The following is a 41519-nucleotide window of genomic DNA, read 5'->3' as shown; positions in this document are numbered from 1 at the left end:
CCAAAAAACAAAGCAGCGAAGTAATCGCCTCTTCGACGTCGTCGAGTTGACCGACGCGACCAAGAGCCATAATTCCTGCGACGTGCTTGTTTATCTCAKGATTATCGCGAAGTGCTCCATCGCTGAAATCAGTAGCGATGGCTCCTCGGGCAATGGCGTTGACAGGATCATAAACGTCAAAGGATGGCCAAATGACTCTCCTGTACGACGGCTAACCACTGCCGTGCGATCAGTTCGTGGCCTGCCGCCGTCGGGTGCACCCCATCCCAGATCCAGTATGACGCATCGGCTCTCTTGCAGGCATCGTCAAACACAGCGGTTGTGGTGCAAAGCTCTAATTCATGATAATTTTTGAACAGCGGGGATGCGGAACTCTGGGCGATTTGCGATTCTAATGAAAGAGCCCTTCACGCCAAAGGGGACGAGTTTGACGTTCCGAAGTCGTGTCGGTTCACCCAATATGAAGACCTGTTAAGAGATCCTGAAAGGTATCGATCTGCACTCCAAATATGAGACGGAACTTACATGAACAACTGGGAGCTTCTGATTCCCGCAATCCTGCTCACCATCTTGCCCATTCTGATTGCTTATTTGTTCGGACAACGGTATATCATCAAGGGAGTTATGCAAGGAGCGATCAAATAATATGACACATCAATCAAAGGTGGAAAGAGCTACACGGACGAACAAGGAAGGGAAAGAGCGGGCAGCTAAGGATTATTGGAGGCCTCAGTACCATGTTTCTCCACCGGTCAATTGGATGAACGACCCGAACGGATTCTGTTTTTATAAAGGGGAATATCATCTTTTTTACCAGCATCATCCATACTCGCCGTATTGGGACGATATGCACTGGGGGCATGTCAAAAGTGTCGATTTGGTGCACTGGACTGAATTGCCGATCGCATTGGCTCCTTCGGAAGAATATGACCGCGATGGTTGTTTCTCGGGTAGTGCCATCGAAAAGGACGGAATGTTGTATTTGATGTATACCGGAAACCGTTGGACAGGAACCAACCGGGATACCGACTTTAAGCAGGTCCAATGTCTGGCTATCAGCCTGGATGGCATTACATTTGATATATGGCCATGCAATCCGGTGATCGACAGGGCGCCGGAAGGGGACATCCATCCCCATCATTTCCGTGATCCGAAAGTATGGAAACACGGTGGTTACTATTACTGTGTTCTCGGGTCCCGAACGAAGGAGCACTTGGGCCAGGTTCTGCTTTATCGATTTAATGATATGTTTAACTGGGAATTTATCGGTGTGCCGGCCAAGGTAAATCAAGGCGATAATCGCGGATATATGTGGGAATGTCCAGATCTATTTTCGCTGGATGGACATGACGTGCTTGTGTTGTCGCCGCAGGGAATGAAGCCCGAAGAGGATAAATATCATAATTTGCATCAAGCCGGATACATGCTGCTGCCGTCCGATCCAGGAGCTCTCGAGACTTCGAGGCGGTGTCACAGCCTATGAAAATGTCAAGGTATCCGGAGAAACATCTTTAGACGGGATAGCTGGCGATTGTTATGAGATGGAAGTATGGATGGATATGACGGAGGCTGTCAGCGCGGGAATCAAATTGAGAGTCAATGAAGCTAAGGATGAGCAGACGGTTCTGAACTTCAAACGAGACGAAAATGCAGTAACGCTGGATCGCAACAAGTCCGGGAAAGGGCCAGGCGGAGTTCGGAAAGCGCCAGTTGAGTTGGTTAACGGTATTTTGCAGCTTCGCATTTTTGTGGACCGGTCTTCTGTTGAAGTGTTCTTGCAAGACGGAGCTAAAGTGATGACGGCGCGGATATACCCGGGTGAAACATCGACGGGGATTTGCTTTTTTGCTGAGGGCAACGTTAAGATCATCCGGTTGTATAAATGGGATTTGAAAAAAGTGTGGGAATAGTGGAAGGAGCCGCATCCAGTGAATAAAGTTTGGTGGAAAGAGGCAGTAGCTTATCAAATCTGCCCGCTAGCAATGGGGATGGAATCGGCGATTTGCAAGGTATCATTTCCAAACTCGACTATTTAAAGGAGTACAGTAGGCAATGGTTTGTAAGAAGTACTTCAAAACTTATTTGTAATTCAGCCTTTTTGATCATAACAACCACTTCAAAACTTTATTTGTATTTTATTTATACGGAAAAAACCAGCAAACCCTTAAATTTGCTGGTTTCTTGCACTTCAAAACATATTTGTCACCCAACAGTTCCAACACTTGCAATCTACGAACCTCTGGCAAATCAAGCAAAAGATTGGTATATTGGTTTTACCCGAGGTCAATGGAAGAGAAACATTCAGAAGTTGTACGGTATCAAGGACTGTGCGGGAGGATACTCATGAAATTCTTGTCTTTTTATAGAGATACCTTTTTTAACCGCCTCATCTTATCGCATACGGCATTAGCTGTCGTGCTGCTCGGACTTGCGGGGGGCTACCTGTACACGCAGGCCAATCAGATGATGGTGAACGAAATCGCCAGGGATAGCCAAAGCCGTCTCGTTACGGCTAAGGATTATGTGGAACGGAGCTTGCTGCAAAAATACGAAGACAATCTACGAAATAAGGTCATACCCACCATTTTCACTCGGAACAACTCTAATTTAAATTATTTGCTGGATAATGAATGGGTAGGAAACCTTGATCTTATTCTATCCTTGCAACAAGATCTTGACAGTTTTAGGAAAACATCTGAAGGCGCTTCCAATATAACCGTGTATTTTCATAAAGGAAATTATGTCGTAAACAGCGATCTTTTCTTTGAAAATCCTGAAAACTCCAAGGACTTCGGTTTTATAGGGCAGCTTTCGCAAATTGCTCCGAACCGGTGGATGATCCGCACATTGCCGGACGGAAAACAAGTGATGACGTATGTCGTTAAGCTCCCATATGGGATTGGCAGCTCTTCGCCGAAAGGATACCTTTATGTTGACGTCGATCTGGAGTACCTGAAGCAGGCTGTAGCTAAAATCATTACCTCCTCATTCGAGAGGTTCTATATATTCGATGCGAACGGGAATGTACTCCTGCAAACAGCCGGGGAGAATCCGGAAGAAGTCGGGCTGCTTCAGCAAGCCATCGGATCCGGCAAGACCGTCTCAAAGATCAGCGACAGTGTGCGCGGTACCATCGTATTATCGCATCTCGCCGGCTCGAAGTCGGAACTTGGTTGGACCTATGCGATAGTTCGGCCGATGAATTCATTTGTGCTGGATTCAAAACGAATGAAAACCAAAATTTTCGTAGCCTGCTGTCTTGTACTCGTGTTCGGGCTTGCGGTTTCCTACCTCATTTCCAAACGTTTCTATCTCCCGATGAAAAAGCTGATCCAACATGTTCGCAACCTGTATCAACCGGGTCTGAACCCAGGCCATGCGAATGAATATATGATTATCGGCAGTGCGCTCCACTTCATGGGACAAAAAATCGTGAGTTTGGAATCTCAGGCCAAAAAGAATGAGATGAAAAACCTGGTGTTGGGCGCCAGTCTCGGTCTAGTGCATGTGGATGGCCTGCAACAGGAATGCCGCTATCAGGTGGTACATGCCCAACTCATCGAAGGCGATAGCGAGAAGCTAAAGATGCGATACGAGCAATTCGATCGCACCGTGCCATACGAGGTTGTTTGCTTGAATTCGCAGGAAGTGGCCATTATTTACTTCCTGGATTCACGCACCGAGATGGATGATGATATAGTAGCAGCGGAATTGGACAAAATCAAGGACGAAGTACGGGGAGAGCTTCGATTCGGAGCGGGTATCGGCACTTCGGTCGTATCGCCCGAAAAAATTCCTCTTTCCTATCGAGTCGCTCATCAAGCGTATCGATATCGCTTTATGTACGGTCCTGAAGCAATCATTCTTCATTCGAAAATTTCCGCTTTTGATCCGAAGCCGCCACTGATTCCTCTGGCTACATTTCAGAATACGCTTAAGGCCGGGGATGTAGAGGGCGCTAATCTATTTATCGATGAATTCGCTGCGATTCTGATGGAACGGAATATGCAGCTTGAATCGGTGGAACTCGCGCTTCTTCAGCTCGTTTCCGCACTGTACGAAACGATCATTGAGTTGGGGCTGCAGCAAATCGTTCCTCCTTCTAATCTGTTTGACGAACTGAAGAAAGATACGCTGGCAGACACGATGGCATCGATTCGCAGACTTTCCGAACGGATTGGGGTTCATGTGCGGGATTCAGTCAAGCATAAGCAAGCGGAAGTCATTTTCAAGCTGAAAGCCTATATCGATGAGCATTTGCACGAAGAGCTTTCTCTCAACGTTCTTTCCGAAGTTGCTTCGCTCGCTCCTGCCTACATTTCCACCTTGTTCGGCGAAGTGATGAACGAATCGTTTACCGAATACGTGACCCGAATCAGACTCGAAAAAGCTGCCTGCTTGCTGCGGGAGGACGATAAGTTGTCCGTTACGGAAATCGCTGCACTTGTCGGATATCGTAACCTGCAATATTTCCATGTTAAATTCAAAGCGCGTTTTGGCATTACTCCGGTTCAGTACAGACAAACGAAACCAACGGCGAGTGCGACCAACTAGCGGGTTTTTTCCTTAAACAGCCTTTTAACGGCTGTTTCTTCCATTTCTAAATAAAGAAATTAAAAGGGAGGACAAAACAATGAACCAAAGAAAACAGACTTTGCTTGGTCTGATGAGCATCGTCTTGTCGATGTCTCTCGTCGCGGTCGGTTGCGGCAAAGAAAGCAATAGCGGGACTACACCGAAGGCATCCGTAGAAACGGCGAAGCCCGAGGCCGGCGACAATCCGATTGAGATTACGTGGGCGAACAACTTCAGTCCTCCTGAAGCTGAAGGCAATTATGTGCAGAAGCAGCTGGAGCAAAAATTCAAGGTCAAAATCAAAAACGTCAAACTCGACCGCCAGGGATGGAAGGATAAATTTAACGTGCTGCTTGCTTCCGGACAAATTCCCGACATTTTCCCGATCGATGCAGACGAAACCGATATGGCCGCATGGGCGGACCAGGGCATCATTGCCAGCATTTCCCCGGATGAAATCCGAAACAATATGCCGAAGTATACGAAAGCGCTGGAATCGATTGACGCCGGCGCATGGAATGTTGGGTTCTATAATGGAAATAACTGGGGAATTCCGAAAGTATGGCCTATCGGCAATTCAGGCATGATCCCAGGTTACAATGAAGCATGGCTGAAGAAGATCGGCTACAATGAGCCTCCGAAGACGCTCGCGGAGCTGGAGGATGTGCTCACCAAATTCGTCAACAACGATCCGGACGGAAACGGCAAGAAGGATACGTACGGCATGTCGGGCCGAGGTAAGCTCCCGATCCAAATGTTCTCTTCCGTATTCTCGGCTTACGGCGTATCGCCGTATCAGTTCAAGATAGGTGCCGACGGCAAAGTCGTATATGGCGGCATCACGGAAGAAACTCGCTCGGCTCTCAAGCTTTTGAACAAGTGGTTCAATGCCGGACTTATCGATCCGGAGTTCATTACGGCGGATAACGGTCAGCTTAATGATAAATTCGCCAACCAAAAGATCGGCATGGTCGATAACATGGGTTGGAGCAGCTTTGACGCTGAATCCGGATATATTACGAAATCCGCATTGGAAAAGGGCCAACACGTTATTGCGGGAAAGCCGGTTATCGGGCCGGCCGGCAAAGCGTATGCCTTCTCCGCCGGCGCGCGCCAAGCCCCTGTACTGTTAGGCGTGCAGCTTGAGAAGGATGCAGCGAAACGGGCCAGGATTGAGCAAATTCTCGAATATGTGGCAACAAATTCGGAAGGCTGGCTGCTTACGGTTTACGGTGAGAAGGGCGTCAGCTACGATATGAACGGTGACTTTGTCGTTGCAAGGCTGACACCGGAGGCCTCAAAAGCCGGCGCCGGCAGCTTCTACAACCCGCTTGTGTATGTTGATACTTCTATGGTGAAATATAACACGACCAAGGAATTGCTGGATCTGAAGGCGAAGCTGGACAACGGTTATGAGCCGCTCAGAGACGTTATTGGCCCGGCCGTATTGACCGCCAAGGCGAAATATTGGGCGAGTTTGCAGACGCTGATGGATAATTATTTGATTAAAGCCGTCATCGGCAAAGCGGATACGGATAAAGGGTTCGACGATTTTAAGGTGAATTGGCTGAAATCCGGAGGCCAAGAATTGACGGACGAAGCCAACAAGGTATATGCACAGCGGCAAAAGAAATAATTGAATAGGAAGCTCAGCGAGGCAGAATAGCGCATTTCCGCCCCCAATATTTCCCAAACAGCCGATTTCAGGCTGTTTTTTTTCATTTCTAAAGAAATTAACATCCGATTTTGAAAGAATTCAAAAAAATTCGAATGAAATTGACATGGAAAAAGCGCTTTCAATCGTTTACATTTGGGGCATAGCACCAGGGACACAACAACTCAAACTTTGAAAGGAGATACAAAACATGAATCCGGCAAACGCCTCTGAACTAAGTGTTGTCAAAGAGGCCGGCAAAAAAACGGAATCCAGGTTGGCCTACAACTGGAGACTATATAAAAAGAACAAGTATTTGTTTCTATTATTAGCTCCTGTGCTAATCTGGTATGCCGTTTTTCATTACGGCCCGATGTACGGCATTCAACTGGCTTTTAAAGATTTTTACATTATGAAAGGAATATGGGACAGTCCTTGGGTGGGGTTCAAGCACTTTCATTATTTGTTTTTCATGTCCCCCGACTTTTGGAAAATCATGAAGAATACGCTTGTGATCAGCTTTTATCACATCGTCATCGGTTTTCCCGCACCGATCATCTTGGCCCTGTTGTTTAACGAACTCCGGTTTTCGTTATTCAAGAAGGTGGCTCAAACGATTTCGTATTTGCCTCACTTTCTATCGTGGATCGTTCTGGGGGGCATTATGATTACGCTGTTATCTCCGAATAGCGGGGTTGTCAATTATTTTATCCAGATGTTGGGGTTTGAGCCGATCTATTTTCTGGGGAACGAATCCTGGTTTCGCTTTACGCTGGTCACATCCGCTATCTGGAAAGAAGTCGGCTGGGGCATGATCATCTATTTGGCCGCTTTGGCCGGAGTAGATCAGCAGCTTTACGAAGCGGCTGTCATCGACGGCGCGAACCGCTGGAAGCAAACGCTGCACATTACGCTTCCGTCGATTCTTCCGGTCATCACCATCTTGTTAATCCTGCGGGTCGGCCACATTCTGGACGGAGGCTTCGACCAGATCCTCACTTTGTATTCGCCCGCCACCTACGGCGTAGCCGATATTTTGGACACATACGTGTACCGCCTGCAGCGGGCATGCGTTTTGTTGAAGCACACCCATCACCCCATTACGAAAATTTCCTATGATTGCGGGTTTAACGACAGCAACTATTTCACACGTCAATTCTCCAAAACCTTGGGGATATCCCCAAAAGCCTACAGATTGAATCGGTAAACGGAGGCTCTGCAGCATATCAAGCAACATCAATTATTTCTTTACGATATTCAAAAAACATACAGACACGAACCCTGGAGATTACCGGCAAGTATAATCATTAAAGTCCTTTCTATAATAGTTGAAGTTGGGATCGCTTCCAGACTGATATAAACTTGAATCAGAGCGCCTCGGTGTGTCATAGAAAAAAAGATGGAGGTCAAAATCTTGGATATCGTCTACTTGGATTGGTTTACCACCGATGAGCAGTTTCCGTTCTTTATTCAATACGGTGGACACGATGAGGATACTAGACTCCACAAGCATTTTGAATTCTCCGAGCTCGTGGTTGTGTTGAATGGAAACGCTACGCATATTGTCAATACCGAAACCTTCCACATTAAGAAAGGCAACGTATTTATCATTGACGGGGACACCCTCCATGCTTACAAAGATCCTCTTGATTTCAAAATATGCAATATTATGTATCGGCCTGAGATGCTTAAGTCGATCGGTCCGGATTTGAGAACCTCCAACGGCTTCCAGGCGATGTTCGTGTTGGAACCGTTTTACCGCAATATTCATACTCATCAAAGCAGATTCCAATTGTCTATGCCCGGCCTGAATTACGTCTCAACGCTCATTTCCATCATGATCGACGAATACAACGGCAAGCAGCAAGGATACCAGACCATGCTTATTTCCAGGTTTATGGAGCTCGTTGTTTATCTTTCCAGACAATATGACAAACAGGAGACAGGCACGGACAGCAACTTGATGCATTTGGCGAATGCGATCTCCTATATAGAAAACCACTACCTCGAGCCCCTTACTCTGGATGCAATTGCGGCCAACTCCAATATTTCGGTCCGGCATTTAAACCGGCTATTTCAATCGTATAATCAGACAACACCCATGGCCTACCTTCAACGGCTCCGTCTGCAGCGGGCATGCGTTTTGTTGAAGCACACCCATCACCCCATTACGAAAATTTCCTATGATTGCGGGTTTAACGACAGCAACTATTTCACACGCCAGTTCACCAAAAACTTGGGAGTTTCACCCAGAGAATACAGATTTAACCAGTAAACGGCAAACGTACAGACAAATATAGGTCACTGCGGAAAAAGAGCCCTGCTCCGGCGCGGACGCCGGCAGGATCTACCGTTACGGTTTCGGCTCTATAATGCTGAACCCGTGATACTCGTGCCGTTCTTCGTAATCGTGTACTCGATAATGGCGCCGCTCCAGAAGTGGAACTTCAGAATCACCGTTCCGTCGTTCACTTCATTGAAGAAGCCCTGTGTAAGAGAGATTTCGTTGTTAGCATAAGATGGTTTGTATGTCCGGGCGTACTCCTTGAACGAAGTCCAGTTATGCGGACCGGCGTTGCCCCCTGCAGCGTATACCGCCTCCATCGTGGCAAGACGGTCGCCGTTGAAGGCAGTCGGAATCGCAAAGCTGTCGGTTGTGCCTACAACGTTTTGCAGCACCGGCGTGTCATTGTACATGACATGGAAGGTCCAATCGGCGCCCTTGTTGAATCGGGCTTTAATTAAGGCGACCTCGCCCAGCTCGGCCGATTCGGTCAGCTTGGCGAGATAACTGGCTTTCACGGTCAGGTCTTCGCCATTCAACACATAATCCGTGCCTTCAACCAATTCGTAGTCTCCGACTTTGATGCTGGTCAGAACATTGTCGTTCAAGCTCAAGGGCATTACGGCGTCTTGGTCCTGTGCACCTTTCCTGATGAAGATCAGATCGGATTCGGCCGTAGAGGAGCGGCTCTTCAAGCTGGCCATGATCAGATTGTAAAGCTCCGGATCGTCCCACTGAAGCGTTCTGCGGTCAAAACGCCCGCCGTTGTCCCACAGCATAGTGGTAAGATGCTTCTCTTGAACTTTATGTGTGAAATACTCTATGTACTTCAACATCTCGCCATGCTCGGGCACAACTTCACCGAACGGCGTTTTGAAAGGTGTAGCATCCCAGCCGAGCAGTTCGTATTCGCCTACGATGACGGGAATTCCTTTCGATACGAATGTATTATACACAGTGTCAGCCGTTGTATCGAGTTCCTTCTTCAAAAAGTCATCAAACTTCGTAAAGCCCGCGATGTTTACGCTGAACGGCCAGAATCCGTAATTATGAACAGTTGCGATGATGGGTCACGAAATGGCCCGGACACCGCTTCCGCAGAAGATCCACCTGCAGCTGTCACGACGGAATCCGTCTCGAACCTTTTCCAGTCCAACAGATAGGAAGGGTTTCTGTGGGTGGCTCCGCCAAGGGGGGGCTTGATCTGAGACCAGCTGCTGTATTCTCCGCTCCAGACGACGGTGCCCCATTCACGGTTAAGAGCCTCCAAAGATCCATACTTGATCTTCAGCCATTGGCGGAACCGCTCGCTGCAATGGTCGCAATGGCACTCGTTCAGGCCAAATTCGTTATCGATCTGCCATCCGATAACAGCCGGGTGCTTCGAATAATGCGATGCCAGCTTATCTACGATTCTCTCCGAATAAAGCCGCATGGAAGGACTGTTATAGCAACGGTTTCCGCGGATCCCGGGATATCGTGGATGCAGCAAGGCATCAACGGGAAGCACGTCGGGATGCCGCTCCACAAGCCAATTCGGCGGCGTGTTGGTCGGAGTTCCGATCACGGCCTCGATGCCCCGTTGATGGAAGACGTCTATCGCATCGTCCAACCATGCGAAATCGTACCTTCCTTCCTCCGGCTCCAGACGCGACCAGGCAAATTCAGCTAACCGGATCAACCGGACGCCCGTCTGCCGCATTAGCTCCGCATCCTGATCCCACATCCCACGCTCCCAATGCTCCGGATAATAATCCACACCCATCTTCATACTCTAACCTCCCCACCCTTCCACAACATTCTGATTTTTATAAAAAGAGCCCTGCCAAAGCCTACAGGCTCTGGCAGGGCTACAGTTCCTTAGTTTATTGCTTTGCTAATCATGACAGCGGCTTGTGCACGTGTCAGCAACTCCTTCGGATGAAGATAGCCGTCATAACCCTGAATGATGCCCGATGCGGACAATGCTGCCACGCTGTCCGCTGCATAGGAAGAAATGTCATCGTTATCGTGGAACTGCAGCAATGCTGCATCCCTCGGAGGCAAATCTTTATCGGCAGCCGCCATCGCCCGCTGCGCCAATACGATCGCGTCCTGGCGCGTTATGGAGTCCCCCGGGCGGAACCGATTATCCAGATCGCCTTCAACGATCCTCAAATTTTTGGCTTGAGCAAGCGCCTTGCTGTAATACGCCTTAGTATCCGTGTCTTCGAAGGCCGCTGCGGTCTCCTCATCCGCAGCCGCACTATCCAGCTCCAAGGCGCGCATCAGCATCAGCAAATAATCCGAACGCTTGATTTCCAGACCCGGCTCAAAATGCTCTTCGTCCATTCCAAGGATGATCTCCCTGGCAGCCATGGCTTCAATACCTGATTGCGCCCAGTCCAACCCTTCGATGTCTGCGAAGGTTTTGTTAACATAGGCGAATGCGAATACGCTGAAATGCGTAGTCGAAAATGTGACTTGACCGGTTGTCGGATCATACTTTCCATTCTTGATCACCTGAGCCTCGCCTTGTGCGTCGATGTACCACACGACGATCTTCTCCGGATGCTTAAGCTCATTGGCGGAAGGTGTATAAGCAGTGGTAATGGTTACCGGTGCTTTCGGATTGTTCCATGCTATGATTTCCCCACCGGACTGCACATGAAGCTCAAGAACAGGGCGGTCGCCAATTTTCTCCTGCATTTTGTCATTCAGCGCGCTTACGTCCGCTCTGCCGATGCTAACCGAAACCTGATTGGTGTTTACGTTGGTATTGGAGAGCATGCCGCTCGGAATGGTGATTTTCCCTACCGATGTTGTAATTTCATAGACAATATTCGATTCCGAATCCCGCAGCGCATCTGATGGAATTTCCAGCTCATACTTTTGTGCGCCTTTCACTTCAGATATCTCGATTCCGACAGTCTTGGCGCCGTTCTTGCCCGATGAAGGGACTTGCTCCTTCGCTTTCTTCAAGCTTTCGCTACCAACCGTCGAGACGGCCGCCTTTTTGTTCTCGTCCATTCGGGCGCCAAGTCGAATTGAATTCTTGGAAACGACAGGCTTGCCATTCTTTGGCGTTGGAGTTGGCGTTGCTGTTGGCGTTGCTGTTGGCGTTGCCGTTGGAGTACCATTTCCTGTATTGTTCACATAGCTGACATCGATCTTGTCTCCTGCAGTCCATACGGTCCTGTTCGAATCCTTGTCCAGCGCAGTTACCTCAAGCAGCTGGACGTCGGCTTGTCCAACCGAGAGGCCTTCGAATGTAATCGTAAACAATGCAGCGTTGTCCGAAATGCCTGCAGTGTTGCCCAGATGAGTGGCGAAGACGGTAATGCGGCCAGTCTCGGAATTATTCTTCATATCGGAGAAAGCGATCAGGCTGCTGAGCGAGCCGACGACCTTCAGCCGATCCTTCGTATAGGATAGCTTGGCTTCAACACCATACAGATTGCTCAAGTTCGATCCCTGCACTGTGATCTGCACGGTATCTCCGATGTTGGGCGTTGTCCGATTGGCAGACAAGGAATAAGAAGCCGTTTCAGAACCGCTTGCAAGTACGGCGGAAGCCGGAGCGGCGGCTGATACGCCCCATAACACAACTAATCCGGTCAACAGCAGCTTCTTCAATTTGATTAACATACCGATTCACCCTTTCGTTCTGGATGCCGTTCCATGTAGAAAAGCGGGGGGGGCTGGTTGCGTTGCAACCGCCCCCCCCCGCCCTGCTATTTCTGAACAGATAAGATTTTTCTTGCAATCACTACGATATCTGTAAGTCCGATGCTGTTATCCATGTCAACATCGACGAGGCGAGCTTCACTCCAATCGGAGCTGAGGGAGGTCTTTCCATAGTGCTTCGCCGCTTTGACCAAATCTCCGATATCTACCTGCTGGTTGCCGGTAACATCACCCGTTGTAACATGGAAGATCTGTACCGCATCAGAAAGCGCGACAATTGCATCGGTGATCTGCTGCGTTGTCGCCGCCGGATCGCTTTCTACGGCTTTCGCCGCATTCAACGACACAAGCAAGCGAGCCTTGGCACCGGAATAATATTGCCCAACCCCATTCCCTTCTACCGCCTGATCGTACAGCTGCTGCACTTCAGCAATTTTGGCGCGAAGAGCGGTTTTGTCAGACACCTTATTGATGTTCAAGGTTTTAGCCAATCCTGTCGCGTCAAACAGATTGCTGTCCATATCGGACAGTTGCACCCGTATGACGTTAATGGATGTGAGGGTGTCATTCAACAACTCTTTCGCCTTCCAGTTCAGCTTCAATACTGCACCGTCTTCCGAAATGCCGGTGCTAAGTCCGGGGCTGAACAGCAAGATCCGAACCTTTCCTTCGGTTACATCCATAGCTGCGATCTGGATGCCATCGATTAACGATTCCGCATCTACGAACTCGAGGCTGTTTTTATCGAATTCGATCGTGATATCCTGTCCATATACAGCACCGTATACAGAAGAGCTCACATTTTTTAAGCTGTAATTCAACGAGAAGGATTGGCCTCCGTCTACGGAACTTAGAGAAGACAATTCTGTTTGTACCGATTTCTGAGCCGGAGCGCCAGTAACGCTCGTGCCGTTTTTCGTAACCTTATATTGAGTTGTTGCTCCGCTGCGGAAATAGAACGTCAGAGCAACTTCGTCACCGCTTGTTACTTCTTTGAAGAAGTTCTCTGTGAGAAGGATTTCATTCGTTGCATAAGAAAGCTTGTATGACTCGGCAATCGCTTTGTACGAAGTCCAGTTAGGCGGCCCGGCGATGCCCCCTTTAGTGTACACGGCCTCCATCGTGGCAAGACGGTCGCCGTTGAAGGCAGTTGGAATTGCAAAATTCGTGTTGGAGCCTTCTGCGTTTTGTTGAACCGGTGTGTCGTTATACATGACATTGAAGGTCCAATCTACACCTTTGTTGAAATGGGCCTTCAATACGGCGACCTCGCCCAATTGAGCCGATTGGATCAACTTTGCAATGAATCCTGCTTTCAAGACCAGGTCATTGCCATTCACCACATAATCGCTTCCTGCGGTCAAGCTTTCATTTCCAGCGGTGATGCCGGTCAGATTGTTGCCGTTCAAGTTCAAATGGATGACGGTGTCCTGGGCCGGAGCACCCTTCTTGATGAAGATCAGATCGGATTCGGCGGTGGAGGAACGGCCTTCCAAGCCCGCCATGATGTAATTGTAAGTATCCTGGTCATTCCACTTATACGTGGAACGGTCAAAACGGGAGGTGTTGTCCCACAGCATATGGGTCATTTTATTCTGTTTGAAAACATAGGTAGAATACTCGAAGAACTTGTTCGCCTCGCCTTTCTCGGGCACATCGTCACCGGCACCCCAGCTATCCCAGCCGAACACTCCGAATTCGCCTATAACAACGGGAACTCCTTTCGCTATGAACGTATTATACGCTCTCGCGGCCAATCCATCGATATCCTTAGCTGTGTCTCCATTATGCTCAAACGTCGAGTAGCCGGCAATGTTTATACCGAACGGCCAGAAGCCGTAAAAATGTATGGTGGCGATTAAATTCTTGTCGTTCAGCTTCGCCATCGTGCTTGCAAGATAATCCATATCCAGTTGAACGCCATTCGTAACTAACGTCGGCAATACAAGCGGACGAACGTCATTGGCACCCCCCGATGCTCTTACAATATGGAAGAAGGAGGTATTGAGCTCATCAAGCAACTCGTTCTGCTTCGCATTATCAACGTTGACAAATTGCGGTTCGTTGACGCTTTCAAACATCAGTTTGTTGGAATGATTCTTGAACCGGTCGGCAATTTGCGTCCAGAGCGCATTATATTGGGCCAAGACGGCGTCATGATTCGTCGGCATCTGGTTGATCCACCTAATGTTGTCGTGGTGAAGGTTGATCATGACATACAGACCCGCATCAAGCGACCAGTCCACAACTTGCTGAATCCGGTTCATCCAGGCCGGATCAACCGTGTAATCCGGTGCGGCGCCCGTATGACCGCCCCATTCCCATGTAGTCGGAATGCGGATACTTTTGAAGCCCTGTCTGGCAATTTCATTAATGAAATCCTGGGTTACGGTATCCTGGACTTCTTGCACCCAGTCCCCCCCAAATGCATCAAATGTATTGCCCAGGTTATATCCGGGCTGCATAGCGTCTACATAGTCCTGGATGGTGCCGGTTGGAACAGGGGCCGGGGCCGGAGCCGGAGCCGGCGATTCGGATATTACTGCTCCTACAGGTGCGCTGTCATTAGCTGCGACGGGAATCGCGCACATCAGCAGAAGTAAAACTGACATGCATAAGGTACTGATTTGTTTGGTGAAGCGAAGTAACTTTTTTCGTGTCTTCATCTGGATTCTCCCTTTTTGTTTTTTTGAAAGCGCATTCAGTTATATGATGCTGTCTTTCTATTTTGATAATATTACACAGTTTGATTAAAAACCTTGATTATTTGGACGGGGGAATAGAACGATCTAGACATTGCCCAATGATGGCTTAAGGTTCATTGATTCAATAGCATGATAAGCTTATAATAATCTTCATATTGCTCAAAGGATCGGAGAGCAGCCATGAAACATTCCCAACACCAATTGATCCGGCTTTATCTCGACAACCTTCAAGTCAATGTCACAGCCATGGGCTACAATCAGGTATGGACTGATTGGAGGGACCTGGATTACACACCGGACTATAATAAATTTTATATGATCTGCGACGGGGAAGGCTGGTTGAAAATCAGAGAATCGGAATATCTCCCCCAACCGGGCCAATGGTTCCTGATGCCGCAAGGAGTGAAGCAATCCTATTCCCTCACGGATGGTCCGCGGTTTACAAAGTATTGGTGCCACTTTACGGCAAGGATCGGGGAGAGCAATCTGTTCGATCTGCTTATGGTACCCTGCTACATCGATACATATGGCGATGCTGAGCCAGTACGGCTCTTCCGCGAGCTGCTCTCTTGCGAGACATCCGATGCCTTGACTTCTCCCTTGCTGCTTAAAGCTGCCATGTACAATCTGATCGCTTATTTCTTGGAGCATGCGTACGGAACGGAAGCCGGCATTCATCCCGCCGCAGTATCCGAACCACTCCAAACCGTCGTAGCATACATTCATGACCATTACAGCGACAACCTGACCATCCGGGAGCTGGCCGACAGGGCGCACCTTCATCCGAATTACTTCATCCGCTTATTCAAACGGCATTTCGGCACCTCCCCCGATTCAATTCGTCAACCAAAAAAGGATAGAAAAAGCGAAATGGCTATTATCTACTACGAACCTCCCTTTGTCCGAGATCGGAGACTCCGTCGGGATCCCCGACATCTCTACCTGTCCAAACTATTCCGGTCCATGACCGGCTTCTCGCCATCCACATACCGAAAAACCGCAGCAACCACCGGCTCCCGCCTCCCGAGCCATAATATGTCATTGAAAAGGGCCGGTTTCAAAGACGATTGGGATTCCCTAATTGCAGGGAGTCCTTTTGTTTTTCGCTTGAATGAAAGCCCTCTCATTACTTCTTGTATGATTTTTGCAATAAATTATTGTGTATTTAACGTGGATTCGGAAAGTGTAGAATCATGGTATACCGCTCTGCAGCCGCAAGCATAGTGGTATCCAAATGTTTTCGAAAATGAAGTCATTCTGGATCTATTGCTTATCCTTAGCCTTAGTGTTAGGAATCGTCATTTCCGGTTGGATTACGCCGGCATCAGCGCCTTTATGGTTATACCTCCCCTACCTTGTTCGCGTTTGCGTCAAGGAAACTACGAGACTTCCCTCGGTCATCTACACATTCTCTTCCATCCATCCTGACCCTAATCACGTCGATGAGTCTTGCAGGTCATATCCCTTTTCGTGTTTTCCTGCAAGCTATACTAATTCAGCACAGGTTTCCCCGTTTTGACGGCGAGTCACCCTACATCTCCGCCACCTCTGGTTCACCGCATTCCGGGCTAGACTTTGCCTGCAGGCCCTTCAGATTCACCCTCGTGAGTGACACCCTGCCAGTCCTTCTCATAATGAGCTAGGACTTCTGCTTCGGCTACTGCACTTTAAAGGGTAAAGTTACCGAGTGGATTTGAACCACTTAGATTGTGAGACTGTGAGGCGCACGTCATAACCACCGGCTTAGCCGGTGGCTTCCTTCAGCCCTATAAGGGCATGGTACTAGCACGCGCCTCAAAGGCGCATTGAAGATCTGCCAACCGCGTGGGTTCCTCGGGCCAGCCCCTGAAAAGGGGCCCCTTTACTTGCCCTTTTTCACCGACTCACCGGTAAACGGGTCGATCAGCTCTTTCATCGTTAGCCATCCATGATCTGTAGGATGAAGTCGAAAAATCATACAGAAATATCCCTCATGCGTTAAATTCCATAATTCTGTATGAAAATTCATACACAATGGCACAAATTGAAGTAACGAGCGCAATTCTATATGATATTTCATACAGAATTGTTCTTTTCTCCGATAACTGGACCCTGCCGGCTCTGCTCTCTTCTATTCTCCTGATAACTTATCGAGGCTATTTTGGGTGAGGGAAGGATGTACCGTAAAACATAAAGCACCGACTTTATCCATGATTGATGGTAGCGGTTGGCAGACCGGCTTCCACCTTATCATTAAGTTCAAGGGATGAACACTCATAGCTATAAACTTTCTGGAACCCCCAGTCGAACTGGGGGTTTTCTTATATAACAAAAAAACCGCCCCTTTCCATACCTGAGGAGGGGCGGTTTTTTCGCAAGGACAATCATTTATATGGGATTACTTTTTCAAAGCCGCACCGACCGTTTTTTCATAATTCCCGACTTGCCACTTAATAACTTCGTCATAGCCAAGGCCTTTGGCCTTCGAGATCATTTGCTGCTTCAGAGAGTCATACTCACTATCGCTCTTCGCAAACATTATCTTCCAGGAGTATTCCTTAATGACCTTGCCTACCTCAGCTTTCTTCTGCTTGACATCGGATGATTCCGGCACCGCAGCTTGTTCGCTCAAGTACGCAGGTTGTACGGCCACTTTGTTGTTCTTGACAACGTAGTCGTGCATCGTCAGCGCACCCATCGTTTCCCGCCAGCTCTTCGTGACCGGATCCGGATTGTGGTTCAGATAGGAGGTCCACATGGTGTAATCATACGGTTCCCCGCTATTCGGATTGATCATGGACTTTGAGATCGTTGCGTTATTGATTTGGTTTGTTCCGTCCTTGAACAACCCGCCGCCGTATTCTTCAGGCATATTGACCTCGTTGACGACCGCTTTGTAACCGAAATCGGTGAGGGTCGGCTTGCCATCCTTGATATCCCAAATTAAGCCCTTCGGACCCAACATGGCTTCCTGAATGCCCTCCGGCGAGCACAGCCAGTTTATTAATTGCATTGCGCGCTCCGGATATTTGGTCTTCGCGCCAATGGTCCAATTCCATTGGCCGCCATAAGGATTAAATCCGACAGAAGCCATTTGCTCTTCGGCGAATGGCACGAACGCGAAGCCTTTGCCATCATTGGTGTGCTCCGGGCTGTTGTAGTTACCGACAAGCCAAGGGAATTGCGCGAAGAGAACTTGTCCGTCTTTGTACTTATTGAGCACATCTGGAAACTTCTGGGTCAAAGAATCCGGATCAAGCAGCCCCATCTTATTCGCCTCATAGAAGAACTTCAAGCCTCTCAGGTAGTAGCTGTTGTCGTCGAGAACACCCTGCCATTTCGCTTCATTGGCTTTCGTCATCATCAAATCAGCCGTATTGAAGCCATCCCCTTCATTATAGCCATAAAATTGGCCCATAACCTTCGAGTTCAAAGCCATATTACTGTCCCAATCAGACCACAGCGAAAACCCATACACAGGCTTTCCGGAGTCGCTCTTCGGACTGAGCTCCTGCATTTTTTTAAGGAGGGGCAGATAGTCTTCCAGCGTCTTGATTTCCGGATTCCCCAGTTTCTGGTACAAGTCCCAACGAAGCATCGGACCGAACGTCATATCGGAGCCTTCACTCGGGCCGTTGCCGCTGCCTATATTATTTCCAACTCCGTAAATCGCCGTACCGCCGCCGTATTGCTTGTTGTTGGCTTCGAGGGACTTGCCTGCATATTTCAGAATATCTTTGCCGTATTTGTCAAGCAGACCGTTTTTCTTCCAATCCAGCAGCAAACCGGCTTTGAGGGGATCATCGTAGTTGACCGCAACAGCGATGTCCCCTAAATCTCCTGCGGCCATCAACGTATTCAACTTTGACTGCCCGCCGGAGATAATGTTTAATTTGATATTAAATTTATCTTTGACCAGCTTTGCAAACCAACCCGGCTGATTCCCCTCAAAGTTGGCCAGGTTCGAGAATACATCCAGCGTGATTTCCGGTTGCTTCGCAAAATCGGTAATTGCTTCAACTGCCGCGCTGCTTGACGGGCTGCTTGACGGGCTGCCTCCCTTGGAACTGCTGCAAGCGGACGTAAGTACAAGCATGGCGCTCATCAAGACAGCTGCCGCTGTCCATGTTTTTCTTTTTGTCATGTGTCTAATACCCCTCCTTGTTATGTACCTGCCAAAACCTTCACTTTCATTGCTGCCAAGAAAATAATGCTGACGCACATTTGACATATCTACCTACAGGCTTGCATCACCTCCTTAACAGACCTTCCATTTACCCCTTCACGGCACCGACCATCATGCCCTTGACAAAGAATCGTTGGAAGAACGGATAGACAAGCAATATCGGGAGGACAACAATCATCGAAACCGTCGTCCGAATGGAAGTAGCCGTCTGCACATTGGCCATATCATTAGTGAGAGCTCCTCCGGTGGATTTCATCACATTTGCCAGCGATGTCGCAGCGTTTAAATAGCGGTACAGGAGAAATTGCAGCGTAAACAGCTTCGATTTCGTGACCAGGAACAACGTGTCCTGGAACGAGTTCCACTGGCCGATGGCCGTGAAGATGGCAATCGTTGCGAGAACAGGTACGACCAAAGGCATGACGATCTTACTGAAGATCGTGAAGATGCCGGCTCCGTCGATTTGCGCCGATTCCTGCAGAGCGATCGGCGTCGATTCGATGAACGTTTTAACAAGGATGATAAAAAACGGAGCGACAATGCCGGGTACCACATAGGCTAAGAAATTGTTGGTCATGCCGAGATTACGCATGACCAGAAACCAGGGAATCAAACCCGCATTAAAATACATCGTGACAACGAGGAATCGGTACCAGAATTTCCGCCCCCACATTTGGGGTTTCGAAAACAAGTAGCCGAGAAAACCCGATGCTGCTACGGTAAGCACCGTGCCGATCACAGTGCGGGCAACGGATATGAACGTTGCGGTGGCCAGTCCGGGAATATTGAACACTTGTGTATAGTTGGACAAATGAAATCCTTTGGGGTAGAACAAGATAAGTCCTTTACTGCTTAAGTCGTTACTGCTGATTGTATTGATAAATAAATAATAGAACGGAAAGAAGCAAGCAAAAGTAAATAAGGCAAAAAACGTATAGTTAAGCACGTCAAACATTGTAATCTTATTCTTCCACATGTCGGCTCTCCTTCCTCAGATGACGCTTTCGCCGCGAACCAGCTTGGACAGGCTGTTGGCTGCAAACAGTAAGATCAGGCTGACAATCGATTTCAGAATACTAATCGCTGTCGCGAACCCGAAGTTGGAGTTCGCCACCCCTACATTGTATACGTAGACATCAAGCACCTCGATATGACTCATGTTAATCGCGTTCATGAACATAAAATATTGCTCAAATCCACTATTGATGAAATTTCCGATCCCCAAGATGAGCAGCACGAAGTATGTCGGTATAATCCCGGGAACCGTCACATGCCACATCAACTGGTACCGGTTTGCCCCGTCCACTTTCGCCGCCTCGTACAATTCCTGATCGATTCCAGTAATCGCAGCAATGTACAAGATTGCACCCCAGCCAAGTCCTTTCCATATTCCCCACGATGTCATGGTTAGCCAAATATGGTTGCTCGATGCCAGCACATTCAGCGGCTTATCTATCAGATCCATGCTCCTGAGTAAATTGTTCAGGAAGCCGTTGTCAACAGAAAACAACATGAAGGCGAAGGAGTATACTAATACCCAACTGATAAAGTTCGGAAGCGTTGTAAGCGTCTGCACGATTCTCTTAAAAGGTGCGTTCTTTATTTCCGTCAGGAAAATCGCGAAGATGACCGGCAGAACCGATGTAAGCATGCCAAGTCCGCTCATTGCGAACGTGTTTCGTAAGACCCTGAGGATTTCTTGAATCTGTATCGGATTCGACACCATCGCCGTAAACCAGCGCAGGCCTATAAACTCGGTCTTGGAAAGCGGTATGCCGGGCCTGTAGTCGTAAAAGGCATAGATCCATCCGTACAGCGGCAAATAAGAGAACAAAAAGACAAGCGCAAGAAAAGGAAACGCCATGAGGAATAACTTATACCTGTCGTTAAACCGAAACGGCTTCTTCGCTACCGAGGTATATGTCTGATCGTACAGTTCCGCCTTCATTTTACTCCCCCGTTTGACTGATTTAGCATCTTAACAACCCCCACATTGATTTTGTTTTAATTGTAACGAAATCCTCCATAGTTGGTGCCCCTCAACTTGCAACCGCTTACTTTATGGGAGGCGAAGTTCATGGTCAATGAGTCGACCTGCATGCTAAGCCCCCTTCCCTTCTTCACTTTGCAAATAAATCCACTCACACTCCCGTTTTCTTGGTGCTATTCATCTAATGCAATAATATACCATACTAAACCACAGAACCTTGATTTTTAAGTCATAAAAGTAGCACGATTTAGACATCTTTTTTCATAATTTCTTCAATTTACGGTAAAGCGGAAGCTGCTCAAGCCGATATCCCCATTCAGGCACAGGTAGACCGAGCAGGTTGCCTGAACCACGTCCGTCTTACAGGCGAATGTCTCCCACACTTGCAACCCGCCGGTCTCAGGAATGTGACACGTTCCGAGAAGCGGGCCGTCCGCTGCATCCAGTCTGAGTTCTATTCTGCCGCCGCTCTTGGGAGACGAACAGCGGGCCTCGAAGCCGCCGATTCCGGCGCGGAAATCTACGTCATCGAAGCGCAGCCAGCCGGACCCGCCCGACAACCTGACACCATATCCTTCTTCCTTGCATTCGTCCAGATAGACGCCCTCGTAATCATCATAGTTTATCGCTTGGGTCATCTTCGTCAAATCGCGAAGAGGCACGGTATCGCCTTCAATCACCAGCTTCGTCTCCAGACGGACATCCTGGGACGAACCGCCGATTATAAACGTATAGGTGCCGGACTCAAGGCAATAAGCGTCCCTGGTCACATCCCAGAATGCCATGATCGGATGTCGGCAGCGTAAAGTTGATCATCCGCTTTTCGCAGGGAGCCAGATAGATGCGCCGGAACCCCTTCAGTTCTTTGAGCGGCCTTTGGACACGGGAGGAATCTGCCCGCACGTACAGCTGAACGACCTCGTCTCCGCCCCTGCCCCCTGTATTCTCAATCTGCACACAGACCGAGAGTTCCATTCCCGAACCGACACGTTCCAGGGTTGCTTTCAATCCATCATATCGGAAGGTTGTATAAGACAATCCATAACCGAACGGGTACAGCGGTTGGCCGTCATAATATTGATAGGTGCGCTTCCCCTTCCGAATATCATAATCCATGATATCCGGAAGCTGATCTGTGGATCGATACCAGGTCATATTCAAACGACCCGCCGGGTTATAATCGCCGAACAATACATCCGCCAAGGCGTTCCCCAGCTCTTGCCCCGCATGTGACAAATATAGGACAGCCGGAATCTTCTCTTCGACCCCATTGATGGCAAACGGATAACTTCCGATGACAACAACGATCGTGTTGGGATTCACCCGGCTTACTTCTTGTATGAGCTTCTCCTGAGAGTCGGCCAATGTTAGGTCCGGTCTGTCACTCGTCTCCCTCCCGTTGATCAGCGGGTTGTTCCCGACAACTACAACCGCAACCTCCGATGCTTCAGCTGCTGCAATCGCTTCCTGCAGCCCGTCGGTTATGACCTCCATACGGAAACAACCTGCTTCTTCGCCTGGAAGTGAAACGGGACTTCCGTTCCATGCTGTGAGCAACATCGTGCCATCCGGCCCCCCGACCGGACGAAATTCTTCTTTGACGTACCATCCGTAAACTTCATCTGCCGACGCAGTTACAGTTACGTCATCGGTCGTAACGAATTTGCCGTTGGAGAGAGCCTGGAGTGTCACACTTCCGAAGCCCCAGTCTGCCAGCTGGAACGTCTCAGCCGAGCCTGCATCCAACCGGTCCGCTTTCAATGCGCTGTTCTCCGCCGGATCCGATGAAACCCCCACATATTTTCCCGTAACGGCACGGAGGCGCACACGGTCGCTTCCGTTCACATGAACAACGGAACCCTCTTTCATTTTGGCCCGAATGCCTTGCAGCGGAGTGACTTTATATGGACAGGTGCCGGAATACCCATCGCGGAATACCACATCGCCGAGCGGTCCGATTACGGCGACCCGTTGCACGGCGTTACTGTCAAGGGGAAGCATCTGACGCTCATTCTTGAGCAGAACGATGGACTCCCGGGCCGCTTCCAGGGAAAGGGCTGCATGCTCCGGCTTGCAGACCGTGTCATCAGGCAAGCCTGCATACGGATTGCATTCGTCTGGATCGAACTCGCCAAGCAGGAACCGCACCCGGAATGTGTTGGTCAAAGCCCTGTTCAAGTCGCCCTCCTCCAACAGACCTTCGGAGAGCGCCTCCCGTATGGCCGCGCAAGTCATGTCGGTTTCGTCCGTAATACTGTCAATCCCGCTCTTGACCGACGCCGCAACGGCTTCTTTATAGGTCTCGAAATAATGGTGATCCTTCACGAGTCCGATCATGTCACCGGCATCGCTGACGATAAAGCCATCCATCTCCCACTCCCCTTTGACCACCTGATTCACATCGGGATGGAGAATGGCAGGCGTACCGTTGATGGAATTATACGCCGTCATCATGGAAAGCGCCCCTCCCTTGCGGAAGGCAGGCTCGAACGCTTTCAAATAATACTCCCTCATATTGCGCGGATCGATGCTGGCGGAGCAACGGCAACGATCCTTCTCGTTGTTGTTGCCAAGGAAATGTTTCAATGTCGCGATGGCTTTACGGTAAACGGGATGCGGCCCCTGAATTCCCTTGACGAGACCGTGGTGAGCTCGCCCGTCAAGTGCGGATCCTCACCGTACGCCTCCTCTGTCCTGCCCCACAGCGGATCCCGCTCCATATCGACGGTCGGCGCCCATAACGTCAACCCGTTGCGCGCAGGATCACGCTGATAAAATACTCTGGCCTCGTCGCCGATTGCGGATCCGATACGCTCCAACAACTCCGGGTTCCACGTACAGCCAAGACCGATCGGTTGCGGGAAGGATGTCGCCTCCCCGAGCCATGCGATCCCGTGAGCAGCTTCCGTACCATGCTTGTAAGGTTTTACCCCCAGTCGTTCAACTGCGGTTTGATATTGGGGCATGAGCCCGATTTTCTCCTCCAAGGTAAACCGGGACACGAGATCGGCGACGCGGTCTCGGATCGGTAGTTCGGGATTTTGAAACGGCAATACTTCTATATTCGTCTTCAATTTCCTCAAGCCTCCAAAAGAAATTTTTCAGCCAATGGCTCATAATCGAACCAATCAAAGTGCGCAGGCGAACCCTGCCCCGTCTCGCAGACTGCATACATTGCAATGATTACTCCCGTAAAGCCGCCTGCTACCTCTGTCGAGAGCAGATGCGTTTCGCCGGAGCCAATTTCTATGACATTCGATAGATCCTGCTGAATGGCGAAAGTAAACCATTCCGGTTGAGCCTTAATCTTCAACACGATCGGACCTGCTGCGCATTCCAGCGTGCTCTCCGTCCTCAATGATCCTACGGTTCGACGGAAGACGACCACCCTGCGTCCTTCTTTGAGCTTTATTGCCAGATCATAATGATAATTATCGTTCATAAATATGGTAATTCCGGCTTCCTCGCCTTCGATGACCGGCTCGAAATCCAATGCCGCGGCAATATTGCATGACATATGGCACAGACGACGGCCCACAAATGCGGGGGCGCCGGAGTCATTGAGCGACGTCTTGGTTCCGCGCAACACAAGATGCCCCGATTTTTCGTGCAGCGACCGGCTTGCCGGATCCGGATTCCGCAGGAACACCCATTCGAAGCCTAGCGTTGCATCCAGAAAATCATCTCTGACCCCCTTCGTCGGCCACCGGAATGAAGGCAACTGGGGCGCCTCCATGATGGCTTCCACACGTCCCCCATTGCCAATAACCGGCCAACCGTCAGCCGTCCATGACACGGGCGCCAGAAACGTCTCTCTTCCCAAATGATGCCGGTAGGGATAGGAGACTGGTCTGATGCCCAAGAAAACCGCCCACCAGCTCCCGTCATGCGCCTGTACCAGATCTGCGTGTCCGGTTGCATGGATGCTGCTGCTCAAGCTTCGGTGGGACAAGATCGGATTATGGGGACATAATTCATAAGGTCCATAGGGAGAGCTGCTTCTCGATATTGTCACCATATGGCCGTATTCTGTCCCGCCTTCGGCAATTAACAAATAGTAAAGTCCGTTGATCTTGTATAGATGGGGCGCTTCCGGATGCGCCGCCCCTGTGCCCTTCGAGATCAGACGACTCCCGGTCAGCAGGCTTCCGCTAGAAATGTCGATCTCGCATTGATAAATGCCATAGCCTTCATCGCCGGAACAAGTGGATTGAAAGTATACCCTGCCGTCCTCATCGAACAACAGGGAAGGATCGATGCCTTCCTGCGCGACAGGTATGGGCTCTGACCAAGGACCGTCCGGCTGCTTGCTGCGAACAAAGAAGTTGCCTCCCCCGCTCACATTCGTCGTCACCATATAGAACCAGCCGTCGTGATGCCGGATCGTCGGAGCGTAAATCCCTCCCGAGAGCCAACCGTTCCCTAGCGGCAACTGCTGCTCGGTGGTAAGACAATGTCCGATCTGGCGCCAATGGACAAGATCCTTGCTGTGAAAAATGGGGACGCCAGGAGAATATGCAAAAGAGCTTGTCACCAAATAATAATCATCCTTCACACGGCAGATGCTTGGGTCGGGATAAAATCCCGGAATTACCGGATTCGTATATTTTATCATACTGCACTCCCAGTCTTTTCAAAGTTCGAAGCTCTATTAATTACAGATTATATCGTATAGTTAAGTGTTCCACCTTGATTATCAGGTCATCGAATAGCACAATTTAGACATCCTAAATCCGGTGCAGTAAAACAAAAACCGCTTCATCATCGGACTGGCCGATAAGAAGCGGTTCCCCTATTATTCAAACCATTTAATGAGGTTGAGAAGTCAACAAGACAGCTGCCGCAATAAAATTCCCTTTTACGCGGATGGATAGAATATCACGCGTAATCCGGAAAGCAGTCTTATCATCGGAATACACATCCCCTATTTGAAAGCCGGATGCAGTGGGAATCCGTATTTCCACGAGGTGTGGAATCTCTCTGCGGATGCGCCTGAAGAAGTTCTGCACGGCTTCCATCTGCAGCCGCAACCCCTCACCTAGAGATTCCGCACCGTCGCAGCCGATTCCGATCGTTTCATTGTAATCCACTTTCAAATACCCGAAATCGTATTTTTTAATGAAATCGATCACTTTCTCCGACAAATATTCGATGACGAACGGATCCCGAAAGTTCCAAAACCTTCTTTGGCCCGACGTTATTGGAATTCCGTCCCTTTGCAATAAATGACGCTCCCAAGTATAAGCCTCAGCCAAAGGACCGCAGTTTTCCAGTTCAAACCATATCCCCGGAATCATTCCACAGCTTCGAATTTGTTGCACGATGGACTCGAGCCCCGAAGGAAAAAGCTCCGGTGACACGTTCCAGTCCCCCATGTTACTTTCCCAGCCCTTTCCTTTCTCGGCGTACCAACCTGCATCAATAATAAAATATGTAATTGGCTTGCCCTTCAGTTGCCGGGCAATCCTGCTAAGATTGTCGTGAGATGGCGTCCCCCATGTCGTACAAAATTCATTAATAAAAATCTTACATTAGACTGATAGCCTCTAGTAATTTCCGACAGAGATATGTATTTCCCCATAAATGATTCAAGATCATCTCTCGAAATAACTGATCTTTTACCTTTTCCTTTACAAGCTCCAGGGAGTAATCCAGCCCTTATTAATTTGTTTATTTCTTCTCTCTTTAATTTTAGAATATGAGAAACCTCATTTATCGATAGGATGCTCTTCGATTTATTCATCTCAACTGAAAAATAATTCGATATGTCTTTTTCACGAAATAAATAAGTTGTAAATCCTATCCCATCGGTCTTATCACAAGGTCTGATTTTCCCTTCTAAAATTAGTTTAACAAATTCTCCCGTTTTACATGGATACTTGGAGTTTTGTACAATCGTTCTAAACTTTAGCACTCGTTCATCTATTTCCTGATCTAATGGCACTATTTTTTGATCAATCCCAATGAGCATTCCATCAATGATCTCTTTTTCATAATGCCAGTGAGAATAACCATCTACGAGAGGTCCACGAAATGCAGTGATACATTTGTGTTCCAATAGATCAAGTAGGGTATATTCAGATATGCCTAAGTACTCCGCGGCTTGATAACTTGGTAAGGTCCCACTTAGCTTATTGACATATGAAATTAGACTCGTTTCTTCAATAAGAATTATTTTGCTACTGTTTTTTTCAATAAACTTACCCCTAATCAATCCTTGATCTATTAACCTGCAAATATTAATACCATTAATTCCATAATTTCGAAACGCTTTTGCTGCTGAAATATATTTTGAAGACTGTTTTGAAATTCTAGTAAACCTACTTACATGACCACCAGTCCAATGTTGAGTTATATAATTTTCGAATTCATTTCTCAAAAAATCGAACTGGTTCTCTTCGAAGGAACTATAAAGAACTGAATAGAAACTTCCGAAATCTTTATCAACACCTTCTTGCCTACTGGATTTCCTTTTAGATTTATAATGCTTTAAGAAATCATGAAATCTGAACGGCCATTCAGAGAACAAATTCATTATTCTAATCATTATTGGATGGATGACTTCAATTGTGAATTCATTTATAACTGCATATTTACTTTGCAGAGTGAGATTATTATCACTCTCAAGTAAAAGCATAAAAAAGAGTTTATGTAACTCAACAAAATTAAGGTGACCTAATAGTAAATGATCAGATTCAATTAAATATGCTTTTTCTATTAATAATTTACTGAGATGAACTTCATCTAAATGTGCACCCAATTCTATACCTGAATTATCAATGAAATTTGTCTTGCAATGGCGGCACTGCTCTAAATTCTCCTGAGATATCTCACTCTTACAATTTGGACAATTGTCAATTAGTAAGCATTGATGAGTAGGGCAAGTTGTTACCAATAGCAGTTCCCAGTGTTTACGGACATATTGATCTTCTTTAGTGCAAAATGGGCATATTTTTAACTTAGTATTGAAGATTCTTTTGGGAGAGATTTTGGATATTACATAGTCTTTTAGTAAGTCAGGATGGGTAGCCGTAAAAGTTAAATCAAGAAGCATTTCAACTTCTTCCCCAGTATCTTTACTTAATTGGACAAGTGAGTAACGGTTTATATTTAACATAGTAATCGATCTATCTCTCTCATCTAGTTTCCTCAAACCTAACCTGCTCATCAGCCATCCATGCCGATAACCCGTATGCTGTTTTAATCTGAAAAGAAAACTTCTCAGTCCTTCGTTGAACTTAGGTTTAGGTACATTTACAAGTTGCATATTTAACCACCTTGTTATCAGGAGAATAGTATTTACAAGAATTCCAACTAGTAGATCATTATTAATATTTTTCGAAAATCTCATACCTATTAAATCGAACCTTATATCGCTTCTCACTAAATGTGGCTTGGCCTTATTCGTTAAATTCTAGGTTCTCGGAATACCTAATGAAAAAATGTCCCGATGAAATACAATCATCGGGACATTCATAATTCATAACAATACTTAATCTACTGATTCAGTCACCTTTCCAAATAATTGTCCTTGTTCTTTTGTTACATACTGTGGTTTCACACCGCACAATCGGGAGTCAAATGTAACGTGATGGACCAATATGGCTTTTTCAGTTAGAAGAGTATTGATTATATTATTTACTATTTGTGCAGCCATTTTGTTAGTCGTTAAACGCTGTGGAGCACTCTCGATTAGCTTGCCACATCCATTGTTATTTGTCATTTTTATATCTATTTCTCCTCTAAATTTTTTGTATGCATATTGATGCATATTTATGCATCTGTTCCTCTAATCCCGATTTTTCAGTTTCCGAATTATGACACAATTTCGCTGGAATTATGACACCACACACCTTGCAAAATAAAGATGGACTAGCCCTACACCACGTGGTATCTTATTGGTATTAAATAGTTTTGAATTTGGTATTGAATGGTGGTCCTGCTTGCATGGAAAAATCTCCGCTTGTCAAAGAAAAACTGATCGAACAGCTGCGCCATCAGATTCAATCCTTACAAACCGATCAACTTGTTAAGATTCCTTCTGAGCGTGATTTGGCCGAAAGCTTTAATGCTAGCCGAGTCAGCGTACGTGCTGCGATTAAAATTCTCGTTAACGAGGGCCTATTAGTCCAACTGCGCGGCAAAGGAACTTATATTGTCCCTTCTGTCCTCTTAGATACGTTGTATGTATTGCGCTCTCGGGATATTAAAGGAAATGACCCCTTCTATACGAATTTCCTTGTTGAGATCACCAACTTGGCTGCTAAACAATCAATTAAGCTCTCGATGGTTAACCCTGAGCATCCTATGGAGTCTTCTATTCCTAGTCCGCTTGTCATTATTGGTCAGATCGATGACGAGACATTAGATAAGCTCAAGACAGCATCCGGTCAGCTATTTTCCATTCAACGTTATGCGCATCGCGATGATATCATCCAAATTTACTTTGATGACTATCGCATCGGGAGCAAAGCCGCCAAAACGCTTTACGACAATGGACATCGTACCTTCACTCTTCTTGGAGGACCTGATAAATACGACTCTTCGCGCTTAAGAAAGCAAGGATTTCTAGAGTACTGCCAGCAGCAAGGTGTCCACGTACAGGTCATTACCGAGAAAATGAATTGGGAAGGCGGGCGGCGAGCAGCCGATACTTTGCTTTCAGTCGGTCTTACAGATGCCATTTTTGCCGTCAACGATTGGATGGCTGCTGGATTTATTCAAGGCTTGCGCGAAAATGGTTATCAAGTCCCAGCGGATGTTTCCGTTATCGGATGCGATGATATCCCACTCGCTGCTCAAATTTCTCCACGACTTACGACTTTTAGTTTGGATGCTAAGCATTTAGTTGAGGAGCTGCTTTCAGCGATTCATCGGAACCTTTCCAATCAGACTGATTCTAGGGAACAAATCGTACTTTCGGCTGCTTACGTTAGTCGCGAGTCGGTTTCCAATATCAAACTTTTAAGGGAGTAGATACCTACTATGGCCAAGCTCATAATAAACGCGGATTCACCGAAAGGCACGATCGATCGTAATATTTATGGTCATTTCTCTGAACACCTGGGACGCTGTATTTATGAGGGGATCTGGGTTGGTCTGGATTCACCGATTCCGAACACGGAAGGTATGCGTAACGATGTGATCGAAGCTTTGAAAAAACTTCAAATTCCTGTTTTGCGTTGGCCGGGCGGGTGTTTTGCCGATGAATATCACTGGAAAGATGGCGTAGGTCCAGCTGAGAAACGTAAGCGGATGATTAATACGCACTGGGGCGGTGTCTTGGAAAACAACCATTTCGGGACGCATGAATTCTTGCGCTTGTGCGAGCTAATTGAAGCTGAGCCTTACATTAGCGGAAACGTTGGAAGCGGTACCGTAGCTGAAATGTCCGAATGGGTTGAGTACATGACCTTCGATGGCGAGTCACCCATGGCGAACTGGCGTCAGGAAAATGGGCGTGAAAAACCGTGGAAGCTTACCTATTTTGGCGTAGGAAATGAAAACTGGGGCTGCGGCGGTGATATGCGTCCGGAATACTACGCTGATCTTTACCGCAGATATGCGTGTTACGTGCGCAATTATGGAGACAACCGCATTTTCAAAATCGCTTGTGGGGCAAACAGTGAAGACTACAACTGGACAGAAGTATTAATGAGAGAAGCCGCCAAGCATATGGATGGTTTAAGTCTTCATTACTATACCATTCCTACTGGGAATTGGAAGGATAAAGGATCAGCTACAGACTTTGGAGAGCTAGAATGGTTCCAAACCCTTGAGAAAACCTTATTTATGGACGAACTCATCACACGCCATGATACCATCATGACCAAATATGATCCTGAGAAACGAGTTGCCCTCATTGTTGACGAATGGGGAACATGGTTCAATGTAGAACCTGGAACGAATCCTGGCTTCTTATATCAACAAAATACGATGCGTGATGCGCTTATCGCCGGAATTAATTTGAACATTTTCCATAAGCATAGTGATCGTGTTCGTATGGCAAACATTGCACAGGTCGTCAATGTCTTGCAATCTGTCATTTTAACCGAAGGCGCCGACATGCTTCTTACACCTACTTATCATGTCTTTGATATGTACAAGGTTCATCAAGGTGCTAGCCTTATTAGCACTCATGCAGAAAGCCCATCATATGAGATGGATGGTAAAAAAATCGATCAACTCAGCGTATCCGCATCCTTAGATGCAGCTAATCAACTGCATATTTCACTCTGTAATCTGCACCATTCGGACCAGCTTGAAGTAAATTGTGACGTTCGCGGACGTACGGTGGAATCAGTCGCGGGTCGTATTCTAACCTCTGACACCATTCAATCACATAACACTTTCGATGAACCTGAAACGGTAAAACTAACGGATTTTACGGGCTACAGGCTTGAAAATGATCAACTCATCGTTACGCTTCCTGCCAAATCAGTTGTCACGCTTCGTCTTTCTTAAGGACGTAACCGATATGGAAAGTAAGCAAATAGAAGCTATGCCTGCATGCAAAGGTTGTTCCGCAACGGTACATGTGACGCCTGAGGAAATCGCCAAGCTTTTCGGCGAAACGCTCAAAGTACGTAATCTTAAGCTGACTACGGAAGAAGAGTATGATCGGCGGATCGCGATATGCGATGGCTGCAAAGACTATCAATTCGGTACAACTTGCCGCTTTTGCGGTTGTCTCATGGCCATCAAGGCCAAACTAACGGCTGCCCGTTGCCCGGCTCCGCAAGGGAGCAGATGGTAACTCTTTTCATAACAAAGCTCGCTCCCCTTCTCAAAATATGAGGGGAGCGAGCTTTGTTAATTTGCGCCACGGCTGTAAAGCAATGGATTATTCTACGGCCTAAAATAACTGCGAAAGTGCAGGTATTTTGTTAAATCTCGTTTCAGAGGAAAAGCCTGCTAATATGCAGGAATTTTTAGCATTTCCATCCTGAAATAAAAAAAAACCGAAAAAGCCTGCACAATTGCAGGAATTTACGAACATGTGCTATTTAAAGAATAAAAGAATGTACAATTGCAGCTATACTAAAACCACAGTCACTCCTTCTCGTTAAAGTTCGCTCCAGCCCAATGCATTTATTCTTACTTATATGATAAATAAGGTAAAGCTCCGTTTAACCCCAAGCCCAAAATATAAATTCTGGCGTGTATAAGAAAACCTCAATTGAGTCCATTCATAGATAAGCGACCACATAGGAAAGCCCTTTTCTGGAACAGAAAACTTATGCTTTCCTATGTGGCAGCACAAAAAATCCCCATCCTCCGATAAACATATCGAAGAAGGGGATTTTTCATTTCCCAGGAAATAGTCGAAACTAGTCGAAATAAACGGCTTTCCCTGTTTTTGCTGATTCATAAATAGCTTCCAAGATTTCGGATACAACACATGCTTGCTCAGGGGTTACAACCGGATCTGTATCATTCTCGATCGCTTGAATCCATAGGCGCATTTCTAAATCCGGCGCACTTTCTGTTTCACCATCGTAGAAGGCTACGCCGCCAGCATTCAATTCAACTTCGGTCGTGTATAAACGGCTGTGCTTCTCACCATTAATGCGAAGCCCGCCTTTCATATCAGCGCCGCCTTCAGTTCCGCTAAGTGTACATTTCGCTTCATCCACTTCGAGTGTATTTAGCGCCCAGCTCGATTCAAGAATAATCGTTGCTCCATTTTTCATGGTAATCATTCCAAATGCGGAATCCTCAACGGTGAACTTGGAAGGATCCCAAGGTCCCCAAGCATTAGCTGCATTTTCTCGTTGGGATAATTTATGATAAGAAGTTCCCAGTACGACCTTAGGCTCATAGTTGTTCATCATCCACATCGTTAAATCCAGTGCATGCGTACCGATATCGATCAGCGGGCCTCCGCCTTGCTTCTCTTCATCAAGGAAAACGCCCCAAGTAGGTACCGCGCGGCGACGAATCGCATGAGCTTTAGCGAAATAAATCTCACCAAGCTCGCCTTCTGAGCATAGCTGGTGCAAATGTTGGCTATCGCCACGGAAGCGATTGTTGTAACCAACTGTCAGCTTCTTACCCGTACGCTTAGCTGCTTCCACCATACGGCGTGCATCTGCGGCTGTTTTGGCCATCGGCTTCTCTGACATAACGTGCTTGCCTGCTTCTAATGCAGCAATCGTGATTTCCGCATGCGAATCATTTGGCGTACAGACATGAACGATGTCAATGGAGCTGTCCCTCAGAACCTCGCGGTAATCTTCATATATACGAGCCTCTTCTTTGCCATACTTTGCAGCAGCTTCCTGCGCTTTTTCGGAAACGATGTCACAGAAAGCCACCATTTCTACATTCTTTAATTTGTTTAAACTTGGCATGTGCTTGCCATTGGCAATACCGCCACAACCAATAATTGCTATACGATACGTTTTTGACATGATAATCCTCCTTAAATATGTATAACCGATAGGCTTCTCACAATTGCTCATAGCTAGTACTATATAAGAGTATAACAAAAACCTACAAAAATAAAATTTCTGATCTGGCGAAAATTGTATGCAATTGTGCCATGATGGAGGACCCTACATGCTTATTAACGAAATTTCCCGCAAGCTTGGCATCACGCCCAGAGCCATTCGCTTCTACGAGCAGAAAGGGCTGTTAATGCCTGCAAAACAGAAAGAGAATGGCTATCGAACCTATACAGAACAAGATGCGTGGAGATTACAAACCATCATCTCTCTTCGGGAAGTCGGAATGAAACTTGAAGATATTCGTCTGACCTTAGCCCAAACCGATTTAAATCAACAAGAGGAAGTGCTCAGCGCCCTGCAGATGCAGCGTTCGATGCTGTTTCAACAGTGGACCGAAATAAAACAAATCATCGGAACAATGGATCAGATGATCCAAGCCGCTCAAGGAAGCAGCAAACTGCCGACTGAACTGCTTTACGAGCTAGCCCAGCAAAGCAAGGAGCTGCGTGACCTAAGGGGAAGCTGGCGCGACCATTGGGATTTCGATCGAAAGGCCCTACAGTTTGATGAGCTGCTGCAGCCTGCTTCTTCTTTTGTAGATATCACAGAAAACGGCTCGCTGAACGACATCGAAATGAACAGCCCTCCCATATATACAAGCTATGAGGCAGCTTTAGACAAAATCGCCCAGCTAATCTCCCCTGCTCATGGCCTTAAGGGGCTTGATGTAGGAACAGGCACCGGTAACTTGGCCGGCAAGCTGCAGCAAATCGGTCTCACCATGTCCGCAATCGACCAATCCAAGCAAATGCTCAAGCTTTGTGCAGCCAAATATGCGGACATCGAGCTCAAGCTTGGTAATGTACTGGCCATTCCGTTCATGGATGGCACATTTAATTATGTGGTCAGTTCGTTTGCCCTTCATCATCTGACCGAAGCACAAAGGGAGCTCGCCTGGGGTGAAATGCTGCGGGTATTGAAGCCTGGCGGAGTCATATGCTTAGCCGATTATATGATGCAAGATCGAGATGAGGCAGATGCATTTCTAGCCAACCTCATTTCGTCTAAGGCGACTAAGCTGCCTATGATGCATGAGCAGGTCGATCTCTACATGACGCTTACCCATATAACAGAATGGTTACTCTCTCATACAAACCAAGTTAAATCAGAGCCACTCAGGAACAGCATTTACGTTGTTTACGCACAAAAATGAGCCTGGGCCGCTGTTAACCAGCACCCAAGGCTCATTATTTTTTGACCATACTCGCTACTAGCTTATATCCAACGCCACGGATTGAATCGATTTGTACCGACTGTTGATTCATTTCCAGCTTCTTACGAAGCGAGCTCACATGAACATCTACCGTTCTCTGGCCGCCAATATAATCGAATCCCCAAACGATATTCATAAGATCGTCTCTGGTTACGACAACGCCTGGGCGCTGCACGAGATAAAGCAGGACCTCAAACTCCTTCGGTCTTAACGGAATGGAATCCCCATTCAGAACGACTTCATACTTCTCCGGATAAATGAACAATTCACCCGCCTGAATCACTTTCTCATTGCTCTTAAGTTTGTCCGCTGCCATGTCCTCCGATTGCGTTCTTCGCAGAACGGCAGAGACACGGGCAAGCAATTCCGCCACCCCAAAGGGCTTCGTTATATAATCATCGGCACCGTGCTTAAGACCTTGCACCACTTCATCCTCGGCATTACGTGCCGTTAAAATAATAACAGGTGTGCTGTTTCCTTTCTGCCTTAGCTTCGCAAGTACCTCGAATCCATTCAGCCCAGGCAGCATAATATCAAGAATAATTAAGTCGTAAGTCTGCTGCAACGCCTCTTGAAGCCCATCGCCGCCATGATCGATAACCTTCGTATCGTACCCGTCCTGAGATAGGTTGTACGATAGCAATCGAGCTAAAGTTGGCTCGTCTTCAATAACTAGTATTTTTTGTGCCATGGGATCCCCCGCGTTTACAGTATATTTACATTGCACAACCTCATTTTACCACATGATTGTAAAAACAATGTAAATGTTTCATCATCGCTGTGTAAATTAGTGTATAACAGGCAATTCAATCGTGAACCTCGTACCGACGCCAACCTCACTATCGACCCGAATCGTTCCTTTATGCAGCTCAACTAAATGCTTCACAATCGATAATCCTAATCCCGTTCCGCCCGAGCTTCTGGAGCGCGCTTTATCAACACGATAGAATCTCTCGAAAATGCGAGGTAAATCCTTCTTAGGTATGCCCATCCCCGTATCCGAAACTATTAACCGCAGCCGTTCATAATCTCCATCAGCATTCATATCAAGCGGTTCTACACGCACTTTTACCTTGCCGCCATCATGTGTGTAAGCAATACCATTGGAAAGCAGATTGATGATAATTTGCCGTAATCGATCTTCATCCGCCTCGATATAAATATCGTCATCGACCAGTATACTTAGTTCGATATGCTTCTTCTCCGCTTCTTTTCGTAACACACTTAACGATCTCTCTAGAAATTCAGGCAAGTAGATTGGCGAAAAATTCATCGGAATCCGCTTCGATTCAATTTTGGATAACTCCAGAATATCCCCAATCAATCGATTCAACCGCTCACTCTCATCAAAAATGATTTGTAAGAACGACACTGCCGTTTCTTTATCATTAAGCGCACCAGCCAGCAGAGTTTCGGCGAAGCCTTTAACAGCGGCAATTGGCGTCTTTAATTCATGCGATACATTCGCGACGAATTCACTGCGCATCCGCTCAAGTCTACGCACCGCTGTGATGTCGTGAATAACGATCAAAACACCTGACCATTCCTCATCTTCATGGGCAATCGGACTCAAATGAATATCGAGAATTCGCTCTTCCGGATAATAGAAAACCATCTCATCGCGAATCGGATCTTGTGACTCTATGCATTCTTGTATCAACTTTGTAAACTCATATTGCTGTTTGGCTTCATTATATTTCTTCCCTAGCAGTTCCTGTGAGGAGAAACCTAAAATGTATTCAGCAGAAGGATTTAAAAGCATAATCCGCTCATCACGGTCAATCATCATGATTCCGCTCATCATATTTTCCATAACGCCTTGAAGCCTGCGTTCATTTTCCTGAATTCGTGCCATTTGCTGCTGCAAACTTTCGGACATGCGATTAATCGCCTGCCCCAGTTGTCCAACCTCATCATTATTGTAAGCCGGAACACGAGATTGGTAGTTCATATTCGTAATTTGCTGGGCTACTTTCGTCATCTTTTCAATGGGGTGAGTAATCCCCTTCGCAATTCGGTAACTAACAATACCTGCGATCAGGAACAAAATAATCAACCCAGAAATCAAGAAATACCATAAGCTGCGGATCGAGTCCCCTACCTGTTCCAAGCTCATGGAAATACGTAAAAACCCTGTTGTCTCCCGCGCTTCATTCTTCACTGGAATAGCGGCATACAGCATATTTTCCTTCAACGTATCACTGTAACGCGTAATGTACCCAATTCCATTCGCTGCAGCCGAAGCAATCTCCGGTCGTTTCAAGTGATTGTCCATTTGTTCGGGTCTTTGATCGGAGTCACCTAGTACTTTTCCGTCCGCTCGAACATACGTCAATCTTTCATTCGTTGCTTCTTTAAGTCGTTTGGCTTGTTCAGAATAGTAAGCAATCAACTCCGTATCGGTACCTTTTCGGTTCCAATCACCCGTTGCCGTAATGACATGGAGCTCGCGTTCCATATTGTCCTGTAAAGACTTTATGTGCGAATTCTCAAGCACCTTTGCCATGAAAATGCCCGCAATCAGCATTGAACAACCAATCAATAAAATCATAATAAAAGTTAGTTTGGCACGGAATTTGGTCATCTGATACTAGCCTCCGATGTTTCAGTCTGTCCATTTCATGGGTAAAAAAAAAAGAAAAGAGCTACTCTACATAGTAACCCTTTCTTCCGTGCCTAATCCAGTATTTTTTTTGTAAAGATGAAGGTTAAGTGTACCGCTTAGAGCATTATTTGAAAACAGGCTCTTTCAAAGCTGCCAGCTTCTCAAGTGAATTCTTCTCTACATCAGCATGCAGGCTGTTGCCGTGTGAATCCATCGTAACGATAGCCGCGAATCCTTCTGTTTCTAGGTGCCACATCGCTTCCGGAATTCCGAATTCCATGTAGTCAACGCCTTCAACCTTTTTAAAGCACTGTGCGTAGTATTGCGCAGCACCACCAATAGCGTTCAAATAGACACCGCCGTGTTCTTTCAAAGCTGCTAGCGTTTTCGGTCCCATTCCGCCTTTACCGATGACTGCGCGAATGCCGAATTTCTTAATAATATCGCCTTGGTAAGGCTCCTCGCGAATGCTCGTCGTCGGTCCCGCCGCTTTAACGTGCCATTCGCCAGCTTCATCCTTACTCATCACCGGTCCGCAATGGTAAATCGCAGCCCCATTCAAATCAACCGGCGCATCATGATCCATCAAATATTTATGCAGCGCATCGCGTCCAGTGTGCATTGTACCATTAATGACAACGACATCACCGACTTTGAGACTGCGGATTTGCTCTTCCGATATTGGCGTTGTTAATACGATCTCACGACGCTCTTCTTTTGGCGTATTCTTAGCTTCTTCGCTACTAGCTTCGAAAGCCTCTTGGAAAGAAACCTCTGTCCCTCTTGGATATGACCAGCCATTGATTTCGCCAGTTTCCGCATTCAAGACCACGCCTTGACGACGGAATGCCCAACAGTTGTAGGCAACGGAAACGAAGAAGCTTGCTGGCAATCGGTTCATTACGCCAACTTTACAGCCAAGCAGTGTCACTTGACCGCCGAAGCCCATTGTTCCAATACCAAGCGTATTGGCATGCTCCATGACGTACTCTTCCACCTTGCGCAGCTCCGGGTGTGGATTGACATCGTCAACATGACGGAATAATTGGTGCTTAGCCAGCTCATACCCGCTTGTACGGTCGCCTCCAATACCTACACCGATGAAACCGGCACTGCATCCTTGACCTTGCGCTTGGTAAACCGCATGCATCACACATTTGCGAATGCCGTCAAGATCACGTCCCGCTTTGCCTACACCTTCAAGATCAGCAGGCAAGCTGTATTGAATATTTTTGTTTTCGCAGCCGCCGCCTTTTAGAATCAACTTTACTTCGATATCGTCACGTTCCCATTGCTCGAAATGAACAACCGGCGTACCAGGCCCAAGATTATCTCCGCTGTTTGCACCTGTAAGGGAGTCTACGGAGTTCGTGCGCAGCTTACTAGCTTTGGTTGCATTAGCAACCGCTTCTAAGATTTGCTTCTTCATGATAATTTGGTTTGCCCCAACCGGACAGTGTATAATAAACGTTGGCATACCCGTATCCTGACAAATTGGGGATACATTGCATTCCGCCATATGGATGTTATCCGCAATGCGAGATAGAGATAACGCAGAACGCGTGCCTTTGTCCTCATTTTCCTGAGCGGCTTGTACCGCACGGCGCACATCACCGGGAAGGTTTGTGGAAGTTTCGACAATCAAATCGTAGACGCTTTGATAAAAATGCTGCATGACTAGGTCTGGCTCCTCTCTCAAATACACACATAATAATAATTACAAACTATTATAACATACCTCCCATGAAGAGTTCGACGGTTCTTGTGAGGAAAACAAGGAGATTCGCTGACATGTACAAAAGAATCGCTATTTCGATTCTAGTTAGCCTGATTGGGCTCACCCTTTTGCTTACACCGCTGCAGGCTAAGCGCTCCGGGGATATTTACTACCAGGACCAGGTTGCTGTTCTTATGTATCATCATGTGCATGAAAAGGACACCAGTTCTAGCACGATTACAAGCTCGCTTTTTCAAAATCAGCTTCAATTGCTTCTTAGCAAAGGCTATCATTTCATTTCCTTAGAAGAATTCAAACAGTTCATGGAGGGCGCTACCGTTCCCTCCAATGCCGTGCTTGTTACGTTCGATGATGGCTATCAAAGCTTTTACACAGCGGCCTATCCGATTTTGAAAAGCTTGCGAATTCCCGCTGTGAACTTCGTGATTACCAATGACTTAACGAATCCGCTTGGATCTTACATTCCTTCCATGTCGAAGGAGCAAATCAGTGAAATGACGCATGCCACGAACTTCATCGATATTGGCTGCCATACCAACAATCTTCACCACAAGCTTCCAAGTAATGAAGCAGCGCTGGTAGGAAGATTGGATGCGGAGAGCGATGATGCCTATAAGCAGCGCATTTACAAAGATACGCAAGCTTGCATCGGCAAGCTCGCAGGCTTAACGGATGCGCCGCTCGACGCGATGGCGTACCCATTCGGCATCACGTCGCCGGCGGCGACAGAGCAGGTTGCGAAGGCGGGCATCCGCTACGCCTTCACGATTTCGCCGGAGATGGCGACGCGAAGCGCCGATCGCCTGTTGATCCCGCGGATCAACGCGGGCAGCCCCGGCATTACGCCGGAGTTGCTGCACCGATCGATCCAGCGCCGGGTCTTGGCGCAGCCGGGCAGCGCCCCGCTGCGCGTGGACGCGGCTGCTGCCGCAGCGCAGCTCGGCGGCAGCGCTGTAGCGGAAGGCGGAGCGCTTCAACTCCGCCTAGGGCAAGAGGCATTCACCTTGCAGGTGAATGCTGCTAAAGCGACGCGCGGGAATGCGCGCGTCACGCTGCGGCAGCCCGTGCTGCGCGAGCACGGGCTGGTTACGATCGCGCTTGATGATCTTGGCGCGCTGATCGGTCAACCGCTCGTCTACACCCCGGCCACCGGGAAGGTGGCTGTAAGGGTAGCGCCGAGCGTCAAATAAGCCCTTTTTTTTACATGATACAGATTAGAACAAAGAGGAGTTAACCCGATGAATCATCACTTTTTCGCTTACTTATATCGACTTAAATATATTGATCGCTGGAGTCTCATGTGGAACACACGCAGAGAAAACGTAGCTGAGCATTCTTTCTATGTCTCGACGATTGCCCATATGTTATGCACGATTGCCAACGAAGTATACGGACGCAACGTGCCAACGGATCGCGTAGTATCCATTGCATTGTTCCATGACGCTTCTGAAGTACTAACGGGGGATATCCCCCAGCCTGTGAAGCATAACAATGAGCAAATACTGCGGAACTTCCGTGAAATCGAAGATGTCGCCGTCGAACGGCTTATTCAAACCATTCCACCAGAAATCAGCGGCATCTACCGCAATTTAATTCAAGATCCTGACCCTGAGCTCTACCGCTGGGTGAAAGCCGCTGACTTGCTCGAAGCGTACATCAAATGCTTAACCGAACTCTCCACTGGCAACCGTGAATTCGTCGTTGCGAAGCAGCAAATTCTGGAAAGCTTACAGAAAATGAACATGCCTGAAGTTGACTATTTCCTCGAGCATATGAGTGCATCGTTTGAGAAAACATTAGATGAAATCATATTGGATTAAGAAAAACCGTCAGATCATCCTGACGGTCTTTTTTCGTTTTAACCCATACTTTTTGAGCAAGGGGAGAGAGGGATGTGGGGTTCCAACCGTTTTTTGAAATCGTGCTACTTTACATTTATTTAGCGGTTATAACACGATTTCAAAGGCGGCCCACCGCAAAGTGCCTTTCTACCCTCCCCTCTTTTGTTCTACAAGATGGTTTTCGCCAGGGGTCATCTTTTGAGCTATCGTGATTACCAATGTTGTACATTATGCAACATCGAAGGGATATGAGGTGGATTCTTGGCAGAATTGTTGCATTTTATACAACATCATGCGACCAAGAATGTTGATTCTACAAAAAATGCAGCAATTCTAACCAAAAGTAGCTCTACCTCCTCTAAAAAGGCATAATTACTCCAAAATAAGGTATCTTTGTTCGCGAATATAGTGGATATAAGCTGCTGATCTAGGTTGACGGGGAACGAGGAGCCTCTATTTCTGTGATTATGCCGTTACAGGGCCGGTAAGCGGAACGTGAGTGCGCTGATATGAACGAAACCTGCAACTCCTAGCACGGAGTTCCTTATTTCGGCATCACCAAAGTGAGCCTGTC

28 protein-coding genes and 1 pseudogene are annotated in these 41519 nt (G+C 47.4%); 13 read left to right on the top strand and 16 right to left on the bottom strand.

The window, feature by feature from the left end:
- The first annotated feature begins 646 nt into the window (after positions 1-646).
- The 6 genes from ASG93_RS23120 (at position 647) to ASG93_RS23095 (ending at position 8504) form a co-directional block, all read left to right on the top strand.
- Entirely contained in the window at positions 647-1483 is an 837-nt protein-coding gene (locus tag ASG93_RS23120; protein ID WP_200984516.1) for a glycoside hydrolase family 32 protein, read from the top strand.
- Positions 1392-1910 (top strand): GH32 C-terminal domain-containing protein, encoded by a 519-nt coding sequence (locus ASG93_RS35970; protein WP_200984518.1) that lies wholly within the window; start codon positions 1392-1394, stop codon positions 1908-1910. The genes ASG93_RS23120 and ASG93_RS35970 overlap by 92 nt, the downstream gene beginning before the upstream one ends.
- Positions 1911-2343: 433 nt before the next feature.
- On the top strand, positions 2344-4554 hold the full coding sequence (locus ASG93_RS23110) for an AraC family transcriptional regulator (protein ID WP_056835720.1): 2211 nt from the start codon (positions 2344-2346) through the stop codon (positions 4552-4554).
- A gap of 79 nt (positions 4555-4633) precedes the next feature.
- Positions 4634-6211, top strand: coding sequence for an extracellular solute-binding protein (locus ASG93_RS23105; RefSeq protein ID WP_056835718.1), 1578 nt, complete (start codon positions 4634-4636; stop codon positions 6209-6211).
- A 229-nt stretch (positions 6212-6440) separates the two neighbouring features.
- A complete protein-coding gene (locus tag ASG93_RS23100; protein ID WP_056835716.1) occupies positions 6441-7436 on the top strand; it encodes an ABC transporter permease subunit in 996 nt (331 codons plus the stop codon).
- 207 nt (positions 7437-7643) lie between these two features.
- Positions 7644-8504 carry a helix-turn-helix domain-containing protein gene (locus ASG93_RS23095; protein WP_056835714.1) on the top strand — a complete coding sequence of 287 codons (861 nt, stop codon included), beginning with the start codon at positions 7644-7646 and terminating at the stop codon, positions 8502-8504.
- A gap of 92 nt (positions 8505-8596) precedes the next feature.
- Here ASG93_RS23095 and ASG93_RS23090 read toward each other — a convergent pair whose 3' ends face one another.
- The 4 genes from ASG93_RS23090 to ASG93_RS23075 form a co-directional block, all read right to left on the bottom strand.
- Entirely contained in the window at positions 8597-9532 is a 936-nt protein-coding gene (locus ASG93_RS23090; RefSeq protein WP_235550950.1) for a X2-like carbohydrate binding domain-containing protein, read from the bottom strand.
- Between the two features lie 2 nt (positions 9533-9534).
- Positions 9535-10215, bottom strand: coding sequence for a beta-galactosidase (locus tag ASG93_RS23085; protein WP_235550949.1), 681 nt, complete (start codon positions 10213-10215; stop codon positions 9535-9537).
- A 158-nt stretch (positions 10216-10373) separates the two neighbouring features.
- Positions 10374-12140 (bottom strand): S-layer homology domain-containing protein, encoded by a 1767-nt coding sequence (locus ASG93_RS23080; RefSeq protein WP_056835708.1) that lies wholly within the window; start codon positions 12138-12140, stop codon positions 10374-10376.
- Positions 12141-12226: 86 nt separating this feature from the next.
- Positions 12227-14845, bottom strand: coding sequence for a cellulase family glycosylhydrolase (locus ASG93_RS23075; protein WP_063891948.1), 2619 nt, complete (start codon positions 14843-14845; stop codon positions 12227-12229).
- Between the two features lie 219 nt (positions 14846-15064).
- Between ASG93_RS23075 and ASG93_RS23070 the strand changes: the two genes are divergently transcribed.
- Complete coding sequence (locus ASG93_RS23070) at positions 15065-16108, top strand: AraC family transcriptional regulator (RefSeq protein ID WP_056835706.1); 1044 nt, start codon at positions 15065-15067, stop codon at positions 16106-16108.
- 1153 nt (positions 16109-17261) lie between these two features.
- Here ASG93_RS23070 and ASG93_RS23065 read toward each other — a convergent pair.
- The 8 genes and pseudogenes from ASG93_RS23065 to ASG93_RS23030 all read right to left on the bottom strand — a co-directional run bounded on the left by ASG93_RS23065 (position 17262) and on the right by ASG93_RS23030 (position 28810).
- Positions 17262-19007: a hypothetical protein gene (locus ASG93_RS23065; RefSeq protein WP_056835704.1), complete on the bottom strand. Its 1746-nt coding sequence runs from the start codon at positions 19005-19007 to the stop codon at positions 17262-17264.
- A gap of 130 nt (positions 19008-19137) precedes the next feature.
- The gene (locus tag ASG93_RS23060) at positions 19138-20025 is read right to left on the bottom strand and encodes a carbohydrate ABC transporter permease (RefSeq protein WP_056835702.1); all 888 of its coding nucleotides are present in this window, start codon (positions 20023-20025) and stop codon (positions 19138-19140) included.
- 15 nt (positions 20026-20040) lie between these two features.
- Complete coding sequence (locus ASG93_RS23055) at positions 20041-20997, bottom strand: ABC transporter permease (protein ID WP_056835700.1); 957 nt, start codon at positions 20995-20997, stop codon at positions 20041-20043.
- Between the two features lie 314 nt (positions 20998-21311).
- Positions 21312-24113, bottom strand: a pseudogene (locus ASG93_RS23050) (glycoside hydrolase family 3 C-terminal domain-containing protein).
- Between the two features lie 5 nt (positions 24114-24118).
- Complete coding sequence (locus tag ASG93_RS23045) at positions 24119-25654, bottom strand: glycoside hydrolase family 43 protein (protein WP_056835698.1); 1536 nt, start codon at positions 25652-25654, stop codon at positions 24119-24121.
- A 193-nt stretch (positions 25655-25847) separates the two neighbouring features.
- Complete coding sequence (locus tag ASG93_RS23040; RefSeq protein ID WP_235550948.1) at positions 25848-26504, bottom strand: glycoside hydrolase family 36 protein; 657 nt, start codon at positions 26502-26504, stop codon at positions 25848-25850.
- Positions 26489-28306, bottom strand: coding sequence for a TniQ family protein (locus ASG93_RS23035; RefSeq protein WP_056835693.1), 1818 nt, complete (start codon positions 28304-28306; stop codon positions 26489-26491). Before ASG93_RS23035 ends, ASG93_RS23040 begins: the two co-directional genes overlap by 16 nt.
- A 225-nt stretch (positions 28307-28531) precedes the next feature.
- Positions 28532-28810, bottom strand: a complete 279-nt coding sequence (locus tag ASG93_RS23030; protein ID WP_056835691.1) for a hypothetical protein — start codon at positions 28808-28810, stop codon at positions 28532-28534.
- A gap of 176 nt (positions 28811-28986) precedes the next feature.
- Here ASG93_RS23030 and ASG93_RS23025 point away from each other — a divergent pair, with 176 nt between their 5' ends.
- Genes ASG93_RS23025 through ASG93_RS23015 form a run of 3 tightly spaced genes read left to right on the top strand, consistent with a single transcriptional unit; the run spans position 28987 to position 31795 of the window.
- Positions 28987-30015, top strand: coding sequence for a substrate-binding domain-containing protein (locus tag ASG93_RS23025; RefSeq protein ID WP_056835688.1), 1029 nt, complete (start codon positions 28987-28989; stop codon positions 30013-30015).
- 9 nt (positions 30016-30024) lie between these two features.
- Positions 30025-31503, top strand: coding sequence for an alpha-N-arabinofuranosidase (locus ASG93_RS23020; RefSeq protein WP_056835687.1), 1479 nt, complete (start codon positions 30025-30027; stop codon positions 31501-31503).
- Between the two features lie 13 nt (positions 31504-31516).
- On the top strand, positions 31517-31795 hold the full coding sequence (locus tag ASG93_RS23015; RefSeq protein ID WP_056835685.1) for a hypothetical protein: 279 nt from the start codon (positions 31517-31519) through the stop codon (positions 31793-31795).
- A gap of 574 nt (positions 31796-32369) precedes the next feature.
- Here ASG93_RS23015 and ASG93_RS23010 read toward each other — a convergent pair.
- Positions 32370-33452 (bottom strand): Gfo/Idh/MocA family protein, encoded by a 1083-nt coding sequence (locus tag ASG93_RS23010; RefSeq protein ID WP_056835683.1) that lies wholly within the window; start codon positions 33450-33452, stop codon positions 32370-32372.
- Positions 33453-33600: 148 nt separating this feature from the next.
- On the opposite strand from ASG93_RS23010, the gene ASG93_RS23005 reads away from it, so the two are divergent.
- Positions 33601-34701 (top strand): MerR family transcriptional regulator, encoded by a 1101-nt coding sequence (locus ASG93_RS23005; RefSeq protein ID WP_056835681.1) that lies wholly within the window; start codon positions 33601-33603, stop codon positions 34699-34701.
- Positions 34702-34735: 34 nt separating this feature from the next.
- On the opposite strand, the gene ASG93_RS23000 is transcribed toward ASG93_RS23005, so the two are convergent.
- The 3 genes from ASG93_RS23000 to ASG93_RS22990 form a co-directional block, all read right to left on the bottom strand.
- On the bottom strand, positions 34736-35452 hold the full coding sequence (locus tag ASG93_RS23000) for a response regulator transcription factor (protein WP_056835680.1): 717 nt from the start codon (positions 35450-35452) through the stop codon (positions 34736-34738).
- A 96-nt stretch (positions 35453-35548) separates the two neighbouring features.
- The gene (gene pnpS, locus ASG93_RS22995; protein WP_056835678.1) at positions 35549-37345 is read right to left on the bottom strand and encodes a two-component system histidine kinase PnpS; all 1797 of its coding nucleotides are present in this window, start codon (positions 37343-37345) and stop codon (positions 35549-35551) included.
- 145 nt (positions 37346-37490) lie between these two features.
- Complete coding sequence (locus ASG93_RS22990) at positions 37491-39041, bottom strand: fumarate hydratase (protein ID WP_056835676.1); 1551 nt, start codon at positions 39039-39041, stop codon at positions 37491-37493.
- 116 nt (positions 39042-39157) lie between these two features.
- Here ASG93_RS22990 and ASG93_RS22985 point away from each other — a divergent pair, with 116 nt between their 5' ends.
- Positions 39158-40294, top strand: a complete 1137-nt coding sequence (locus ASG93_RS22985) for a polysaccharide deacetylase family protein (protein WP_063891947.1) — start codon at positions 39158-39160, stop codon at positions 40292-40294.
- 48 nt (positions 40295-40342) lie between these two features.
- Positions 40343-40924 (top strand): 5'-deoxynucleotidase, encoded by a 582-nt coding sequence (gene yfbR, locus ASG93_RS22980; protein WP_056835674.1) that lies wholly within the window; start codon positions 40343-40345, stop codon positions 40922-40924.
- The last annotated feature ends 595 nt before the right edge of the window (positions 40925-41519 follow it).

Origin of the sequence: Paenibacillus sp. Soil787, assembly GCF_001429545.1 — a bacterium.
Taxonomy (GTDB): domain Bacteria; phylum Bacillota; class Bacilli; order Paenibacillales; family NBRC-103111; genus Paenibacillus_E.
The sequence above is the reverse complement of the archived record's forward strand: the minus strand, read 5'-3'. Positions and strand labels throughout refer to the sequence as shown.

Bases quoted from the DNA above. Each gene is read 5' to 3' on its own strand.
- ASG93_RS23120 (WP_200984516.1), top strand. From the start codon at position 647: ATGACACATCAATCAAAGGTGGAAAGAGCTACACGGACGAACAAGGAA.
- ASG93_RS23110 (WP_056835720.1), top strand. From the start codon at position 2,344: ATGAAATTCTTGTCTTTTTATAGAGATACCTTTTTTAACCGCCTCATC.
- ASG93_RS23105 (WP_056835718.1), top strand. From the start codon at position 4,634: ATGAACCAAAGAAAACAGACTTTGCTTGGTCTGATGAGCATCGTCTTG.
- ASG93_RS23100 (WP_056835716.1), top strand. From the start codon at position 6,441: ATGAATCCGGCAAACGCCTCTGAACTAAGTGTTGTCAAAGAGGCCGGC.
- ASG93_RS23085 (WP_235550949.1), bottom strand. From the start codon at position 10,215: ATGCGGCAGACGGGCGTCCGGTTGATCCGGTTAGCTGAATTTGCCTGG.
- ASG93_RS23080 (WP_056835708.1), bottom strand. From the start codon at position 12,140: ATGTTAATCAAATTGAAGAAGCTGCTGTTGACCGGATTAGTTGTGTTA.
- ASG93_RS23075 (WP_063891948.1), bottom strand. From the start codon at position 14,845: ATGAAGACACGAAAAAAGTTACTTCGCTTCACCAAACAAATCAGTACC.
- ASG93_RS23070 (WP_056835706.1), top strand. From the start codon at position 15,065: ATGAAACATTCCCAACACCAATTGATCCGGCTTTATCTCGACAACCTT.
- ASG93_RS23065 (WP_056835704.1), bottom strand. From the start codon at position 19,007: ATGACAAAAAGAAAAACATGGACAGCGGCAGCTGTCTTGATGAGCGCC.
- ASG93_RS23060 (WP_056835702.1), bottom strand. From the start codon at position 20,025: ATGTGGAAGAATAAGATTACAATGTTTGACGTGCTTAACTATACGTTT.
- ASG93_RS23055 (WP_056835700.1), bottom strand. From the start codon at position 20,997: ATGAAGGCGGAACTGTACGATCAGACATATACCTCGGTAGCGAAGAAG.
- ASG93_RS23045 (WP_056835698.1), bottom strand. From the start codon at position 25,654: ATGATAAAATATACGAATCCGGTAATTCCGGGATTTTATCCCGACCCA.
- ASG93_RS23035 (WP_056835693.1), bottom strand. From the start codon at position 28,306: ATGCAACTTGTAAATGTACCTAAACCTAAGTTCAACGAAGGACTGAGA.
- ASG93_RS23030 (WP_056835691.1), bottom strand. From the start codon at position 28,810: ATGCATCAATATGCATACAAAAAATTTAGAGGAGAAATAGATATAAAA.
- ASG93_RS23025 (WP_056835688.1), top strand. From the start codon at position 28,987: ATGGAAAAATCTCCGCTTGTCAAAGAAAAACTGATCGAACAGCTGCGC.
- ASG93_RS23020 (WP_056835687.1), top strand. From the start codon at position 30,025: ATGGCCAAGCTCATAATAAACGCGGATTCACCGAAAGGCACGATCGAT.
- ASG93_RS23015 (WP_056835685.1), top strand. From the start codon at position 31,517: ATGGAAAGTAAGCAAATAGAAGCTATGCCTGCATGCAAAGGTTGTTCC.
- ASG93_RS23010 (WP_056835683.1), bottom strand. From the start codon at position 33,452: ATGTCAAAAACGTATCGTATAGCAATTATTGGTTGTGGCGGTATTGCC.
- ASG93_RS23005 (WP_056835681.1), top strand. From the start codon at position 33,601: ATGCTTATTAACGAAATTTCCCGCAAGCTTGGCATCACGCCCAGAGCC.
- ASG93_RS23000 (WP_056835680.1), bottom strand. From the start codon at position 35,452: ATGGCACAAAAAATACTAGTTATTGAAGACGAGCCAACTTTAGCTCGA.
- pnpS (WP_056835678.1), bottom strand. From the start codon at position 37,345: ATGACCAAATTCCGTGCCAAACTAACTTTTATTATGATTTTATTGATT.
- ASG93_RS22990 (WP_056835676.1), bottom strand. From the start codon at position 39,041: ATGCAGCATTTTTATCAAAGCGTCTACGATTTGATTGTCGAAACTTCC.
- ASG93_RS22985 (WP_063891947.1), top strand. From the start codon at position 39,158: ATGTACAAAAGAATCGCTATTTCGATTCTAGTTAGCCTGATTGGGCTC.
- yfbR (WP_056835674.1), top strand. From the start codon at position 40,343: ATGAATCATCACTTTTTCGCTTACTTATATCGACTTAAATATATTGAT.